This window comes from Rhodococcus sp. PD04 (assembly GCF_035918275.1).
In the GTDB taxonomy this organism is placed as follows: Bacteria; Actinomycetota; Actinomycetes; order Mycobacteriales; family Mycobacteriaceae; genus Rhodococcus; species Rhodococcus rhodochrous.
Genome location: NZ_CP142144.1, coordinates 1 through 57671 on the forward strand (window position 1 = coordinate 1; position 57671 = coordinate 57671).

The window sequence follows — 57671 nt, forward strand, 5'->3', positions numbered from 1 at the left end:
CTCCGCGCTCCGCGCCGGGAACGGGCGGGTCGCTGCGCTCCCCGCTCGGGAGCGCTGCGCGGCTCAGCGGGAGTCCAGTTACATTGCCGTCCCCCGCGTCGCTGCGCTCCGCTCGACAGCGAGATTTCATGCGCACCAACATTTTTCATCGTCACCTCACATCCCACACCCGAGAGCAACGACAGACCGGGACGCGCTGCGCGCGCCGCACACACCACCGCCGCGCTGCTGACTCCCCGTCCCGACATCATGCTCCCATCATACCCCACACCCGAAGTCGGCACCAGACGACACAAAACGCCACTAAACACCAATTCCGTTACACAGCAAGGATATAACCCGATATCACAGACTCGCGATGCGCATTACAGCAGTGAAACCTTGCACACCAACATGATTCACAACAAGCATTGCTTCACAACACATTTCAAAAACACGCCGAAAACAGCACTCCACCGCGCCCCCACCACCCCACACACCCCCTACACCGACCCCACCCACACCCGCCGGCACCACTGAGGATGCCCCCTGGGAGTGGACACCCTGACAATGGTTCGTACAAGAACCAGGAGGGATGCTCACATGGGACGCCAGTCTCACTACCCGGAGGAGTTCCGCCGGGACGGGGAGTGTCCGATAAACGGTGGATCCGGCCTGGCATCGGTTAGTTGATGCGTCCTTCGAAAGTGATCGCGAAGGCATTGAGGGCAGGCTTCCACCTCATCGCCCATCGTGCCCTACCCCGACCGGTGGGGTCCAGAGCCCGCGTCGCGAGATAGAGACACTTCAGCGCGGCCTGCTCGGTCGGGAAATGCCCACGGGCGCGGATCGCCCGCCGGTAGCGGGCATTGATCGACTCGATCGCGTTCGTCGAGCAGATCACCCGTCGGATCTCGATGTCGTAGTCGAGGAACGGCACGAACTCGCTCCAGGCGTTCTCCCACAACCGCACGATCGCCGGATACTTCGGCCCCCATTTGGTGGCGAACTCGACGAACCGTTCCTTGGCCGCGGCCTCGGTCGGAGCGGTATAGATCGGCTTGAGATCGCGGGAGATCTCGTCCCAATGCTGACGTGGTGCGAACCGAAAAGTGTTGCGGATCAGGTGAATGATGCAGGTCTGCACCACCGCCAGTTCCCACACCGTATTGATCGCATCCGGCAGACCCTTGAGCCCGTCGCAGACGACGATGCACACATCAGCGACTCCGCGGTTCTTGATCTCGGTGAGCACCGCCAGCCAGAACTTCGCGCCTTCCCCGCCGTCGCCGGCCCACAACCCCAAGATGTCGCGTTCGCCATTGACGCTCACCCCGATCGCGACGTAGATCGGTCGGTTGGTGACCTGACCGTCGCGGATCTTGACGTGGATGGCGTCGATGAACACCACCGGATATACCCGATCGAGGGGCCGGTTCTGCCATTCGGTCATTTCCTCGAGCACCTTGTCGGTGATCCGGGAGATGGTGTCCTTCGACACCGACGCTCCGTAGATGTCCTGAAAGTGCGCCGAGATCTCTCCGGTGGTCAGCCCTTTCGCGCTGAGGGAAAGCACGATCTCGTCGATGCCGGTCAGCCGCCGTTGCCGTTTGCGCACGATCTTCGGTTCGAAGCTCGAGTCGGTGTCCTCGGGACGTCGATCTCGACCGGGCCGATCTCGGTGAGCACCGTCTTCGATCTGGTGCCGTTGCGGAGTTGCCGCTGCCGCGTCCGGCCGGGTCGTTCTTCTCGTAGCCGAGGTGCTCGGTCATCTCCGCATCCAGGGCGGTTTCGAGCACGTTCTTCGTCAACTGCCCGAGCAGTCCGTTCGGGCCCATCAGCTCTATGCCCTGCTCTTTGGCCTGGGCCAGCAGCTGCTGCGCCAACTCCAGCTGGTTCACCTCGTCCGCCATGGGCTCCAGTGTTTCCGTCATGGTCGATCCTTCCCGCCAAGCTCGCTGCTCGGCGTGTCAGGCCAACCCGGATCCACCGTTATTCAGACAGTCCCGATCAGACTGATGCGCGCTCCCCACATGTGGTGGCCACCGCCGCTCAGCGCAGCTGATACTGCTGCGTTCGGGCAATGCTGTCGTCGTAGTCATCGACGTACTCTCCCGTCCCCCGGGTGTACTTGCTCCCGACGTGGTCGGGGTCGTAGACCATGAAGACCACGTCCGGTGGGCCGCCGTTGAACGTTCGGAAGGTGTCGATGTCGGCGGCGTAGTTGCAGCGGGTCGACTCGGAGCGGAAGCGGGCCGCTGTCCCGGCCACCCGAGCAACGGTCTCGACCGGCAAGGCCGGGACTGCCGGCGCAGTGTGTCGCTGGAGGCGGACACGAGGTGGGGACGTCGTCCGGGTGACGCATCAGCAGGTCGGGCACAGAACGGGAGCCCGCCGGCCGTCTCGGACAGGTTCCTACCGGAAAGCGCGCTCAGCGGGGGTTCGGGGCGACGGTGCGCTAATGGCGATTCCCCTACTAGCCAACAGGATTCACCACGATCTACAGCAAGGCAGCACGTGTGATCGCCGAACCGTGCCTCGTAGCACTGTACTGCGCTGCACCACTGGGACTACGAAGTGAGAGTCGAGCTGGCAAGTCCTGTCAGGGGACGGACTTGCGTCTCAGTGCCCGGCACAGCTGATCGGTGCTGCGGTACTGCTGCGCGCGGGCGATGCCGTCGTCGTAATCATTGACGTACTCCCCCGTGCCGGGGGTGTAGTAGCCATCGACGCGGTGAGGGTTGTATGCCATGAACACCACATCGGGACGGCCGTCGTTGAAGCGTCGGAAAGTGTCGTAGTCCCACCCGTCGGGGGCATAGTCGTCGTTCCATTTCAATCGCGCAACAGGAACGAACCCGGCGTCGGCGTAGAACTTGGGAAGAACGGTGTCGAAGCAGTCGAGACGACGGCCGCCGAGCGCGGTCGCATGGCGGAGCATCGCGCGGGCAGCGCGGGGATGTGCGCAATCTTTGTGTGCGAACGCGGACACCACCTCGTCGCCTTTGATCGCGACACCAGCCTTGCCGTCGTCGGTGACCAACAACCGCATTTGTCGGTACTCGTCCTCGTCGTAGACGGAGACCGACGCGGCATGTGGGTTCTTACGGGTCAATTCGAGCAGTTGTCCGCGGTAGACCCCCGAATCGGTCGGTGCCAGCTCATGTAGGGGCGGCGCGGACAGGCCGCGCGATTCAAGGGACGCGCGTACGGAGTCCGGCAATGTGTGCGTGGCCAGCGGAGTGATCTGCTGGCCGTTGATCAGAAGCCGAGTGCTTCGGCCTCCTCGATCTCCGGATCGCTCCAGTACTCCTCGATCTTTTTGCGCTGGTCCTCCGGTAGGTCCGGGCTCCACCCGAACGTCCTCCAGAATGCTTGTCGGCGTTCCTGAGTCATCGGTTCCTCGTTGTACATCGTCAGTTCCTTCCTTATGGGTCTGTCCTGCGCGGGCGCGGCGCAGTGCGTCGGTTTGTTCAGCTCGTAATTTTTCAGCATCGCGCAGGCGCTCGGTCAGCGCGTGCCGTGTGGTCAGGTCGGCGGTGGTAGCGATGGCCACGCGGAGTTCACTCTGGCCGCCAGGTGTGGCGTCGTACAACGCCAAGGTCTGGGCATGCTCGGTTTCGGCTGCAGCGAGTCGGTCTTGCAGCCGTACGTGAGTCGGATTGCCGGCGAGCCGAGTGCGTGCCACCTCGACGCGGGCTACGGCTTTGGCGAGTCGGGCACGCATGTGCGGGGTGCAGCGCGGGCCGGGTTTGGGTTTACACATCGGCAGCCACCTGTGCGGTGATCGCGTCGATAAGGACGGCGAGGGCGCGGCCGAGTTGGTCGACGCGCGCGTCGTCGGGGGTGCGGGGGTCGGTGAGGTAGACATCGCGGCGCAGCTCGATCATCACTGAGGACACGCGCTGATCGCGGCCGTAGTGGCGCAGCGGCACGTAACTTCCCGCGTAGGGGGTGTTCTCGGCGATCTGGTCGATCTCGGGTAGGGACGCGAACGAGCCACGGACGGTGTCGGTCAACCAGTCGGGGGTGTGGACGGTGTCGGTGCCGATGCACAGTGCTGGGCGTTCGGCGGCGGGGTCTTCGAAGCTGGATGGGGTGGCGGGATAGGAGTGCAGGTCGAGGATCACCGCGCACCCGCACACGTGTAGGCGGTCGTCGACTGCTGCGGTGACAGCGTCGGCGTAGGGACGGAAATAGGTGTCGATCAGGTGGGCGGTGCGGGGATACGGTTCGGTGCGTAGCAGCGCGCCGGCGCAGGTACGGGTGTAGACCGCTCCCCTACCGAACGCATTGGCCGGTTCACTGGCGTCGGGGAATCGTTCGGGGTCGACCACCAACCGGGAGAGGGTGCTGACCACGCTCGTCGGTTTCAGGCGGGTGTCGCGCAGTGCGGCAGCTGCGATGTCGTCGGTGGCTTCGTCGAGTTCGGCGGCGAGCTCGACGTCGGTGAGCAGCAGGTCTGGGCGCAGTTCAAGGGGGATGATGCGCGAGGCGTGCGGGACGTGGATGAGGACCGGTGATCGGTCGTCTCCCGGGGTAATGAGCGCGGAGTGAGGCACGGGGTGTTCCTTCTCGGTGGCGGCGTCCTAACGGTCCCAGTTCCATGCTGGGGTGGGGACGCGAATTGTTCTCGAGATGATGCCGATTCACCAAGTAGGTGACTGGTCGAGTGCGCCACGGAGGATTTACGGGTCGATCAGGTTTCGGGCGTCATGTGTGGCACGGGCACGGTCGCACCGACAGATCAGCCCTGGTGATACGGAGGTGGGACGAGTTCGTGCCGGCATGCGATCTCGTCGCACAGCCGCCGCGTCACCAGGGGTGCATGCACCGGCACGGCCGGGTGGTCTCGTGGAGGCGAGTGACGCGAGATCAGCGGATCTTTGACATGACCAAGCCCCACCGGTGCCGGGGTCGGCGCGGGTGGGGCTTGGTGAGGTGTGTCAGTAGAGGTTGTCGAGCTTGTCGAGGTCGACACCTTTGGTTTCGCGGCTGGTGGCCACGGCGATCACGGTGATGGACATGGTGATCACCAGGTAGATGATGACGGCGGTGGCGCTGAAGCGGTCGACCAGCCACACCGCGATGAACGGTGCCGGGGCGCCGGCGATGATCGACGAGCCCTGGAACACCAGCGAGGAGCCGGCGAAGCGGTACTTGGTGGGGAACAGCTCCGTGATCCACGCAGCCTCAGGACCGGCGAGCATGCCGTGCAGCAATGCGCCGACGCAGACGCCGACACCGAGGGCGGTCATGTTCTCGGTGTGCACCAGGGCGAAGAAGATCGGTGCCCAGATGACCAGTGAGATGGCGGGGACGAGCATCGCGATCTTGCGTCCGACCCGGTCGGACCACCATCCGCCACCGATCATTCCGAGGAACTGGCAGACCGATGCGAAGGCGACGGTGGTGACGATTGCGCCGCGGGTGTAGTCGAAATAGGTCGTGGCGTAGGCGATGACGAAGATGGTGTAGACGTAGAACGCGATGTTCTCGCCCAGGCGCATGCCGAGGCCGTGGAGCAGCGGGCGCGGCTTACGCAAAGCTTCGATGATGCTCGACGATTCCTTGCGCGCAGCCTTGTTCTCGGCAGACTCGGCCTTCTCCTGCGCGGCCTGGTAGACCGGGGACTCCTCGACACCCCGTCGGATCAGGAAGCCGATGACGAGCAGGGGCACGGCGAGCAGGAACGCCACGCGCCAGCCCCAGTTGTCGAAGGCGTCACCGGGGAAAACAAGAGCGAGGATGCCGACCGTGACAGTGGCCAGGACGGTACCGGCCGGAGCTCCGGACTGCGGCCATGCCGCCCAGAATCCCCGACGCTTGGGTTCGCCGTATTCGCTGACCAGGATCACCGCGGCGCCGAATTCACCGCCGAGAGCGAAGCCCTGGATCATGCGCAGCACCACCAGGGCGACGGTGGCCCAGATACCGATCTGGCCGTAGGTCGGCAGCAAGCCGATTGCGGCGGTGGCGCCGCCGAGCATCAGGAAGGTGGTGACCAGGATGGGTTTGCGCCCGAATTTGTCGCCGAGATGTCCAAAGACGATGCCGCCGAGGGGGCGGGCGATGAAGCCGAGGCCTTGAGTGGCCAGTGCCATGAGCAGGGAGGCGACGGCGTTGCCGCTGGGGAAGAACAGTGGGCCGAGGACGGTCGCGGCGAGGATGCCGTAGATCGCGAAGTCGTACCACTCGAGGACGGCGCCGGCCATGCTGCCGGCCAGAACCCGCTTGAAGGGGGTTCTGGTGGTCGGGGTGCCGGAGTCCGGTGGGACCGACGGCGTGCCCGACTGCTCGATGGTGGTCATGTCGTGCCTTTCGGATCAGGTTGTGAGGGTGCGGCGGGGTGTCACAGCTGGAGGGTCAACGTGTTTCCGCATGCGCGGGAGCAGCAGGTCATCATGGTGTTGCCGGCGGCGCGTTCGGTTTTGGTGAGGACCAGGTCGCGGTGGTCGATCTCGCCGTCGAGGACGGGGACTTCGCAGGCGCCGCAGATGCCTTCTTCGCAGTCGCTTTGGGCGTCGATGTTGGCCGCGCGCAGGGCTTGGAGCACGGTTTGGTCGGCGGCGACGGGGACGGTGATGCCGGAGTCTTTGAGCACCACGTCGAAGCTGTGTTCCTTGGCCGGGTCGAGGGCTTCGAGGGTGGAGGAGAAGTGTTCGACGTGCAGGGTGTCGTCGGGCCAGTGCGCGGTGGCCTCGCCGAGTGCGGTCAGGAGGCGTTCGGGTCCGCAGGAGTAGATCTGGGTGCCTTCGTCCGGGTCGGCGAACAGAGCCTCGAGGTTCATGCGGGTGCCTTCGTCACTGGGATAGAGCCGGAGGTGGTCGCCGTGGTCGCATGTGAGGCGGCCTAGGAACGCCATCGAGGTGCGTGAGCGTCCGGCGTAGTGGATCTCGTAGTCGCCTCCGGCAGCGTTGACCTGATCGGCCATCGCGATGATCGGCGTGATTCCGATGCCGCCGGCGACGAAGACATAGCGTTTCGCGTCGGGGTCGAGCTTGAAGTGGTTGCGGGGACCGCGCACGCGCAGGGTGTCGCCGACAGCGAGTTCGGTGTGGATCCACCGGGATCCACCCCGGCTCTCGTGGTCGTGCAGGACCGCGATCTGGAAGGTGGTGCGGTCGTTCGGATCACCGCACAGCGAATACTGACGGGAGACGGTGCCGCAGTCGAGGTCGATATGCGATCCGGCAGACCATTTCGGCAGCGGCCGCCCGCTCGTGTCGCGCAGGGTGATCAGCAGAGTGTCGTCGGCGACGGGTTCGAGGTTGGTCACGGCCATGGTGCGGGCGATGGTGTTCTTCGACGGTTCGCCGATCTTGACGGGCTGTCGCTGCGACAACACAGTGGGGTCGGTGCGTTCGGGGTTGCGCGCCGGATCCCACTGCACCCATACGTGGTCGGGTCCGCGGAAGGAGGTGTTGGGCAGGTAGGTGAATTCCTGGTCCGGGACCAGTTCCATGTGGGGCAGGCGGCGGGTGAGTTCTTCGAGGAAGATCTGGATTTCCATGCGTGCGAGGTTTTTTCCCATGCACTGGTGGCTGCCGTACCCGAAGGTGAGGTGGTCGCTGGCGTTGTCGCGCCGGATGTCGAAGTCGTCGGCCTGGTCGAAGTGCCGTTCGTCGTGGTTCGCAGAGGAGTTGACGATCAGCAGTCTCGCCCCGGCAGGAATGGCGACACCGTTGATCGTGGTGTCCGCAGTGACGAGACGCCGCCACGCGGCGACCGATCCGGAGTGACGCAGGCATTCTTCGACGGCGTTGGGGATCAGGCTCGGGTCGGCGCAGATCTCCTCCCACACCTCACGGTGTTCGAGCAGCAACCGCAAGGCGTTCGCGGAGGCGTTGGCGGTAGTTTCGTGGGCGGCGACGATGCCGGCCATCATCATCGAGTGCAGGTAGGAATCGGTAACGACATCCGGCTGTTCCTGCTGGACGCGGATACCGAACGGCATCCAGCCGTGCCCGTCGGGATTCTTGCGCATCTTGTCGAGAACGGTGCCGGCGAACTGCCAGAACTTACCAACAGCATCGGCGACGGCGACCTGCTGCTCGGGAGCCGGGCGCCCCCAGGTGTTGACGGTGTGCGCGATCGAGTATTCGCGCAGGGTGTCCATGTCTTCTTCGGGCACCCCGAGGAAGTGCAGTGCGACGGTGAGCGGAACCTCCCAGAGCATCTCGTCGACGAGATCGACGTGTCCGGTGTCGATGAAGCGGTCGACGTATTCGCGGGTCAGGCGGCGCACCATCGGCTCGTGGTGAGCGAGTGCGGCGGGGGTGAACGGTTCCATCAGCGCGCGGCGGCGCGGCATGTGCGCGGGTTCGTCCTCGTTGACGAGGGTGCGATTCATGGCATAGCCGTAGCGGGCGAGGACGGCGTTCGCTTCCTCGGAGGTCGGGGTGATCTTCTCGAGCGCGATCGCGGGCGAGAACAGTTCGTTGTCGCGGAAGACAGCCTTGACGTCCTCGTAGCGCGTGACCACCCAGTAGTCGAGTTCGGGACTGTAGAAGACGGGCTCTTCGTCACGCGACCAACGCAGAGATGCGGCCGGGTCCACTTGGTACGGCCCGGTGAAGGGGTCGAAGGCGGCTGCGCGTGGGGAGACGGGGCAGCCGGTCGGGGAGGTGAAGGCGATGTGGTCGATGGGGCATCGACTCTCGGGTGCCGAGTCGGAGGTGTCGAGGACGGTGCCGTCCACCTGGCTTGTCATGATGTGTCTCCCAGCTACGAACTGCGGTTTTACTAATAACGAACATGTTTGTTCGTTCAACGCACATCGCTACGGTAACGGCGGTCACACTCGCCGTCAACGCCGGGTCATATCTCCGTGCCGAGAGCACAAAAAGGGACGCTCTCCACGAGCGTCCCCACGAAGACCGGGAAGGATCCCCGGTCAGATATTGAGCAGCGCGTTGATCCGCGCTGCCGTGTCCATCACCGCAGCGGCGGCACGATCGGTGTCGAGCCCTTCGATGGCGACGACCCCGACACTGGATTCGAAGCCCACCCCGTCCTGCTCGGGAGAGGTCCGCACACTGGCCGCGACCCCCACCGCGCCGTGCTCGAGTTCCCCGGCGGTGATACTGAACCCGTCCGCCCGCGCCCGACGGATCGCGTCGGTGTCGTCATCGGATGCGGGGCGGCCGGCCAGGATGGCGATGCCGGCCGCACCGCGCGAGACGGGATGGCGGGTGCCCAGCCGGTAGCCGACACGCAGGATTCCCGAATCGGGTTCGGCCACAGCGATAACCACGCACTCGTCGCCTTCGAGGGTCGACAGGAATGCGGTCGCCGAGGTCTGCTGCGCGAGCTCGCGTAGCAGCGGCTGGGCCACTTCCCGCAGGCGCGGTCGAAAGCGTGATCCGAGTAGCGCCGCTCCTGCGGCCAGCCTGATGCGGCCGTCGTCGGTGCGCGCTACGAGTGAGTGCGCTTCGAGGGTGGCCACGATCCGGTAGCCGATCGCTCGGGCGACGTCCAGTTCGGCAGCGAGCTCGGCGATTGTCACCCCACCGGGTCGCTGGGACACGATGTCCAGCGCACGAAGACCACGATCCAGGGTCTGCAGGGTGCTCAACGATTCTCCTCGACACTCACGCGTACGACTTCGAAGCCTATCGCTCCCCCGCCGAGAACAACCGTATGCCCGGCAGGTACGCGCCGAAGCCACGGATCCGCTCTCGTTCCGTTCGCCGCGCAGGCGTCCGAAGGTGAGGCGGATGCGGGGAACGCCCCTGCAAACCGGGAGCCCGCTCGTCGACGAGCGCTCTGCATCCGCCTCCCCCACCCGACTCGAAGGGGCAATCACCCCACCGAACGGGAGGTTCGGATCGATACGGACCTCATTGTCAGGGAGTCGCTTTCACTGCCTTCAGGGCCGACCGCGATCTCGGCAGCCGGGGCGGCAGCCAATCGAGGTGGCACTTCCACCCCGGCACCAGTCGGACAAGGCGCGTCCCGAGGTCGACGGGCGCACCATGGACGTCCGAGCCGAGCAGTTTCGCAGTACCGAGCAAAAACAGGCATGAATCCGATCAGCGGCAATCCACAGTTCGCGAGCTGCACAGACCGAGACCGATCACGAAAGGGCCATCATCAAGTTGACGCCACGGACCTGACCTTCAGGGGTCGCATACAGGCTCGCGGGTATACCGGTGCTCGATCGGGACGTTGTCGCCAGCGAGGCACAGACTCCGTGTCGTTTCGGTACGTGGGATCTCCCGTTCGTCGCGGGTGCGGATGACGCGGCCGAAGAGGACGGCGACGGTCACCGACACCGCGAACCACACGACGACCAGCAAGAAAACCCAATTCACATACCGAACACCGGCGAGAAGGACCTACTTGTTACCGGTGAGTAGGCAAGTCACCCGCAGATTCACCCGTTCGGACGACACGGACAGTTAAGGGGGCGGGCGTATCCATCGCTCGACGCTACATATGCAACGCTATTCGATATCGGTGCAGTCGTAGCGAGGAGCGTTCGATGTCCCTTCACCCGGTCGACCGTCCGTAAACGGCATCCGAAGCTTGCCGGCCATCGCGCGCCTTGAGCGACGATCGCCGCTGCCGCCCAGCACCTGCATGTCGCCGAACGCCACCACGCTCCGATCACGCCGGATGCGCGCCGCCGTTTGTCGGACTTGTCGAACACGGAGCTGATCGACGTTCTTGCCTCCGAACTCGCCAGCCGTCCGGACATGCGGTTGGTGCGCAACCAAGTGACGGCGTTGCTGGCGATGGCACCGACCTTGACCGACCGCAGTCAAGCTGCCGAGCTCGGCGCCTACCTGGTCGACGACGCCATCGAACAGGCCGAACTCGAGAAGGCCGCGCGCCGTCACATCCTCGACCGCCCCATGCTGACCGCCGCCCAGGTAGCAGCCGTCTTGCGGCGTGATCCAGCAGATCGCTCGGTTGCCTCCCGGCTCCGCGCCGCGGGCAAGGTCGTAGCCCTGCCCGTCGGTAACAGTTACCGCTATCCGGCTTTTCAATTCGACGACGCCACAGCCTCGGTTCGTGACGTCGTCGCCGCGGTCAATGCACGGGTGGATGCCGCCGCGGACCCGTGGGGTGTCGCCTCGTGGTGGCTCAGCCCCTCCCCTCGCCTCCCTGCTGGACAGACCCCTGCCGATCTCGCCATGGACTCCGATTCAAAGTCCCGCCGCAAGCTCGAACGACTGGCGTCGGCGGTGTTGCCCGACTGATGCCGAATATCGAGCCCCCGGCCGAAGGTCTGCTCCGGCCAGCTCACCGCACCGTGCTCGCCGCGGCTGTGGCGGTGTCGATGAGGTGGTTGTGGCGCCAGCCTCGCGGAAGTCGGAGCAGTAGTCTGCGGCCGATGTTGATGATCCGGCCGGCGACGGCGAGTATCCGCAGGCGTAGCCGTTTCGGTTCCTGCCGGCGGACCGCTGCGCCCTCTCTCCCCCAGCCGAGGATCTGCAGCCAGGCGAAAAGGTGGGCTGCAAGGCAAACGACTTCGAGCCATATCTGGTTCTGCGCGAAACCGTGAAACGGCCGGTTGCGCATACCGATGCTCTTGAGGGCGCGGAGGCGGTCCTCGGCGCGGGCGCGTTGCCGGTGCCGGACCTCGAGGATCGGCAACGTCCATCCGGAACCGCGGGTGTGGTCGCTGAACACGTGACCCGCCAGCCGTGGGTATCGGTGTGCCACAGTTGCACCCCGGGTCACGGCGGACGATGACCCGCCTCCCGTCAGGTCAGTCCTGCGGACCCGGCCGGGTTGCGCGGGTGAGTTCCGGCATCCACGCGGTCAACTCCGCAACCTGAGCGCCGTCGCGTGCCTCCCCGTCCCCGTCGACCGCCACCCGCCACGGCCGGCACGGGGGAGGTTCGCTCGCCGTCTCATCCAGATGCTGTCCGCGATCATCTGTGTCGAACATCCAACCATCGCACCGTGTTTGCTTGTGGGCTGTGTAACACGTCGACGTGGGCCGTCGATCTGCATGTAAGTGCGTACGCAGAACAGGACTCCCATGAATTCAACAGGCCAGTACCCGGGCGGACCGAACGATCCGAATGCAGGGGCACATAAGCCGCGCGGTCGCAGGAAGTGGCCGATCATTGCCGGCACGGGCGCAGCCGCCGTACTCGCTATCGGAGTCCTGGGGAACGCCGCCGGAGACGACCAGGAGGCGTCGCCAGTTGTGGACACCTCGGTCGTCGCAACGACAACGTCACCTGCTGCGACAACAACGACGCGGGCAACCACGACACCGCGGGCGTCGACGACGGCGCCGATCACGACGACGACCCGGGTTGCACCCGCTGTCGCGCCCCCGCCGACGCAGAGTGTGACCCCCACGACCACTCCCTACGTGGCGCCCACGCCGGTGTACACACCTCCGCCGACGACCTATACGCCGCCTCCGGTGTACACCCCGGAGCCGGTCCACACCCCACCCCTCGTGTACACCCCGCCGCCGGTCGTGGAGGCCCCGTCGAGTGTGTACTACAAGAATTGCTCCGCTGCGCGGGCCGCGGGTGCCGCGCCGGTGTACATCGGCGAACCGGGCTACGGCTCGCATCTGGACCGTGACAACGACGGTATCGGCTGCGAATAATTAACTGCAGCAGAACCTTTTGTCGCTTGTCGGCTCGTCGCCACCATGCACTGACGCTGCCTTACAGCTCTGACGCCACCGAAACCACGTCCACCGCATCAAGATGCTCGAACGGCACATGCACGGTCGGGGCCGAATTCGACTTGCAGCTACTTCGGTCCCGCCGCCATCGTCAACGCGCACCGGTTCATCTTCGACAGCCGCGACGAGGGCGCCGCCGAGCGTCTTCGACATCCTCAACGACGTCGAAGACGTGTGGCGCTGCCGCACCACCGTGAACTGCCCCGACGCGTACCCCCGCGGCATCCAGATGACGAAGGCGATCCAGGAGGCCAAGTGCATTCTGGGGATCAGCCCGGGACGACCACGCCGCGACCGCGGATGCTGCCCTCGCGCAGCCGCCGGTAGGCCGTGGGGCCCTCGTCAAGGGTGAACGTCTCGGTGTGGATGTCCAGGCGGCCCGCGCGGGCCAGGTCCACGACCTCCATCAACTCGGACCGGGTGCCCCAGTACGGGGTCACGACGGAGGCCCCGAACGGGATCATGAAAAAGCCGACCTTGGCGTGTGCGCCGGCGTGGATGCCCACGATCGAAACGTGCCCGTCGATCGCAACCACCTGCTGCGCCATGTCGATCGTCGACTGAGCGCCGACGAAATCGAACACCACCGTCGCGCCCTCACCGCCGGTCAGCTCCCGGATCGCGTCCGCCGCACCGGCGCCCGACTTCACCGCCGCGTCGGCGCCGACCTCGCGTGCAAGCGCGAGGCGATCGTCGTCGAGATCGACCGCGATCACGCGAGCCGCGCTGACCGCGCGCAGAATCTGGATGCCCACGTGACCGAGTCCCCCGACCCCGATGACGACCGCCGTCGAGCCGGGTCCCAGCAGCGGCAGGACCCGCGAAATCGCGTGGTACGGCGTCAGACCGGCGTCGGTGAGCGGAACCGCAGCGACGGGGTCGAGGTCCCCGATCGGGACGAGGTGGCGCGCCGAGTCGACAATCATGTACTCGGCCATCGCCCCGGGCGAGCCGAGACCGGGCGGGGTGATACCCAGCTCGGCGGCGCGGGTGCAGTAGTTCTCGCGGCCACGCGCGCACGCGTGGCACGCACCGCAGCCCCACGGCCCGTACACGGCGACCGCGTCCCCCGTCTCGAATCCGGTGACGCCGTCACCGAGTTCGGCGACGGTGCCGACACCCTCGTGACCGAGAGTGAGGGGAAGACCGTAGGCGTACTGCTCCGCCGGCATGTCCATCACGAAGATGTCCGAGTGGCACAACCCGGCCGCGGTGACCTTCAACAAGATCTCACCCGGCCCGGGCGCCGGAGTAGGAAGGTCGACGACGACCGGCTCGGAGCCGATCTCGGTGTACTGGAGGGCTCTCATGCGCCCGACTCTACGACCGGAGGTGTGGGCCTGCCCGGCACTACAGCGAATCTTCCGCTATATGCCGCCGGCCGTTCCGGCTCCGGACGTCAGACGGTCCGGACGAGGACACCGACGCCGAGCCGGTTGTAGACGAACGCGAGCACGTCGTAGAGCAACCAGGCGCTGATGCACACAGTCCGTCCTGGACCGGCGAGCTCCCCGCCCTTGTGCGTGGTCGGGCCCGATAGCTGACGGCTTCACCCGTCGGCCACGTCCGCGATCCGCGCAACGGACGTCGGCATCGCGTTCTACATGCAGCCGAAAAACTTCCGCTGCACCCGGGAGTGATTCCCCTACAAAGGAGTTCACCGTTCTTTCGGTTCCCGCGAGAGCCACTGCACCCCGAACGGCCGCGGTCCGGTATGGGGAGGAATGAGGATCTCGGCCGCGCACTCGACGCATCTGTAGGTGCGATGACCTCTCGCACCTGATGGCCGCAGAGACGACTCGCACCGGCAGGCCGTCCATCCCACTATCACGCGCTTCGGTCCCAGTCGATGCCCGTTCGGGCAGAACTTCGGAGCGCGCTCGTAGGACGCCATGTGTACGATTTTCGCACATACGTTCGATACCGTGGATTATAGTGAGCGTTGGCAGGTCGATGGAGGGACGCGCAGAGCGGACTTCGGGAAGCATCGGCCTGCCGCCTTGCTTCGGCGCGCCGAGGTCGGGACTCCTCGAACTCGATGACCAGCCGGTCGAATCCAGGCCGAGAACCCCATCGACTTCCCACCCGAGGATCGAGAGGTAGCGGCCCCCCTCACCCGCTGGACAGGACTACAGCGCACTCTGCGGACTGACCGGTACACGTTCCAGGGATCGCAAGCAGGGCAGAAGAGCGAAGTAAAGGGGACGGGCCTTCATCACGTAGATGAGAAGTTCGTTGCCGATGCCGAAACGGCAGGACGACCAGTTCCAGAAAACGGCATCAGGGTCGAAAGCCGGAAGCGGAATTTTCGTGCGGTCGGGACGTCCCGGAGGGCATTTGTCAAGGGACATGAGAGCGTCCCTGTAGGCGGACAGGTCATGTCCCTGCGCGCGGACAGCTGATCTCCCTGTCGGCGGTCAGCCGATCTCCCGCACCAGGTCAGGTCAACGGCATCACCCCGCGTCCGGCGGTGGCGTCCTGCAGCCGCAGTGAGGTGCCCTCGGTGATCACGACATGCGCATGGTGCAGCAATCGGTCGACGGCGGCGGTGGCTAGGGTCTTCGGCATGATCGTGTCGAAGCCGGACGGGTGGAGGTTGCTGGTCACCACCACGCTGCGCCGCTCATAGGCAGCGTCGACGAGACGGTAGAACGCCTCGGCAGCAGCCTGCCCCGACGGCAGCATGCCGATATCGTCGACGACGATCATCTCGGCGCGAGTGATGCGGGTGATGGTCTTGGTGATCGATCCGTCCACCGCAGCCCGCCCGATCGCGGCGGTCAACGATTCGAGACTGAACCAGGACACCCGCATCCCCGCGTCGATGACCGCATGCGCGAGTGCCTCGACGAAGTGGGTCTTGCCGGTTCCCGACGGCCCGCTGACCGCAAGATTCTCGGCACGCCCCACCCACTCCAACGTGGCCAGAGCGTGCTGGGTGGGTAGCGGGATCGACGAATCCGTCTCGCGCCAGGAGGAAAACGTCTTGCCCGCGGGAAGCCCTGCAGTTTTTCGGCGCATCGCCTTCGTCGCCTCATCCCGACCGCGGACCTCCTCGTCGAGAAGAACCTTGAGGACCTCGGTGGGATCCCATCGCTGCGCTTTGGCGGTGGCCAGCACCTCCGGTGCGGCGGCGCGGAGATACGGTAGCCGCATCCGTTTGAGGACGGCGATGAGATCGTCGGGTAGTGGTGGTGCAGAGGCGTTCATGACCCGACTCCGGTTCCGGCGGCACCGAATCCCGCCCAGGCCGCGGTGCCGGGTTGGACCGAATGAGCCTCGTCGGCGACGACGAGCCCGGTCTCGGCTGCGGTGGCGGTGTGATGCGCGACGATCGCCGGCAGATCACCGTCGGCGAAGCGGCCGGCCTCGGCCGCGACCGCCAACGCGGCATCGACGGCGGCGGCGCCGACAAATGCGGCCAACTCGACCGCGCCGGTCATCTTCGCCCGGATCCGGACCGTCCCGGCCGCCGACGCGGCGATCAACCAGGTGTGCGCACCGGGGCCGAGGTCGAGGAACCGGGCCTCGGCCGCGGAGCGAGCCTTCGGGACCGGCGGCTTCGGTGACCCGTCCGGATCCTGCGGATGATCGGGATAATGCGCCGGGTCGATCTGCGGGTTGCCCGGTGTCGAAAGCAGATGCCGGGCAACCTCACTCAAACCCCGTCTGTTCTCAGCCCAGTCCAGAACCCGGGGCAGGGCATCGAGATCGGCCACGACGACCAGTTCGGTGCCGGCAACGCGCACCCACACTTCGGAGCCGACCAACCCGGGCGGGGTCGAATACCGCACTGACCCGAAGCGGATCGTCTGGTCGGTGCCGACACTGCGGGTGGTGCCCAGTGCCGGGGTGTGCGGGCTGGCCGGCAGGGTGTGCAGGCGGGCGCGTTCCTCGGCCACCGCCTCGGTGGGGATGCGGGCGCTTTCGCGGTGCCGACGGCCGTTGACGGTGGCGCAGAACCGCTCGCAGGCCGCCTCGAGTTCGACGAACGACACATAGTCCGGCAGCAGATTCGCGTCAGTGGGCACCAGATCGGCCTTGGCGATCTTGACGGTTGCTTCGCTGCCGCCCTTCGATTCCGGATCGTAAGGGATGCAGGTGTGCACGGTCATGCCGTAGTGGCGGGCGGTCTCGACGATCTGCGGATGCCGCACCGGGATTCCGGCGATGTGATCGATGCTCACGGTGCGCGGATTGTCGGTCAACGCGTAGGTCGGGACTCCGCCGAAGCGACGCACCGTGGCGTCGAGACACGCGATCAACGTCGGCAACGTCTGATCCCAGACCGGGATCACCACCCGGTAGCGGGACCATGCCAACCAGGCGCAGAACAACAAGGTCGAGCGTAGAACCCCGCCCGGGCCAGGAACTTTCGGGCCGTCGCCCCAGTCGAACTGCATCCACAACCCGGGCTCGGTGATCCACGGTCGATAGGTGCGGCGATGGCCGGCCTGCCATGCTGCTTTCACATCTGCGACGGCGCGTCGGGTGGTGCGTTCGGTGCCGTCGAAACCGAGATCGACGAGGCGTTCGTGGACGATGTCGGCGCGGACCTTGCCTTTACTGCGCTCGACCCATTCTTCGATCTTGGGCATGTAGTCGTCGATGATGCGTGGCCGTCGCGACGGGCCGGTCAGCGGCATACCGGCGTCTCGGGCGGCGACGTAGCGTCGGACGGTTTTCGGATCGACCCCGGCCAGCTGCGCTGCGGAGTGCGCGTTGCCGGTGGTGTCGTAGGCCTCGAGAATTTCCATGATGTCCCTGTCAGACTTCTTCATGCGTCCCTCCGGTGGGAGTTGCTCGTAGGTGGTCGAAGACCTCGAGCAAAACCCCGGAGGGGCGTCTGTGTCAGGACCGACACACCGCCGGCCCCCGTGTCCATCGGAAGGGAGATCAGCTGTCCGTCAGCAGGGACGAACCTGTCCGCCTATAGGGAGATTGGCATGTCCGCTTGCAGCTATGAGGACTGACCCCCTTGATCGGCGGCAGGGTGGGATCGAACTCGACGACGATGTTCTCATCGCGGAGTCTCCTCCACCAGGAACGAAGCCTCTTGACCTTGTCGTCACTCATTCCCTTGCCTTCAGTTCGCACGAACTCACCATGGTCCCGAAGACGTTTATATGGAACGGTCGTGTCATGTCCTAGGCCAGTCTTCCAGGGCCACGCTTGATTGACGATCTGCCTCGTGGACAGAGCACTTCCGTAGGTCTTGAGATTCCAAGGAAACAGCTTGATGAGTCACGCCGTAGATCGCGGCGATATCCGATTGGCTGAATCCTTTGCTCTTGAGTTGTTCGGTCACTGCCGTCGAGAGTTCTCGCTTGAGTGCGTCCACCTCGCGGGTCGTCTCTTTCCCCGAGATCGCCGGTCATACTTTCGTCTCCGACTGGCAGCTAATCGTCCGAGTTCTCGCTCTCTAGGCGCAACACTTCACGCCGCTGCTCCATAGCTTCACGTCCCTGTGCCATAAGCCGGCGGCGCACAAGCACGTAGGTAATGCCGAGAGCCACAACGATGACAAGGAGCGTTATCGCGATGATGAACTCCGTCTCGCTCTCTGGTGAGAAGAGCATGGTCAGAAAATTCACGATCAAACTCAGCGCGATGAGACTGCCGACCGTCTCGAAGCATCCCCCTCCACCGCTGCTACTCGGTGCGCTCGATTTCGACGCGAAAGTCACCTCGAACGGTTCAACAGCCTGAGCGGAGGCGAAGGACTCATCGGCGGAAACCGGAGCCGCGAGCAACTTCCGCGCCCGCTTGTTACAGGGCGTCAGCTCACCCAACGGGTCATAGGTGAACAGGGCCATCTTGACCGACTTGGCATATTCGATCGCCGCCTGCGAATAGCCCGACGCGGTGAAGAACAGAAGCCGTTGGTCGTGGTCGCCAGCGCGCGCACCGTACAACTGCTGTAGTTCGGGTCGGCCGGTCTGCGCGCTTCGCCACTTCACCTGAGCGACAGCTTTGCGGGACCACACATCGATGCCGCCATCGGCTCCTGGACCAGTGACCTGAGCATCTGTGAACCCCATCGCGCGCATCTTCTCCGCAGCGTTTTCCTCAGCGTCCTCGGCGCTGGTGATGTACTCGATCTCCGAACTCATCGCTGTCCGTTCTGTCTGGGTCGCATCACTGTAACTACCGCCGCTGACCCACCTGCAAGCTAGTCAGAACCCCACGCTGCAGTCGCTGCAAGGTGCACAGACGCATCAACTACACCTCGAACTCCCATGCACGGATCGTCCTGCTCCCCGCATCTGCAACCACTGCCACCACCACCACTGGTAGGGACGATGTCGGAGGCGATTCTTAGAGTCGCCGCATGAAGGTATGGCTGTTCACGTCAAAGACTGGAGAAACGAGTTGGCAGAGCAACACCGGCTACGACGACGTACTCGGTAGCCAGTACTCCTACGACAGTGGTGTTGCCTACCACCTTCAGGTGCAGGCCGGTGACACCGTTCTGATCCGCGAAGACGACGTGGTGATGGGCATTTCCCGCATCGACCAGATCGAGAAGAAGGAAGGGGAAAAGCAGAGGAGGCGGTGCCCGACCTGCCGGCGCACGGGAATCGAGCACCGCAAAAGAGCAGGCCACTATGTATGTACGAACAAGAAGTGCGGAGCGCGCTTCCCAGAACCACTCGACGTCTACGAGCCCGTCACCGAGTACGTCGCACGGTATGGCACGCAATGGCAGGCGCTGGACGGCGCCATCGCCTACTCGCAGCTCGAGCCGTGGTTGTCCGGGGTTGCACAGAACGCAATCCGCCCCTGTGATCTTGAAGGGATCGTCGATCTCCTGACCGGAGTCAGTGTCGCACTGCCCGAAGCCACGGCGCCGGTCCCACCCCTGTCCATCCCGGGCGGACGACGACGCGCAGAGATCCAGGCACGCCTAGGCCAAGGTGCGTTTCGAACCGCGTTGCTCCGCAAGTACGGACTGTCCTGCGCCGTAACCGGGCCGTGCCCAGCCGAGGCGCTGGAAGCAGCACACCTCGTTCCGTTCGCCCGGCACGAAACCCACGACGTCGACAGCGGTCTGCTTCTACGATCCGACATTCACCGCCTACTCGATGCAGGCGCGCTGGCCATCAACCCCGACACCAAGACAGTCGAGTTGACCGCGGAGCTGCTGAACTATCCCATGTACCGGGACCTGCACGGCAGGACGATCACCCAGAATCCCAGCGCAGCCGCATTGCACGCGGCATACGGTCTGGCGCAGAACTGATCGGACTTCAGCGAGATTCACACTCGAAGACCCTGGTCCTCGAACCGGCAGAAGGCTGATCCGTGAAGGGCGCTTGTTTCTCGATCATGCGGCGTCGTAGGGACCGACGGCGTCAGCAGGCTTCACGAAGCGAACCTGCTACAGCAACCGGTTGTCGCCGTAACGTGAAGACGGTCGCTGAGAGCAGCGCTCAGCTAATCGGGGAGGAGATTGCATGCGTGCCGGAAAAAGTGTCCGACTGTTCCTAGCCGAAGGTTCGATGGGCGGCCTCGTCACAGCCGAGATCATGAACTGGACCGGCCACATCCTCGCTGTCGGGCGCTCAGGCCTACGTGAGCTGCTCAAACGGCCCGAGGCGACACGCACCGGCGTGTACATCCTGATCGGGGAAGACGCAGACAGCCTGGGGGCCGGAAGATCTACATCGGCGAGGGTGACGATGTCTCCACACGCCTCAAAGACCTCGAGAGCAAGAAGGACTTCTGGGACCGCGTGATCGTCCTGACGAGCAAGGATTCGAACCTCACCAAAGCCCATGGACGCTATGTGGAAGCCCGATTCATCTCCTTGGCACGCGCTGCCAAACGCTCCGAAGTGACTAACGGAAACAGCGGGACAACTGGCATCGACAATCTGTTGCCGGAAGCCGATCTGTCCGACATGGAGTACTACATCGAACAAGCCCAGATCGTGCTCTCTGTCCTCCAAGTGGACGTGTTCCGCTCTTCTGACACTCTGGTCGAAGCCAACCCCACCGAAAGAACGGCACTCGAGGATGTGTCCGAGGTCGTGTTCGTAACCGGACTAAGAGGTGAAACATGGGCACGAGCGCATGAGATCGACGGCGAGTTCACCGGCATGGAAGGTTCGCGCGCCAAGCGGTGGGCCGGCACAGTGACCGCCTACCACGCGCTGCAAGAAAAGCTCATCAAGGACGGAACCCTGCAAGCCGACACCGACCCGAACTGGCTGACCTTCACCCACGATCAGGTCTTCAGTAGTGCCAGCGCAGCCTCAGCCACAGTCCTCGGCCGCAACTCGAACGGGAAACTCGAGTGGAAGGTCGAAGGGACCACCATGAGCTACGCCGAATGGCTCGCACAACAGGCTCAAACCGCCTGAACCAGCTGCTCCCCCGGACCTCTACGAAATCAGCCAGAACGCTGCGCCCGACACTCCTCGAACTCCACGCCGAACCACCATGCGCGCCTCAATTCATCCACCACCATTGAAGCCACGCTGACTCGATCTGGCCATCGACGCCGGGACGGCACCGAGTATGCGGGCGACGTAACGAATCGCACCGCCCATTCCGACATGTTGGTGACAGGGTGCGCGTCCGTAACATCCCCTTTCGATTGCGGACCTGCAAGTAGCGAGTCCACGGATCCCCCGGCGCATCCCAACATCCCGGCTTTGGCGTCACACGTTCGTTCACGCGCTTCAGTCGCGGCCAGACGGCAATGTGCAACTCCACCTGACCGTCATGTTTCGCAACCCCTCCCCTTCCAACAACACTGAGAGGACCAACGGCTACATGGATGTGCAGGTCGCGCCCGGTCTGAAACAAGCGACAGCCGACAAAATCGTTCGCGGGCTGAACCCCCATCTCGATGTCGGTGAGCGCATCCGCGTTCTCGCTCCGGTAATTCAGTTCCGCCCCAGCATCGACGGCATCGCTATCACCAACAACCGCATCCTGGGATTCTCCTCCTACGCCATGCCAGGTAAGCGGCCTGCGATCTCGATCCCCTTGGGAGATGTCGAAGGCATCGATTACGAGGGGAAGCTCAGCGGCACGCGCATCCGCGTGCGGTTGTCGAATGGGTCCACGGTCCGTCTCGGTACCGTCGCTCCTGCTGATGTCAGCTTCGTCCGTGCGGCGTTCGCACCGATACGTGCCGGCCAATCTACTGGCACGCCGACGGCATCGCCGTCCACTGCGTCCGCGGAGAAACCCCATTCGAAGAGCACACCGCGCACATCGGAATCTCGAAGCGACTTTTCCCGCAGTCCTCAACGCGCAGAACAGAGCACAACATCACGCTCGTGGACCTTCCCACGAGTGCTCGCGGCTGTATTGGCTGGCTTCTTCGTTCTGAGAATGTTGGGGGCGACAGTCGGAGGGGAGCACATCAGCACGATCCTGAGAATGGCAGCACTCGTAGTGCCCCTTGCCTGGTACGGCATCGTGACTCCACTACGGCGACGCCACGCCAAGCAACACGCCAAACCTCAACCGGTCACCCCGACACCGATGAAACTCACGATCGGCGCGGTCTTCCTCGGATTGGTCATAACCGCCTGCTCCACAGCTCCTGAGGGAGTCGACTCCACCGCGAACAGTACGACCAGTACCACCTCCGAATCACCCGAATCGGCTCCCTCAACCACCGACCGCACCGATGACAGTGCACCGCCTCCACCCCGCGTCGAGTTCACCGACGATATGGTCCGCGCCCACGGGGTCTCGAAAGACAACAAGGGCGGACAGATCAACGTGCGCTTCGTCGGCAACAGCGACGACCCGACCGTACTGGCCGCCCTGACCGAGCAATGTATCGACCACTTCCTCACCGAAACGGCCGCAGCCTACTGCTACGCATACGGCAGCGACGCCGACTACGACCACAAGACCTTCGATTGGACCCCCGAATTCGACGAAAGCGTCTACGGCGGCTCACGACCGTGCTGGGTTGCCTACGGCGGCCAACCGATCGCCGGACGTGACAGCCGCACCCTCGACACCAAGTCCGGCTTCGAGTACGTAACCGCCGACTGCCCCGGCACCGTGGCCTACCCGGACCCCGACGGCGCCCTGGCGACCGAACGACAGCATCGGGCTGCGATCGCCGCCGAAGAAGCCAGCCAGGACGCACGCGACGCGTGCGCCCTCGTCGACACCGAGGTTCTCGCTCGGCACGGCTTCGCCACCACACTCGACGGCGGCATCGCCGATCCCAGGTTCAACGCCGAAGGTGCATTGCGTACCTACACCTGCCAGAACGCCGAGATGGAGCTGACCTTCACCGTCACCGAATACCCCGCCGCTGACCCTGCCGCAGCGGCAGCGTCGGAAACCTTGGCCACACCCAACTCCTTCCTGATCGAGGACGGAGGGTTCGTCGCCGACCTACCCGGCGGGGCAGCAGTGGTGAACGAATCGTTCGGGCTCAGCGAAGGCACATGGCTCATCGACCGGTACACCATCGATGTCACGTTGAGCTCCCAACCTCCGATTCCGGGTCTCTCCGGCGGGCAAACAGCGTCACAGCTTGTCGACGTGCTTGAGACCCTGGCCGCTACAACGAACAATCGTCTGCCAACAGGTCAATGGTGAGAAACATCCGTAACTTCTACGGGGACCCGCCGTTCTTCCACTGGACGGGGCAACACGTGCTCGATCATGCCCTGAACCGAGGCCTGGGCTTCGTCCCCACGGGCGCCTCACCGCCGCAAGCCCTCATTGTCCGCCTCCGAGCGCTGCCGTAGCGCTCGACGTGCTCACTCGCTCCGTGCGGGCTCGTTGATCAGGCGAGCGCAGCGCACCACGATCTGCCATAGCGCATCGATGTCGACCTCCGCGAGGGGAAAACCTCGCATGGCGCCTTCGTGGTCCTGGCCGACGAAGCGTGCGAGTTCGGCGAAGCCCGGATGGGCTCGCACCGCCGTGTACTGGCGCCAGTTGCCGTAGGCCATCAGCTGGCCGGCCTTGTTGACCCACAACTGGATCGGGGCGAACCGCAACCCGTACGGGTGTAGGAACACCCCGCCTTGTCCGTAGGTACCGAACCACAGGTCCTCATCGGAGCCGAGTCGCTCGTCGAGCCCACCGAGTCGTGCGAACAACCGCTCGGCGAGGGACTGTCGGAATAAAGGTTGATCTGGTTTTGGCCGACACGCCGAGCTTGCTTGGCGAGAAGGCACGATCATGACCGAAACACTCGATCCTATGGATCAGCCGAAGATCGATCCCCAGCAGCTGGCGCAGCAATTGCTCGCCCAGGCCAAAGCCGACGGCGTCGAGCTGGTCGGCCCGAACGGACTACTCAACCAACTCACCGCCACCGTGCTCGAAACCGCCCTCGAAGCGGAGATGGACGAGCACCTCGGATACGAGAAACACCAGGTAGAAGGGCGAAACAGCGGCAACTCCCGCAACGGCCGGCGCAGCAAAACCGTGCTGACCGAGATCGGCCCGGTGCAGATCCAGGTCCCGCGAGACACCGATGCCTCCTTCGATCCGCAGATCGTCAAGAAACGCCAACGGCGCCTGACCGGGGTCGACGAGATCATCTTGTCGCTGTCGGCGAAAGGCCTGACCACCGGTGAAATCGCTGCGCACTTCGACGACGTCTACGGCGCGACGGTGTCGAAGGAGACGATCAGCAAGATCACCGACAAGGTCCTTGCTGAGATGGCCGAATGGTCTGTCCGGCCGCTCGACCCGGTGTATCCGGTGCTGTTCATCGATGCGATCCACGTCAAGATCCGCGATGGTCAAGTCGCCAATCGGCCGGTTTACGTGGCGGTGGGGGTCACCACCGCAGGGGAACGCGACATCCTCGGCTTGTGGGCCGGCGACGGTGGTGAGGGCGCGAAGTTCTGGTTGGCGGTGCTCACCGAGATCAAGAACCGCGGTGTCGAGGACGTGTGCATCGCCGTCTGCGACGGGCTCAAAGGTCTGCCCGAGGCGATCACCACCGTGTGGCCGCCGACGGTGGTGCAGACCTGCCTGATCCATCTGCTGCGCAACACCTTCCGGTATGCCGCCCGGCAGTATTGGGAGGAGATGTCCCGGGATCTGCGGCCGATCTACACTGCTCCGACCGAGGCGGCGGCGAAGGAACGGTTCGGCGAGTTCGCCGGCAAGTGGGGTCCGCGCTATCCGGCGATCGTCCGGATGTGGGAAAACAGCTGGTCGGAGTTTGTGCCGTTTCTCGACTACGACGTCGAGATCCGCCGGGTGATCTGCTCGACGAACGCGATCGAGTCGCTCAACGCCCGGTACCGGCGGGCGATCCGGGCCCGTGGGCATTTCCCGAACGAGCAGGCCGCGCTCAAGTGTCTGTATCTGGCCACTCGTGCTCTGGACCCGACCGGCAAGGGACGCGCACGATGGACATCACGGTGGAAAGGAGCTTTGAACGCTTTCGCGATCACCTTCGAAGGACGCATCACTCCGACCAGCAACTAATCCCATGTGTCAGAACCAGATCCACCGATTACCTGACAGTCCCCTCGGCGATGGCCCGTTCGGTCGGGGACGCGATCGCGTCCAGGAAGGACTCCTTGGTCCAGCTGTCCTTCTGGCGTACTGCTTGGGACTTGGCGTGGGCGATCTCCCCGCCGTAGGTGGACGGGACGAGGATCTCGATATTGCCGTGCCGGGCGTAGGCCAGCTGCAGTGCGGTGACACGGACGTCATCGCGGGTGATGCGGTTGAGGTACTCGACCAAGCGACGCAGATCGGCGTCGATCAAATCGACCGCCAGGCACAGGTGGATCCGGCCGTCCTCGAGGTTGCGGTCGAGCCGGTCGCGGGCGCCATCATCGAGCTCCGACAGATCCGGGCCACCCTGACGGGACCACTGCCGATGGAAGGCCTCGGGACCGGACTGCCAGATCGCGGCGGCATAGTCGAGGACCTGACCGATGACCATGCGGCGGCGGTCGGAGTTCGATGCCAGCTTGCATTCGACCATGATGATCTCCCCGGCCGGTCGACGATGCACACATCGGCCGGGCCGGCGGCAGTGGATAGCTCCCGCAGCGCCGGGGCGCTGTCGGGAACTCCGGGGACGTGCTCGGGTGCCCCGGGCGATGATGGCCTGCAGGTGGTCTTCGTTCGTATACGCCGTCATCTCCGGCGACGACCAACTGCCGCCGGTGCTGGTATCGCGGATCAACAGCGGCCTGTCACCGACTCCTGCCACACCGGCCTCCATCCTTGTGTCGATGCTCGGGTGGACCGTATCCGATCACCCTCCAGGTGCCCCGTGGTCCGTGTAACACCGCGCCTCCTTCCGGATATGTCATATTCGTCTGGTTCCACCGAACGAAAAGAGAGAACATGAAGGCACGCTTGGTTGTTGCCGGTCTTGCCACTGCGCTGATGACGATCGCGGCGCCCGCCGTCGCATCGGCCGGCCCGCTGTCGTGGATCGCATCCGGCTCCGGTTCCGGTTCGACCGGACTCGGCGGCCCCTCGTACGCGAACTGCACAGAGGCCCGCCAGGCCGGCGTGACTCCGATCTTCCGTGGCGAGCCGGGCTATGCAGCACACCTCGACGGCGACAACGACGGAATCGCCTGCGAATAGCAACATCAGAAACCGCGAGGAGCGCCCCACCTACCCGAGGTGGGGCGCTCTCGGCCACAGAGCACCTCTGCATCCGGCATTACCGATTCCATCCCGACGACTCGCGAGTGGTCGTGCGAGCAGGACTCATGCGGACGTGTCAGTACACTGCGTTGGCTCCGTACTGAGCCTGGGCAGTGGTGTAGCCGGGCCTTACCCCCAGCAAATGGACACGGGTGGTGGATTACACCGCGGATGCCAGCGTAGCGATGTAGAGGGTCTCGTAGGTGTTCGGGGACCGGTGTCCGCACCAGGAATGTCGTCGTCGGGTGTTGTAGCGGGTGACCCAACGGAACACCTGACGCCGGCACGTGGCTTCGTCCGACCAGACGTTCGCGTTCTGGAGGACTTCTCGTTTGAGGGCGGCGTTGAAGGATTCGGCGAGACTGTTGTCGGCGCTCGTGCCGACTTTACCCATCGACTGGGTGACGCCGAGGTCGGCGCAGAGGGAAGCGAAATCCTTCGAGGTGTATTGCGCGCCGTGATCGGAGTGAAAGATAGACCCGGACAATCCATTACGATCTCCATGAGCAGCAAGGAGAGCGTCGGCGACGAGGTCGGTGCGCATATGGTCGGCGATCGCCCAGCCGGCGAGTTTGCGGGAGTAGCAATCGATCACCGTCGCCAGATACAGGTTGGCACCGCCCTCGATCGGTAAATATGTAATGTCGCCGACGTAGATACAGTTCGGTGCAGGGGCGGTGAAGTCCCGCTCGAGCAGGTCGGGCACCTTCTGGTCCGCAGGTTCTGGGACGGTGGTCGTGACCCGTCGTCGACGGCGGTAGCCGACAATGCTGTTCTGACGCATCACCCGGGCCACCCGCTTGTGGTTGACCCTCTCGTTCACGGTGACGCCATCGTTGAGTTCTGCGGTGATCCTGGGTGCTCCGTAGGTGTTGTCCTCGGTATGGATCGCCCGGATTCGTTCGGCCAGCTGCGCGTCGGCCGCGGCGCGAGCGGTCCTGTCCGGCTCGGCGGATTTCCAGGCGTAGTAGGACGAACGCTCGAGCTCGACGAGCTCGCACAACCGCTTCACCTGATAGGTGTCGGAGTGGTCGGCGACGAACTGGAAGCGGGTCACCAGTTCGTCTCCCCGGCGAAATACTTGGCCGCCTTACGAAGGATTTCGCGTTCGGTGGTGAGCTTGGTTGCTTCCGCTCGTAGGGCGGCGTTCTCGGCTTCGAGACGGGCGAGTTTCTGCTCGACGGTCTCCGATTCGCTACCCGTGCCGGGGCTCGGGTTGTGGGGCCGTGCCGGAGTATGCACCCGGGTGCCGTCGACGTGGGTTTTGGTGCCGGTCCCGTACTGGTCGATCCAGCCTGTCAAGGTGCCGCGCACGACCCCGAGGTCAGCGGCGATACCTCGGATCGTCGCGCCCGGCGTGGACTCGTACAACTCGACCGCCTGGCGCCGGAACTCCTCCGAGTAGTTCTTTCGTGACATGACTGAAGATCATCTCGCTTCCCCAGCAGATGCTGGATTCAGCGTGTCCAAGAACCGGGGTCAAGGCCCGCCGTCGTACTCCAATTGCTCAATCAGCCCCCACAACGAGAACGACATCACCTCAAGGTATTGAGCGGCACTTCGTGCTGCCTGCCGGTTCCAGTCAACCTGCAGACCGTCGACCGCATACCTCGCATCCTCCGTGGAGAAACCGTCGTACTCCAGTTGGTCGATCAGTCCGCTACGGGAAAAGGCCATCACTTCGATGTACTGCTGGGCAGCCCGGACAGCGTTCCGTTGACCGGAGCTGACCTGCGACTGAACCCGGGTGGGCGCGACTGCGGGAGCGACCGCAACGGAGGGGGTCGATGCCGGCGCCAGGTACGTGCTGGATATCGGACTCTTTGTTGTGCTGGGCGAAGGACTGGCAACCACGCCTGTCGAAGCTGCTGTTGCGCCGCGGCATCGTCTACTACGGCGGCCAGGCGTGGTCCGGTGCGCACGATCGCTGGTTACGCACCGAGGCCGCACCCCAGCTGACCTCACCGGCGACACGGATGGCATTCGACGCCGACTACGACCACGTGCTCACCATGCAGGCCCGGCGCCGGCGACTCGATACGGCGATCGAGGAGATGGCCGCGGCCAGTGAATTCACCCCGGTGGTGCGCCGAATCTGTTGCCTGCGCGGAGTATCCACCTTGACCGGGTTCGGTCTGGCCGTAGAGATCGGAGACTGGAATCGGTTCACGGGCAACACTATCGGCTCGTTCGTCGGGTTGGTGCCCTCGGAGTATTCCTCGGGGTCGTCGCGGGCGCAGGGCTCGATCACCAAGACGGGCAATACTCATGCGCGGCGGCTGTTGGTGGAAGCGGCCTGGCATCACCGTGCCCGCGGTGACGAGGGGAACCGCCGGTTGCACGGGCGCTGGGTGGGATTTCTCGAACGCCGCAAACGACCCGTCGTCGCGAATGCGGCGATCGCCCGGGAGCTTGCGGGGGTGGTGCTGGTCGCTGGCGGTGATGGATTGTTGAAGCTGGCCTGATGGACTGCTTCGTCCCATAGGTTCGGTGGTGGCAGCGCGTGGATCGACCCGCGATACACCTATGAGCAGATCTTCCGGGGTCGACGCTCGATCCTAGAGATGCGGATGCGATCCAGCCGAAATCCCGTCCTGCGGTAGCCAACCCGCGTATATCAGTCTGACCGCACGTCGTATCGTCGACACGCTCACCACGCAGGACTCGAGGGCGAAGCAACGAGGCGCCGTCGGGGTCGCTCCCCGACGGCGCCTCACCTTGCCCTCTTGACAAACTTCTCTACATATCAGGTGTGATGTCCAGGAAGGTTGATCAGTCGACTGACCGGTGCCTTGCCTCCGAGCGCGGAGTGGGGCGGTGATGATTGTAGAAGTGCACCCATCCGGGAAGGGCCGCTCGACGCTCGACTTCTGAACCGTAGAACCGGGCGTAGGCCTGGAGACCGTGCCGCCAACAGCGACAGCACAGGACCACGCCGGCAGCGGCAAACGAACGCCGACACCTGCCCGTGCCGTGCCACGACACGGCGGAACGCCAACCGCGGCCAACCACGACAGTTCCACGCGCCGGTAGAGCACAGGGGCCCATCTGTGCCATGAACCGCCTTGTCCTTCGATACCGTGCCGGCCATGGGCACGACCCTGCACGCACCCCACCCCTGGCCGCACATCACCGCAGCTCTCCGCGGCCGAGGACCGCGCCGAATGGATCCGCGCCTGGTCGTCGAACGTAGGAGGTCACACTTGCGCGGTGGCCACGTCGACGAAACGGCGCACCAGGCCGCCCGCCCTGCGAGGTATCCACACAAGATCCAGGGGCACCAGGGGCGCGCCCGAAAGGGCGATGAAAACGACCCCGGCATGAGCATGCGTAGAACTCGCCGACAAAGGTGTCGCTCCCACACCCCTGTCCGCGGCGATGAGTGCGATCCACTCGTCGTACGTGTCGCACTCGACGATCTGACTGGGGCGACGCTCGAGAGACCACAGGCCCGGCCGGGTGTTTCCGCTGGTGGTGTTGATGATGACAGGGTACTGACCGAGCTCGTTCCAGGAGATCTGCTTCCGCCCGGCGAGCGGTGACCGGCTGCTTACGGCTGCGACGCGGGGTTCTTCGAACAATGTCACAGATGTCGAATTCGCGGCCGTAACAGGATGCCGGGCGAACGCGACGTCGACGTCGCGGCGTTCGAGGGCCGCGGCCAGGTCGTCGCGGCGCATCAGACGCGTGGCGGCACCGGTGGTTTCCTCGAACGCGGCGAGGACTTCGCCGGCCCATGGGTCCGGCAGTGCCCATGAGAACCCGATCCGTAGCTCGCGTTCACCCCGAGCCTCGGCGATGGTCAAGTCGAGGTCGCGCAGAAGCGTTTGGGCGCGGGCGTGGAAGGTACGGCCGACGTCGGTCAGCTCGACCGAACGGGAGGTGCGCTCGAGGAGCTTGGTGTCCAGGATCTGTTCGAGTTGCTGGATGGTACGGGTGAGAGCGGGCTGGGTGATGAGCAGTCGTCGGCTTGCCCCCGTGAAAGATCTGCTCTCCGCTACGGCGGTAAAGGCACGCAGGTGCCTCAACTCCACATCCATAACTGACAAGCATAGATCGTGCGCAATCGGCATTTCCCTAGCGAACTCTCCGTGCATAACGTCGCCAGGACAGCGCGCACGGACCTGGACTGGAACGGCGGACGGGAGAGTTGGGAAATGACGGGCAGCACGAGCATGGAATGGTTGATTGCGATGAGGGCGGCCGCCACGCTTGCTGCCGCGGTCGGTGTGGGCCGGTTCGTGTTCACGCCCATCCTGCCGCTGATGCAGACGCAGGCGGGAGTAACCCCACAGCTGGGGGCGACGATGGCCACCGCCAACTACCTCGGCTACCTCGTCGGCGCCGTTGCGGCGATACTCGTGCCTGTACTGGGACGGACCGCGTTGGCGATGCGGCTCAGCGCGGTCTCGGTCGTCGCGTCATTGGCGGCGATGCCGCTGGTCGCCTCTCCCGAAGCATGGATCGCGTTGCGGGGGATCGCCGGGGGCGGCGGCGCGATCATGTTCGTCGCGGCCGCCGGCACCGTGCTGAGCGGGATCTCCCCGCGCTCCCGCCACTTGGTCGGATGGGCGTATGGCGGCGTGGGAGCTGGTATCACTCTGTCCGGCGCGGCCGTGCTGCTGGTCGCTCTGATCGGCGACTGGCGGATCGCGTGGTGGGCGGCATCAGCACTCGCCGCCGCCCTGACGACGCTCGGCTGGAAGCTGATCAACCCGCAGCCCCCGGGCGTAACCGTCCCCCCGCCGAGGAAGATTCCTCGACCACACCGCTGGTTCGTGCCGCTCGTCATCGCGTACTTCCTCGAGGGTGTCGGCTACATCGTCGCAGGCACATTCCTCGTCGCCGCCGTCACCGCTGCGGTCCCGGGTCCTCTGGGAAAGGCGACGTGGATCGTCGTCGGGTTGGCAGCGATCCCGTCCTGCGTGCTGTGGGCCTGGCTGAGCGTGCGAGTGAGCCATCCGACGCTGCTGACAACCGCGCTCGGCTTGCAAGCCGCCGGCATGGTGCTCGCCGGTCTCGATCTGGGCGCCGTCGCGGCGATCGTGGCCGCATTGCTGTTCGGCGGCACCTTCATGGGGGTGACCACCCTCGCTCTGGACGCTGGCCGTCACCTGCAGGTCCCCGCCGCGGTCGCGATTCTCTCAGCCATGTACGCGATCGGTCAGACGATCGGCCCCGTCGCCGTCGCCCCGCTGCTCGCGGACGGTTTTCACACAGCGCTGTTCGCCGCCGGTGGTGTCGTTGCTTTCTCTGCCCTCGGAACAATCCTGTTGCGCATCCGCTACCCACATCCGCGCATCTCCCTGCCCTCTGCAGCGGTACCGAATCCCGAACCCGCCCTACAACGATGAAAGAAACCCTCTATGATCACTCCACTTCTGAACTCCCGATGGCCGATTGTCGCCGCACCCATGGCCGGAGGACCCTCGACGGTCGCCCTCGCGCGCACTGTCGCCTCCGCCGGCGGCTTCCCGTTCATCGCCGGTGGCTACAAGACGCCGAACACCCTGGCCGCAGAGATCGACGAGACCCGCACGTTCACAGTGGAGTTCGGGGTGAACCTGTTCGTCCCTTCGAAGGATCCGGTGAACGAGGCCGCATTCGTAGCCTATGCGGGGGAGCTGAAAACGGAGGCCGAGCAGTACGGCCTGGAGCTCGACCTTTCCCCGGTCACCGACGACGACTGGTGGGACGAGAAACTCGCACTGCTCACTGAGAACCCGGTCCCCGTGGTGTCACTGACCTTCGGACTGCCTCACCCGGACGACATCGCCGCGCTGCAGAAGGCAGGGAGCCGAGTGCTCGCCAGCGTCACCACCCCCGACGAAGCACGCCTTGCCCGAGAAGCCGGAGTGGACGGGCTCGTCGTGCAGGGACCTGACGCGGGTGGGCACAGCGCCACCTTCGACCCCTCCCGAGCCCTCGCTGCTGTCGACACTGCCACCCTCGTCCGGCAGGTGCTCGAGACAGTGCAACTGCCGGTGATCGCCGCCGGCGGGATCGACGGGCCCGATGCGGTGCGCCGGATGCTCGATGCCGGCGCACAGGCTGTCGCGGTCGGAACACTGCTGTTGCGCACCGACGAGGCCGGTACCTCCCTCACCCACAAGCAAGCGCTCGCCGACCCAGCGTTCACCGAAACCGTCCTGACTCGCGTGTTCACCGGCCGTCCGGCGCGGGCGTTGCGGAACGGATTCATCGACCGCCACCACCGGACCGACCTGAGCGCCTACCCGGCCGTGCACCACCTCACCCGGGCGCTGCGGCAAGCTGCAGGCGAAGCCGGCGACACCGACCGACTCCACCTGTGGGCCGGAACGGGTTGGCGCAACGCCACTACCGGCTCCGCCGCCGCCGTCATCCGCCACCTCACCGACAGAATCTGAAAATCGTCCCGTTCAAACGCTGTCGACGCGATACAAGCACACGGACAGATCCTCCTCACCGCTCGCGAGCATGGTGACTTGGCGGAGACGATCCCGAGGTATCTTGCCTGACGAGAACTTTTTCGAGTGCGATCTGTTCCGTGCCGGTGGCGGAACGCCGCACGCGATAGGTGGGTGCGACACAGTTGTCGGCCAGACTGCGAATAGAAATTCCCCTCCTGCCTTTGGAGACGCCACGGACGGCGCGGTGCACCGGCGAACACCTGCCGAAATCCGGAAGACGTACCGCCCGAGATCGCCTAGCAGGCTGTCGAATGCGAGGACGAACCATATGGCGGGAATCTGCGGCCGAGTGACGTGTTGCTCCGATTCCAGGCCGCCGGGCCCGCCCGACCACCTCGACATCGACCTCCTTTCCGAAGTCAGGTCCAAGTGGTTCGCCGCACGCCCCGCGGGTCGGCAGTCCCGAGCGGACCGGATGTGCGAGACAGTGCTCGACCGCATCGGGGCACGCACTCCTCACTGACGCGCACCTTGACTGTGCCCGTCGCTGCGTGGTTGCAGACGGAGACCGACTGACACCGACATGCCACCGCGCTGGCTCACGGTCTCAGACCAGCAGCATGGCGATAAGGCTCACGCTCAGCAACGTGACGTACGCATAGGCGTGGATTCGGTCGGGGACGTGTGGGACGAGTCTTCTGGTGACCACGATCGTGGGCAGTGAGGTGGACAGAAGCACACCAGCAGCTAGCATGTCGACATAGCCGATGGACCCCGACGCCACACGGTCACCGACGAGGGCGTAGACGAGTGTGCCGATCACCGCAACGGGCACGGTGAGCGGGTTGGCCAGCGCGGTCGCGGCCGCCATAGGTAGACCTCTCCGGCGCAGCAACGGAACGGTCATCACGCTCCCACCCACCCCCAGAAAGCTGGCGATCACCCCGATCCCGATTCCGATCCCCCCGGTCACGGCCACGCGTCCTCCGAGCGGACGGGGTGCACCGTCGGGGACAGCCAGAAATCCGGCACGCACGATGCTGTCGGTGATCGTCACAACGAGATAGACGATGAAAACGACGTGGATGAACGACTCGGTTACATGGACCGCAGCCGGCGCACCGACGAGTGCCCCTGCTGCTACGAAAATAACGAGCGGCCATAGATATCGACGATGGACACGCACCACGGTCCGCGCGGCGACCGTAGCGATCGCGGCGTTGACGATCATCACTGCAGTGGACGTTGCGACAGCAACATGCATGGCATCGGCGCGGTCGCCCGCGATCATGTAGATCACGGGGACGACGACAAACCCACCACCGAAGCCGAACAGTGCGGTGGTGATTCCGGTGAGAAGACCGAAGGCGAGAAGAGTGAGAACAGGCGTCACTGCTGTCACGATAAGCAGCCACGGGGCGGCGGGCATTCGCCAGCCTGCCACTTTCGTTCGAGAACCAGACAGTATCGTTGCAGGTGTGCGGAACGCCCAACTGGACAAGTACGACGCGCTCGATCGTGCTGTCTTGGCGATCGGTACCGACTACCCGTACGGCCGGATGCTCGCCCCTCACCGCCACCGCCGAGCTCAAGTCCTCTACGGAGTCGGCGGCGTAATGGACGTGACAACCCGGCACGGCACCTGGATCGTGCCGCCGCAGCGTGCCGTGCTCATCCCACCCGACACCGAGCACGCAGTGACGATGTGGGGAGTCTCGACTCAAAGCCTGTATATCGAACCCGCTGCTGCGCCCTGGTTTCCGACATCGTGCACGGTGTTTGACGTCTCTCCCCTGTTGCGCGAGCTGCTCGCCGCCGCCACGGAGTTGCCCATCGATCACGCTGTTCGAGGCCGGGACGCCACACTCATGACGCTGATGCTGTACGAGATCGCGCGTTCGACCTCACTACCACTGGAACTTCCCGTACCAGCGGACCCGGCACTGCGGACACAGTGCGAGATGTTCCTGCGCAACCCGGACATTCGTACCGCCCCACGATGGTGGGCTCAAGCACTCGATGTCAGCGAACGGACGGTACACCGTATGTTCCGGCACGAGATGTCGATGAGCGTCAGCCAATGGCAACGTCGAGCCTGCGTGCTGTATGCCATCCGGAGGCTGGTCGCCGGCGACTCCGTATCGACCGTCGCCGTCGACCTCGGTTACGCCACCCCATCGGCGTTTTCGACGATGTTCCACCGGGTCACCGGCTCAGCCCCCGCGTCATTCAGGTCAGGACGCCACACCCCCGGCACTAGATGAGTAGCGCGCCGACCCGCCGACCGCTGTCAGACATGTGCCCGCACGCAGTAGCTCGAAGGTGCAAGACGCACGCATACCGATCCCTGATCGAACCGGGCTGACGCAGAGAACACGATTCGGCCTGCGACCGCGATCGCAAGGCCGAACCAGATCACGGTTCCAGGAGGTGTACCCACCCGCCCGAGGGCCACTGACGTCTGCCCCACCTCGGTGAATGCCACGGCCCAATCGTCGATCGATGTCAGGTCGCCTGAGTCACACATGACGGCGAAGTATCGATTGCGCTAAAGCCACCTGGAATCGATCGTACTTCCTTCAACACCACTGGAGTTCGTCAATACGTCTGTGAGTGCGCACGCGACGACCGACTGCATGAGGCCCGGGAATGTTCGAGGGTCCAGACCCGTGAGATCGCGCCAGCGGCTGAGCCGATAGACCACTGTGTTGGTGTGCAGATGATTGGTACGCGCGCATCCCGTGATCGACATATCCGACTCCGAGAATGCAACGACCGTGTCGCGTAGAGATGGATGCGCGCCGGCAATTTCGGCGATGCGAAGAATCTCCTGATCAAGGAGGTCGGCTCGACTCATCACACAGTTGGTAACCCAATCTTCGCGGAATCTACTGACTGGACTGTGATGAGATGTCGCAGACAGGGCGAGCTGCGCTTGCCGCAAGGACCGTGACGCCCCGAGAACCCCATTGTGGTTGGATCCGACGCCGACCCTGAAGGCGGCGGTCGTGAGTGCGTCCACGATTTGGCCGATGCTCTGGTCGTCGGTCTGCGCCAAAAGGACACGTACGGAACCAACTCCACCGTGAACGATGATCGGTCCGTTCAGGAAGTGCAGGTCGGGTTCGGCGGTGTTCTGTGAATCCGGCCGGACCGTGGTGTAAGCCAACCCCACGAACGTTTGATCTACATCGAATCCGAGATATGCCGCCAATCGATGCGCCTCGGCGTCGAGTGTGCGCGCGTTGAGCAGATCGATCAATCGCTGGGACACTGCCATCTGCACGCGGTCACGCGCCCGGGTCTCGGAGCCATGTGCCAGGGCAAGGGTGGATGTCACAGCTTGCAGCGACTCCAGCATGAGTGACGCCAGTTCCGGCAACAGGGCCTGCGCTTCCCCCGGCGCTCCACTCAAGTTTCTCCACAGTTCGCGGTCCCCGACGTGATACGCCCTGATGACGACATCGAGCGCGATGCCCTGACGAGCACGACGTCGGGCCAAAGCTCGAGCCTCGTCGAGGTCGTCGTGGTTCCAGGCTCGTCTTTCACTGAACGCAACGAGTCTGCGCCTGAGTTGTTCGCGGACAGCTGCACGATGCTCGGGGTAAGGGACCAAGGCGAAGTCGGCGAGTTCGTTGCGAATCCGCGCGACAGCGTCATCAGTGATTGCCTCGAGTCGTTCGAGTGCAGAGTTGACGGCGTCGACGACCGGCCCCCAGGAAACGTGGCTCAAGAAGGTCCCCTTTGTGAGAATGTCACAAGCATAGCCGCTCCGGTCCGGCTTTCTTGGCTGAGTATTCGGTGGTTCGCTACCGCGAGACACGGGAGAATGTCACAAGGTATTCGAACACCCAGCCGTTGGGTCAGGTAAAGCAGGAGGCGGTTGTGCCTGAGTTGCACACGCGAGATTTCACCTTGAGTGACCGATACAACATGACGGATGGCGAGTTGTTCCTGACAGGCCTTCAGGCTCTTGTTCGTGTTCCGCTGGAGCAGAGCCGCAGAGATGCCCGAACGGGCATGCGGTCGGCGATCTTGATCAGTGGGTACGAAGGCTCACCGCTTGCCGGATACGATCTCGAGCTCAACCGGCAGCGTGAACTCCTGGACGAGCAGACCATCGTATTTCGACCGGGCGTCAACGAAGAGTTGGCCGTCAATGCTGTACAGGGTTCTCAACTGGCTTCTGTTTCGCCGAATTGCGAGTACGACGGCGTCGTGGGTGTTTGGTACGGCAAGGCGCCGGGACTGGACCGTGCAAGCGACGCTCTGCGTCACGCCAATCTCGGCGGGGCTGCACCGAACGGAGGTGCACTGGTTCTCGTCGGAGACGATTCGATTGCGAAGTCCTCGACCGTGCCGAGTAGCTCCGAGACAGCAATGGCAGAACTCGGCCTCCCGATCCTCGTGCCTTCGGATCCCCAGGAGGTCCTCGACTTCGGACTGCACGCGATCGCCATGTCACGATTCAGCGGCTTATGGGTCGGCATGAAGCTCGCCACCAATGTCGTCGACGGTGCGGCGACGGTGCGCGTCGACGACACCCGCGTCTCGGTGACCCTGCCCAGCCGGGTGATCGACGAAATCGAGTATTCGCACCAGGTTTCATCGGACTTTCTCCAGCCGAATCTGGCCAGGCTGGAGAAGAGCTTGATGTACGAGCGGGTCGAACTTGCCACCAGGTACGTTCGGACGAACGAGATCAACCGGAGCATCGGCGACGCCCAGGCGAAGCTCGGCGTGATCACCGCCGGCGCGTCCTTCCGCGACACCCTTCAAGCACTCGAGCGCATCGGAATCTCCGAGTCCGATCTCGGACAGTCCGGTATTCGCATCCTCAAGCTCGGCGCGATCAACCCGCTCGACCAGGACATGGTGCGCGAGTTCTGCGACGGCCTCGACGAGGCTGTGGTCATCGAGGAGAAACGGGCATTCGTCGAACTGGCCGTCAAGGACGCGCTCTACGGCGTTCTCGGAGCACCTCGTGTGGTCGGGAAACGGGACGAGAAGGCTCGCCCTCTGCTCCGTGCCGACTCGGACTTGCCGCCGGAACTCCTGGCAGAAAAGCTTGATCAACGCATCCGCGCCGTTATCCCTCAGAAGGTGACCGAACTCGGACTGAAGGACGCCTCCCGACGTCCGACGCGGCTGACGCTGCCCCTCCTCACCCGCACGCCCTACTTCTGCTCGGGCTGCCCCCACAACCGCTCCACCGTCGTACCCGAAGGATCGCTGGTCGGCGCCGGGATCGGATGCCACGCGCTCGCCAAGATGATGCCCGAGGACCGCGTAGGCGAAATCGTTGCTCTCAGCCAGATGGGGGGCGAGGGCGCAAGTTGGGTTGGTATGGCACCATTCGTCAGCAACAACCACATGTTCCAGAACCTCGGCGACGGCACCTTCCACCATTCCGGCAGCCTGGCTATCCGAGCCGCGGTTGCCGCGGGAGTGAACATCACATACAAGCTTCTCTACAACGACGCCGTGGCGATGACCGGTGGTCAGAGTGCCATCGGAAAGATGTCCGTACCTCAGATCGTCCAGGAGCTGTTGGCCGAGGGCGTCAGTCGCGTCGTCATCACCACCGATGATGTCAAGAAGTACCGCAAGCTCAGACTGCCTCGTTCAGTGAAGGTGCTCGACAGAGCGGAGCTGATCCCGATCCAGGAAGAGCTGGCCGCAACACCCGGAGTCACCGTGCTCATCCACGATCAGGAGTGCGCAACCGAATTGCGTCGCAAGCGAAAGCGGGGCCTCGTCGCAGATCCGTCGACTCGGGCGTTCATCAACGAGCGTCTGTGCGAAGGCTGTGGTGATTGCGGACAGAAGTCGAACTGCATGTCCGTGCAACCCGTGGAGACCGCATTCGGTCGGAAAACCAGAATCGATCAGGCGTCATGCAACAAGGACTATTCCTGCCTCGATGGCGATTGCCCCTCGTTCGTCGCTGTCGAGCCGGGTTCATCCTCTCGTAAAGCGAAAGGCGAGCAGGGCCTGCCCGCACTTCCGGATCCTGTACTGAAGATCAACCCTGAAGCCTTCAACGTGCGGATCACCGGTGTCGGCGGCACCGGTGTGGTCACGGTGGCGCAGATCCTCTCCACCGCCGGCGCACTCGCTGGACTGCATGTTCGTAGTCTCGATCAGCTGGGAATGGCACAGAAGGGTGGCGCAGTCGTCTCCGACTTGAAGTTCTCGACCCGTCCGATCTCCGGAACGAACAAACTCGCCGAGGGCGATTGCGATCTCTATCTCGGATGCGACCTGCTGGTCGCAGCAGACAAATCGAATCTGACAGTCTCCTCTTCCCAACGGACAGTCTCTGTGATCTCGACGGCGCAGGTGCCTACGGGATCGATGATCCTCCAGCCGGGTACGGCTTTTCCTTCGGTCGCATCGATCCGCGAATCGATCGACGCCACCAGCCGTGGGAACGAGTCGGTGTACGCAGACGCCCGGGAGATCGCCCACCGCGAGTTCGGGTCCGATCAGCTGGCCAACATGGTCCTGGTGGGCATGGCGGTACAGGCCGGTGCTCTGCCGATCCCGCTGGAATCTATCGAGAAGGCCATCGAACTCAACGGCGTCGCCATCGCCGCCAATCTCAGAGCCATCCGAGTCGGACGCATGCACGTCATCGAACCGACCGGCAGCGAGACAGCGATTTCATGGGCAGCCAACTCCCGAATATTCGGCAACGCCACACAATTGCGCGACGCACTGACCGGGCTCACCGGCATCACCGAGGAACTCAAAGATCGTGTCGGGTTCCTGGCGGCCGACCTCGCCGACTACCATGACGTGAAGTACGCCCTGTCGTACGTCGGTTTCGTCAGCGACACCGCCGCGCGTGAGGCTCGGGCGCTGGGAACAACGGGTCCGCTGACCGCCACTGCAGCAGAATCCATGTTCAAGCTGATGGCCTACAAGGACGAATACGAAACGGCGCGTCACTACCTGGATCCCGACTTCGATCGGGCGGTGCGCGAGCAGTTCGGAGATAATGCGACCTACCGGTACAAGCTCCACCCCCCAGTGCTCCGAGCGATGGGGCTGAAGAAGAAGCTCTCCTTGGGGGCGTGGTTCAAGCCGATGCTCCACGTCCTACGTCGTAGCCGCAGGCTGCGTGGAACGCGACTTGACCCGTTCGGCTACGCGCTGGTACGCAAGATCGAACGCGCGCTGATCGAGGAGTTCGCTGAGTTGACTGCCGAAGTGCTGTCTCTCGTCTCACCGGAATCTGCCGACCAGGTCGCGGCCATTCTGGCGATGCCTCAGGAGATCCGCGGCTATGAACACATCAAGCTGGACAGTGTCGCCGAGTACCACCGGAAGGTGAACCAAGCGAGGGACCTCTTGCTCGCCCCGGGCGGGACCGAGGTCGCCTGACCTGCACGGAGTCCCGCCCAGCAACAAGCACACGAACTCCGTCGCACGGCATCGGCCCTGGCATGGGGCCGCTCCGGTGGCTTGTTCGAGAGAGCGCCATCACGAACAAGCCACCTGACCTGCGGGTCGTGGGTGCGGCGCGGAGATGTCATCGCCTGAAAGGATGCCGATTGCATTGCCGCGCCCGCCTGGTACCGCACCTGTACTTCAGAACACTTCACCAGTTTCACATGCACTCGTCATACAGACTGCCCAGTGGTCAAGACCAGCTTGATGACCACACTCCAGCCGGCGCGCCTATCGTCGATCGACCCCATCGAAGGCGCCCTCGAATCCAGGAGAAAAATGACCCTGTACCTGGTCACGTATGTCCACCCCGACCCCGTCGGTTGGGAGCACTACTTGAAGCCCCACCTCGAATGGATCGCACAGCAGGTGGAGGCAGGAACCTTGCTCGCATCCGGCCCGACCACGGTTGCTGAGCTCGAGACCCGCAGCGCTGCACTACTTTTTCAGTGTGAAGACGAGGACACACTGCACCGAACCCTCGATTCCGACCCCTATCTGGTACACGGCCAGGTATCGAATATGACCTGTCAGGCCTGGGACCCGATCTTCGGAGTCTTGAACGAGAGGTCCAGCCGGGCAGGAAGGTCGACCGAGCGGACCGTTTCCGAGGTGCTCGCGATGTTCGGCCCGCACACCATCACGTGATGGAGTCCACCGCGGAAACACGTTCAACACGCTCCCGAGTCGACTCCCGACAACAACCACGCGAGCGAAAACCTCTGCTGCGCACAGTTCAATACCGAGACAGGTCACGAGATCGAACCTTCAGTACCCGGCGCGGCATGCTGCTACGGGAACTCTATGGGGGTATTCCGATCTCGTGACCCGCACGGTTTCGCATGGGCACCGCAGATGTCCCTGGCCATGAGAAAGTCCCCACTGGTGGCCGAGTAACGGTCCCCACCGGTGGCCAGATGAAAGTCCCCGCCTCGTGTTCGTCGTGATTCCCACCGGAACGCCAGGCCTGAGCGGTGAAGGTGAAGGTGCCACCCAGTCACCTGTCACCGCCCAGGGAGTTCCATTGAAGTCTGCGAAGGACCGCATGGACATCATTTCCGCCTATCGCGAGGTCGGCACCTACCGAGGCGCCGCCGAGATGTGCGGCACCACCCACAAAACCGTCCGCCGTGTCATCGAACGATTCGAAGCCGGCGACACCCCACCCCCACGGCAACCTCGCCCCCGCAACTACGACACCGTCGTCCAGATCGTGGCAGAACGCATCGCCTCGTCCCGAGGCAGAATCTCCGCCAAACGCCTGCTCCCCATCGCGGTAGCCGCCGGATACACCGGCTCGGACCGCAACTTCCGCCGCCTCGTCGCCGACGAGAAAGCCAAGTGGCGCAAAAACAATCACCGCGGCCGACGCCCCGCCGTATGGACACCGGGTGAATACCTGGTCATCGACTGGGCCACCCTCGGCGCCGGTCTGCACCTGTTCTGCGCGGTGCTGGCGTATTCACGGTGGCGGTTCGTCGCCTTCGCCACCGACGAACGCGCCGCCACCACCTTGACGCTGATCGCCGAGGCCCTCGCCGCGATCGGCGGGGTGCCCACCAAGGTCCTGGCAGACCGGATGGCCTGCCTCAAAGGCGCAGTCGTGGCGAACGTGGTGGTCCCGACCCCGGACTACGTGCGGATGGCCACCCACTACGGGTTCCGCCCCGACTTCTGCCACGCCGCCGACCCCGAATCGAAGGGCGTCGTCGAACACCTCGTCGGCTACGCCCAACGCGACCTGGTCGTCCCGCTGCTCACCGACGCCGACCTGTCCGGCCGACCGGTGGACCTGGCCGCCGCGAACGCCGCAGCCCACACCTGGTGCATCGAGGTCAACACCCGGGTGCACACCGAGATCGCCGCGGTCCCCGCCCAGCGTCTGCGCGAGGAACAGACCGTGCTCGGGCCGCTGCCGTCGCTGCGACTGCAGATCGGTCCGCCACCGGTGACCCGCAAGGTCGACAAGCTCTCCTGCATCCGCTTCGGCTCGGCCCGCTATTCGGTACCGACCCGCCTGATCGGGGCCACCGTCACCGTCACCGCCGACGAGGGGCGACTGCTGATCGCCGACCCGGCCACCGGTCAGGTCGCTGCCGATCACGCGCTCACCGCTCCGGGCACCGCCTCGATCCTCGACGAGCACTACCCGACCCCGCGACAGGCCCCCAGTCGCGGGCCGCGACCGAAAACCGACGTCGAGAAACGATTCTGCGCACTCGGAACGGTCGCCGAACAGTTCCTCGTCGGTGCCGCCGCGGCCGCCAACACCCGCCTGCCCGCCGAACTCGCGGTGCTCCTGGACCTGCAGGCCGCGCACGGCACCGATGCCCTGCTCGCCGCCCTGACCCGGGCGGTGGCGTTCCGGCGGTTCCGCGCCGACGACGTCCGTTCCATCCTCGACGCCGGCGCCGGGGTTCCCCAACCCCGCCCCGGCGGTGAGGCGCTGGTGCTGGACCTGCCGACCGCCCCGACCCGATCCCTCGACGCCTACGCCGTCACCCGAGAGGAGACCGCACGATGAGCAGTTCGAGCACCGCCGTTCCGCCGGCGGCCGCGGCGTTGCCCGCCGACCTCGACGCCGGTCTGCGCCGACTCAAACTCGCCACCGTCCGCCGCACCGCCGCCGAGGTCCTGCAGACCGCCAAAACCCAACGCTGGACCCCGGAAGAAGTGCTGCGCACCCTGATCGAAGCGGAGTTGGCCGCCCGGGACGCCTCCAACATAGCCGCCCGACTCAAAGCGGCCGCATTCCCCGTCGCCAAGACCCTCGACAATTTCATCGTCGCCGAGTCCTCCATCCCACAAGCCACATTCGACTACCTGACCGGTTTGGAATGGGTTCGTGCCCACGCCAATCTGGCGTTGGTCGGCCCACCGGGTACCGGGAAATCCCACACCCTGATCGGGTTGGGGATCGCGGCCGTGCACGCCGGGCACAAGGTCCGCTATTTCACCGCCGCCGACCTCGTCGAAGCCCTCTACCGCGGACTGGCCGACAACACCGTCGGCAAGACCATCGACACGCTGTTGCGGGCAGATCTGATCATCGTCGACGAGGTCGGGTTCGCGCCGCTGGACGACACCGGCACCCAGTTGCTGTTCCGGCTCGTCGCCGGCGCTTACGAACGCCGTTCGCTGGCGGTCGCCTCGCACTGGCCGTTCGAGCAGTGGGGCCGGTTCCTGCCCGAACACACCACCGCCGCCGGCATCCTCGACCGGCTCTTGCACCACGCCACAGTCGTACTCACCGACGGTGAGTCCTACCGGATGCGCCAAGCCCGACACGAACGAGGTGAACGCCCCTGACCCCAACCCCGAACACCCACGAGGCGGCGACTTTCACCTGGCCAGGAGCGGGGACATCACGATGGCCGTTGACAGCAGATGGTGTGAACGTTCGCCTACGAAGCCGTTCACAGACGTCCAAGTCTCGACCGGAGCGCTACTCCTGCACAGTGATGGTTGCATCAGCATCACGGGACATCGTGCCTCGTAACCGATTACCATCCGACCCTCACCGGGAGGTCGATCGCGCGATGAACCCGCCTCGGACGGACGTAAGAGCCGTCCGTCCCCGATCAACCGCAACATTGTGGTGGCATCGCGGACCGATACCGAGCTACTGCGTCGTGCCGTAGCTCACCGCCGAATTCGTTTCCTGACACAGGATTCGGGAACACCGATGCTACGCCCGCGATCGCACTGCCAGGTTCGCGACCGCAATGGACGCAGTGCACTTCCCCACAGTTGGCCCCCACCGACGAACCCGACCCCCACCGATCCGAATTCAGCGACAACGCGCACTCATCGAAATCCGGTCGAATCCTGTCAAGGTCGCGGCACATCGAGGCGGTCATTGCGGGGCCGGCGACCAGAAACGCAACCCGCCCTGCACATGACGGCGGTATCGACAGCTTCCCCGGTGACTTCGCCCGATCGATACACACGGGGCTACGGTGTGAAAATTTTCCCTGGATTGAGAATCCCCAGTGGGTCCAAGGCCCTCTTCACAGCACGATGCAGCTCCATCACGTGTCCAGAGAGTTCCTGCGTCAGGCCTGCTTTCTTCAGCACGCCGACTCCATGTTCCCCGGTGATCGTGCCCCCCAGTTCCAATGCCTCGGCGATGATGTCGGCGAAGGCAGCTTCAGCGCGCACGCGCCCTTCATCGTCGCCGTGCCGCACCAACAACATCGGATGCAGATTGCCATCCCCCGCGTGCGCAACGTTCGCGATCACTGTCTCGTGCCGGTGCGCGATCGCCTCGATCCGGGCCAGCATGTCCGGAAGGGCCGTCTTGGGTACACACACGTCCTCGGTCATCACGTGCCCCAAACGTTCCATTGCAGGATAGGCGAGCCGGCGCGCTTCGAACAGCGACTCCGCCTCCTCTGGATCGGTCGACACGGCCGCCCAAGACGCACCCGCCTGTTCGAAGCACGCTTGTATCGCCGCCGCCTCGTCGTCGCCTATCGACCCTGGAGTATCTGTCCGGCTCAACAGAACTGTGTCCGCCTCCGCAGAAACGCCCATCTTCTTCCACTCATCGACCGCCACCAAGCACTGACGGTCGATCAGTTCCAGAGCAGATGGCGTCAAGCCCGCAGCGGCTACAGCACGGACGGCACGGCCGGCAGCGACGAGCGAGTCGAAGTAGCCAGCGACCGTTCGGGAGGGAGCCGGGGTAGGCAGCAATCTCACCGTCACCTCGGTGATGATGCCGAGCGTCCCCTCGGACCCCACCAGCAATCCGACCAGATCGTACCCTGCGACCCCCTTACTGGTTCGACGGCCGAGTTCCACCAATTCCCCGGTACCCGTAACTACCCTGAGCGCAAGAACGTAGTCCTTGGTCACCCCGTATTTGACGCAACAGATTCCACCTGCGTTCGTAGCGACGTTGCCTCCGATGTTCGACCACGCCGCACTCGACGGGTCGGGTGGGTACCACAAACCGTGCTCGCGGCACGCCTCACGCAGGTCGTTGTTGACGACGCCAGGGCCAACGACCGCCAATCGTTCGGCAACATTGATCTCTTTGATTTCGTCGAGTCGGTCCAGCACCAGCACGATGCACCCCGCCGTCGCGTTGGCTCCGCCGGACAAACCCGTGCCACCACCACGAGGCACGATAGGTACCCCGCGCTCCACACAGACTTTCACCGTCTGCTGAACTTCGGCTTCGGTGCGTGGTCGCACCACCGCCAGCGGAGTGGCGAAAGGAGCCCACTGTGCCTCGTCGCGCGCATAGGAGCGCATAACATCGTCATCGACGATGATGCGGTCGGACGGTAGCACAGCGGCCAGCGCGTCCCGGACTGCCAGGTCAAACGCACTTGTCACGCTCACCGGACCACCCCCGTCGGCACGGTTCGGACGTCGCCGTCGGCGATCGACACTGGTGGCGGAGGAACCGAACAGGTGTAGTTCGAAAATTCCCACGGCGGAACTCCCACGAACAGATACCCGTGCTCCGCATCGCCCGTCGAGGTGATCAAACTGGTGTCGCCGACCTGCGCCCGACCGAGGTTCTCTGCGTCGCGGGTGAATTGCGCTGCAGGCACACCCGCCTTGTGGAAGGCCAGCACCCACGCGCGCGTCGGTAGTTGGCAGGTTGATGCTTCGATCCACTGCCGCAACACTCCGCGGTTGGAACAGCGGGCTGCGTTGGTACCGACGTCGACGGTCAGCGGCGCGGTTTGGTACCGCGCGACGACGGATTCGAACGCCTGCCACTCGTGGTCGTTGCGCGCCTCGACTGCAACCCAACCATCCTTGGTCCGAAAGGCACCTGCCGGCGCATACTCTGCTCGTTCACTGAGGTCATCCGGTTCGTCGACACCGAGATGCGCCGACACCAGCACCACTTGCTCGGCAAAGATTGCGGTACCGAGCATGGTGTTGGTGATTCGGGACCCCTGCCCGGTCCGTTGGGTGTGCAACAGCCCTGCAAGCATGCCCAGCGTGTTCATCGTCGAGGTGAGCAGATCCAGAAAACCGTTGTATCGCAGAACCTCGGGAGTTCCATCACGCCCGTTTGCCGCAGCAAACCCGCTGAGAGCCTGGATGTGGCCGTCGGTTGCGCGGCGGCCAGCGAGCGGGCCCTCGACGCCGTAACCGGTTGAGCTGAACGTGACGATCCGCGGATTCAGTTGCAGAATCTCGTCCGGATCGAGTCCCAGCCGCTGCATCACACCGGGGCGGAAGTTCTCGGTGATGACGTCGGACTCCGAGATCGCTCGCTTCAGGGCTTCGATTCCGTCTTCGGTCTTGAGGTCGAGAACTTGAACACGTTTACCGAGATTCAGTGCGGTGTAGGTGGTTCGGCGGCCATTCTGATCGGGTTCGACCTGTTGAATCATGTCGCCGGCCGGTGACTCGACCTTGACCACGTCGGCTCCCAGGTACGCCAGGAGCGTAGCGCTCCACGGCCCGACCCCGGCGATGCCGAGGTCGAGGACCTTCACTCCCGCGAGCGGGCCTGCAGCACGGTCGTGGTTGATCGGCGTACTTGCCGGCGTGTCCGCCTCGCGTGGATGCCCCGGGTTGCCGAGGGGAAGAGGTGTCGCAGTGTCGCTGCGAAGAGGCAATCGGACAAGGGGTGCCACTGAGCCGAGGGGAGTTCGGAAGGGCTGCAGGCATTGCACTTGGGGGTCATCGGGCACCCGTCCCAACTGTGTGTACGGCACCGAGATCCCTCGCGCTCGCTGGACTGCAACACCGACGTCATGGGCGCTTCTGTTCTCGATCGCCCGATTGATTGCGCTCCGGAATCGAATGGCGTCGTCACCGAATCCCGCGATGTCGGAGGGGGTGAGACCGGACATGTCGATGTCGAGGGCGAGGTCAGCGGCGAGGCGCTTGTAGTCCGCCATGGTGACCGCACCCAGATCGAACGAGATCGGTCCGTCTGCTGCCTGATACGGCTCCTGTACCGGTCCTGTTTCGGCGTTGCAGTGGAATCCGACCCATGCGTCCGGATCATGTTGAGCAGCCCAGGTCAGAGATTTGATGGCCGCGACCGAGCGTGCTGCGGAGACGTCGATGTGGGAAGACACCCCAGTTCGTTCGCGAGCGAACAACGCCGCCAGCACTGCCTGTGCGGTGAACGTCGCAGCCGCAACAGTGGCAACATCTGCGCGTACTGTGCGTGGCGATTCGTGGAGCGAGCCCAGGTATCCACAGAGACCGGTGGTCGCTTGGATTCCGGTTTCTCCCAGACGGGTGTCGTTGCCAGGGACATTGTCATGGATGTCGCACCGGACGATGTCGTCCAGGTTGTGCAGCCACTCCAGCTCGGCGCGATCGCGATGAGAGTCCGGGTGGTCGATGACTGCATCAGCTCGCTCCACCGCAGTTCGTACCGCAGTTCGATACTCTGCGTCCGTGCTCGGCACGACGACCGTCTTGCCCGCTGAGCACTGGCGATACGCGAGAGATTGGTCGCCTACCCGCGGCTCGAATCGGCGTAGCCAGTCACCCTGGGGCGGCTCGATTTTCACCACCGCCGCTCCGAGTTCGGCCAGCATGCTGCCGCACAACGAGCTGATCAGCCCCTCCCCGAGCTCAACGATCTCGAGCCCTTCCAACAGACGATTGTCACCGTGTAGTTCCTTCACCCTGGGTCGTCCTTCCATCGGCGGCGTCCACGGCAGGACGGCGTGTGCGTGGGCGGCATGCCCTGACTGTCGCGGCCAGCCCGACATCACCTCCTGCTAGGTGTGTCGTCAGTCACTGACCACTGATAGAATCATATAGAATTTGAGTTGCGCAACAAGAACCTCGGCTGAGGGTCGACCCACGATCGCCGGTCCGGACCGAGGACATGTTCGTCTATTTTCGCATTTAACGTAGCTGTTTCGGTGAATCGTGATCATGCGGGCGCAGGATCTCAACGAAGACAGTCCCTGTCGTTGGACCATTTTTATATACAATCGACCAGTCGAGACACACAACCAGGAGGCATCATGTCCCTCGCATCCGATCGTGCGGCCGAGACGGACCGCGCAGCATTCTTCATCGACGGCCGGTGGGCGACACCTTCGTCCACCCGCACACATATCGCAATCGAAGCCGCCACAGGAGAGGTGCTGGGTTCCGCCCGGCTCGGCGCCGAGTCCGATATCGATGCCGCAGTCGCGGCCGCCAGGACCGCTCTCGACCAGGGACCCTGGGGAAAGACCACCGCCGTCGAACGAGCAGCCGCGATGACGCGATTCGCCGATGCGCTCGAGGCGCGCGCGACCGAGATCAGCACCCTCGTCAGCCGCGAAAACGGCATGCCCATCGGACTGTCCAATGCCTTCAATGGCGTGGCGCCGGCGGCGCTACTCCGTATGTACGCCGGTTGGATCACCGACTTCCCGCTCGAAGAGACCCGAGCCAGTGCCTTGGGATCGACGATCGTTCGTCGTGAACCTGTTGGTGTGGTTGCCGCGATCACTCCCTGGAACTACCCACAGATTCTCGCAATGACGAAGATCGCGCCTGCCCTTGCTGCAGGGTGCACCGTGGTTCTCAAGCCTGCCCCCGAGACGGCATTGGATTCCTACATTCTGGCCGATGCGGCCCTCGAAGCGGGTCTTCCTGCAGGTGTGCTGAACATCGTGCTCGCGGACCGCGAAGTCGGCAGTTACCTGGTATCGCACCCGGGCGTCGACAAGGTCGCCTTCACCGGTTCCACCGCGGCCGGGCGATCGATCGGCGCGGAGTGTGGCCGGCTGATTCGCAGAGTGACCCTTGAACTGGGTGGCAAATCTGCGTCAATCGTCCTCGACGACGCCGACCTGGACACGTTTGTGCAGGGACTCGACAGCGCCTCATTGATGAACAACAGCCAGACGTGCACAACCCAGTCCCGAATCCTCGCCCCCCGATCCCGCTACGACGAGGTGGTCGACGCCGTCGCGAGCTACGCCTCGGCAATGACGGTCGGAAACCCCCTCGATCCCACGGTGACGTGCGGACCGATGGCCAGCGAATCGCAGCTGGCCCGCGTCAAGCACTTCATCGATGTCGGAGTGGCCAGCGGTGCCCGGCTCGTCACGGGCGGTGGATCTCCCCGCGGAGCCGACCGCGGGTGGTTCGTGGAACCCACCGTATTCGCCGATGTCAAGAATTCCGATGAACTGGCACGCGAGGAGGTTTTCGGTCCGGTCCTCGCGGTAATTCCGTACGACGGCGACGACGATGCCGTGAAGATCGCAAACGACAGCAATTACGGTCTGGCCGGCTCGGTGTGGACGGCAGACGAAAGCCGCGGACTGGACATCGCCCGACGTGTGCGCACCGGGACAATCGGAATCAACTACTACAACCTCGATCTGGGCGCCCCGTTCGGCGGGATGAAGGACAGCGGAATCGGGCGGGAGCTCGGACCGGAAGCTCTGTCCAACTACCTCGAGTACAAATCGATCTTCGCCAGTTCGGCAATGATCGACGAATGACCGAACGTCCAGCCAAAAGGATCGACCACGAAGAACCAGCGATGAAAGCGAGTGGAACAATCTGATGGGCACCATGAACGGGGTGAAGATCGTCGAGATGGCCGGGCTGGGTCCGGTCCCGTTCGCGGCGATGATGATGGCGGACATGGGCGCAGACATCGTCAGGATCGACCCTCCTTCGCAGGCTCCGACCGCAGATGCGACCGACATCGCCTGGATGGGAGACAAGAACACTCCGATCTGGCGAGGTCGCTCCGCCGTCGAGCTGGACCTCAAGGACGATCAGGACCGCGAACGGGCGCTGTCACTGATCTCGGAAGCCGATGTGGTTCTCGAGGGATTTCGACCTGGTGTGATGGAGCGACTCGGCCTCGGCCCCGAGGAGTGCCGGCTCAAGAACGCACGCCTCGTCTACGCCCGAATGACCGGGTGGGGGCAGACCGGGCCGATGAAGGACGCAGCCGGGCATGACGTCAACTATCTGGCACTCAGCGGAGCACTCCGGTACATCGCGCGTGAGGGTGAGCGTCCGTTACCCCCTTTGAACCTGCTGGCAGACTTCGGCGGTGGTGGAATGCTGTTGGTCGTCGGGGTGCTCTCGGCGCTTCTCGAGCGGACCTCCTCCGGGATGGGTCAAACGGTGGATGCAGCGATGCTGGATGGGACGGCCTTGCTGATGACTTCGATCATGGGATGGATGGACCGTGGTTCGTGGATCGAACCGCCCGGCACCAACGTCATCGACACCGGAGCCCCGTTCTACGAGGTGTACACGACGAAGGATGGGCGATACCTGGCGTTCGGCTCGGTAGAGCCGAAATTCTACCGGGAATTGGTGCGTGTACTCGGAATCGACCCCGAGACGTTGGCGCCGCAGTTCGACCGTTCACAGTGGCCCGCGATGAAGCAGATCTTCGCCGAAGCCGTGGCCCGACGGACGTTCGACGAGTGGGTCACTGCATTCGACGGGCACCAGGCGTGTGCGACGGGAGTGTTCGACATGAAAGAAGCTGCAGCACATCCGCATAACGTCGCTCGGGAGACCTATGTCGAAATCGGTGGGGTCCTGCAGCCGGCGCCGGCACCCCGTTTCGATCGGACGCCCAGCTCGATCCGAGAGTCGCGCCCCGACGAATCGGTGGACACTGTGCTGAAGCGATGGTCCATGTACGCATGACACAGCGATGCGGGTTGCCCGTGGGGGCAACCCGCATCGTCCCACAAACGCGGAGTACGACTACGAGGGCACGAGCACAGCCCGACCGATGATCTCCGATCGAGCGATCGCGCCGTGCGCGGCGGCAGCTTCGTCGAGCGCAAACGATCGCGTCACGGGCACCACGGCGCCACTGGCCACCAAGTCGAGCGAACGGCGGAAGCTCGAGGTTGTCGTCGACGCCGAGCCCGTGATGACGGCTTCGTTGAAGAACACGAAAGCCGGGTACAACGCGATCTTCTCGCGTTTCAGTTGGCCGGTGAGGACGTAGCGGCCGCGCCGGCGCAGGGCTTTGAAGCACTCCTCGAACATCCCGGCGAGTCCCACATTGTCCAGGACGACGTCCGCACCGACGCCGTTCGTGAGGTCGAGGACTTGTTCGGTGATGCCTGCGGCCGCAACCACCACGTCATCGGCCCCGTGCGTGAGTAGCAGGTCGGATTTGGCGGACGACGACGTTACGGCGACGACCCGCGCACCCAGGCGGCGTGCGATCTGCATGGCATGCAGGCCGAGCCCGCCACCCGCGCCGGTCACGACGACGGTCTCGCCCTGGCGGACTCGCGCGACCTCGTCGAGCGCCTGCAGGCAGCTGCCCACCGCACAGGCGGTCACAGCGGCCTGCTGCATGTCCACCCCGTCCGGAATCGCGATCAGCGTGTCTTGTTCGAGAGCGGCGTACTCGGCGTATCCCCCGTAAACGAATGTCGCTTGGTCGCACCCCAGTTCGTCCCCGGATGTGCAGCAAACACACTCCAGGCACGTGTGATGCTGTTTACTCGCCACGCGGTCTCCGAGCCTGAACCCTCGGACCGCCGAACCTTTCGCGACCACCTCGCCCGCGATCTCGTGACCCAGCACAACGCCTCCGCGTACCCGCGTCAGCCCGGCGCGGTCCGCTACGTCGTGCCCGCAGACACCGCACGCGCGGACGCGGACGACAACCTGGGTGGGGGTGGGGGTCGGGTCGGTAAGCGTTTGATACCGAAGTACCTCCGGCGCACCGTTATCGGTCATCACTACTGCGTGCACTGTAGCTCTCCTGGTTATTCCACCGACAATACGGGATCTCACTGGGTACGGGACCTACCGAACCCGATCGGCCGCCGATCGACGATCGACATGGAGTTCTCCGATCAGCCGCTTGCTGACCTTGCCGGTCGCCGTCAGCGGTACCTCTCCCGGGGCGAGCATGACGAACAGACCCGGCACCTTGTAGGACGACACCCTCTCACGCAACCATGCCCGCAGTTCCGCCCGAGCCTCCTCCAAATCGACACTCACCGAATCTTCGAGAACGACTGCACAGCACAGTGTCTCCTCGCTAGAAGATCCCAGGTTCCATCCGAACGCATATGCCTCGGCGACCCACGGATGGTTCTCGACGTAGCTTTCCACTTCGGCAGGTGAGATGGTGATTCCGTTGATCTTGAGTACTTCCTTCAATCGACCGGCGAAGTGGAGGCGACCGTCCGTATCGATCCATCCCAGATCTCCGGTTCTGAACCAACCATCCGCGGAGAACGAAGCCGCATTTGCCGCCTCGTCGTCCAGATAGCCCGGCGTCACGCATCCGGCCAGCTGGATCTCGCCGAGCTGTGCGGGATCACCCGGTGCTATTTCCGTACCCGATGCAGGGTCGATGCAGCGAATCCTGTGGGTGGAGTTGACGGTGCCCTGGGTATTCAGGACAACGTCGAGGGAATCACCCGGCTCGGTCACATTGCAGTTACCGTATGACTCCGTCAAGCCATAGACGCTGGAGGCGCCGGTGACACCGAGCGTCTCGACGGCGAGACGTTTGTCCTCGGCACTGAAGCCGATCGGTCCGGTTCGCAGTGACGAGATGTCGAACTTTCGGTGGGCATCGGCTGCAACGAGGGCCCTGGTCATCGGTCCGAGTCCGTAGTACACCGTGCAACGGTTGGTCTCGATGAACTGTGCGGATGTGAGGGCATCGAAGCGCTCTTCGAGACACAGTGTCACGCCATGGGTCAAGGCGACCGGTAGTGCGTTGACGCAACCGAACCCAAAGAACATCGGGGCTGCGAACCAGATCTTGTCCGAGGAGTTCAACGTCCATCGGCGTCCCATTTCGTAGGGGTTGCGGACCAGGCCTTCGTGATTGACGACCACGACTTTGGGCTCAGCACTGCTCCCGCTGGTGAAGACGTGCATCGATACGTCGTCCGGCGCAACCTGTGCAGCGTGGTGCCCTGTCAGCGCCTTCCGACGCAGGAGGCCGTCCGGAAGCTCCCCCTCCGACCAGAGGTAGGTACCCAGCCAATCCGAATCATCCGCGGCGGCAAGGAGATCTGCATCGCGCAGCATGGCGTGATAGTCGGTGCCATAGAAGTTCGGCGTGGCCACGATGGCCTTCAGCTTCGCTTTGCGGCGCGCAGTTGCCAACTCGGCCGTTCTGTACCACGTATTGAGCGGCGCAGCGACAAGGCCCGCGTAGTTCAGCGCCAGCATCGCCGTCGTCATCCTCCACCCGTTGGGCATCAGGATTCCCACAGCCGAACCCCGCGGTAGTTCGAGCGCTGCGAACGACGCAGCCAGCGAGCGGACACTGTCGGCGAACTCGGCCGCCGACATCGTTCGATCCGGCGTCACCAGCAACGTCCGCTGCGGATACGCCTCGGCATAAGCGTCCAGCACCGACGGCAGCGTCAGCGAACTCGAAAGTTCGAACGGTGTCGGTGCGTCGTGGACATTTTCCGTGTTCATTCGGTGCCATCCTTCGAATCTCTTCGACAGTGGGAGGGGTGCGGGTCGCGGCATGCGTTCCCGGAACCCGGGCCAGAAGGAGGCCAGCTCCCAGGAGCATTCTATACAATCTTGCGAGATCTTATACGATCCTCGTCACAACTATGACTTCAATACGCGTTTGATCAGGCATTGACAGCGGAGGTGACTAACGACACAATATAGAATGTTGGCTCGCCGCCGGTACTGCTTTGGTACTCGCTCCGTTCGGATTTTCGCGAGAGCGCCACTCTTTCTGACCCATCCTGCCCAAGGGGACCCACTCATGGCATCACAGCCACAGCTCCAGCCCATAGAAGAAACGAACCAGCGCCGGTTGGTCGTTGCGGGGCTGTCGACAAGCACGATCGAGTTCTACGACTTCATGCTGTATGGCACGATGGCAGCCCTTGTGTTCAATCAGGTCTTCTTCCCTGCCTACAGTCCGGCCACAGGAACGCTCGCAGCCTTCGCTACCTTCGCCGTGGGATTCGTGGCCCGGCCGATCGGCAGCATCGTCCTCGGCCGATTGGGCGACCGCATCGGCCGCAAACAGACCGTGATGCTCACGCTCGTACTCATGGGCGGCGCGACCGTCGGAATCGGGCTGATTCCGAGCTACCAGAGCATCGGCTTGGCCGCCCCGGTCATTCTGGTAGCCCTACGATTCATCCAGGGGTTCGCCATCGGTGGTGAAGTGGCCGGCGTCGCCCTGCTGCTCATCGAACACTCGAAAAAGTCCAGCCGCAATCTCCTCGGCAGCATCGTCCACATGGGCGCCCTCGGCCTCATCCTGTCCTCCGCCGCAACCTCGTTCTTCTCACATGTGGCCGGAGACAGATTCCTCGACTGGGGGTGGCGCATCCCGTTCCTGCTGAGTGCCGTCCTGTTCGGGCTCACCTACTGGCTGCGTAGATCGATCAGCGACAGCCCTCAGTTCGTAGCAACGCGCACCGATGCCGCACGACAGCCCCGCCTCAGCCTGGCACGAACCTTCGCTCTCTACTGGAAGCCGATCCTGCTCGCCACCGGAATCACGGGAGCCGGCGGCGTCGTCTACTACACAATCTTCACATACAGCGTCGGGTATGCCACGGGTTCATTGGGCTACGACCGCAACTCTATTCTGAATGCCCTGATCCTCTCCGCGGTCCTCTACACCCTCGCCGTCCCAGTAGCTGGATGGCTTGCAGACCGGACCAGTGCACGCATCGTAATCTCGTGCGGGCTCGTGTTCTCGATCATCTTCGCCTTCCCGTTCTTCATCCTGTTCGACTCCGGCCCCGTGGGCGTATTCGTCGCGATGTCGACCTACCTCTGTCTCACCATGGCTCCCGTCAACGCCCCTCAGTTCGCACTGTATGCCGCCCAATTTCCTGCCTTGTCCCGCTATACCGGAACTGCTCTGTCACAGGCTATTCCCGCAGCCACTATCGCTGGAACGGCTCCCTTCGTCGCGCAGTACCTGTTCGGTGCCACAGGGTCGAACACCTCGGTGGCGTGGTACATCGCACTACTGTCGGTCATCGCACTGGGATGCACATGGGTTCTCGGCCGCCGACCTTCACTCCTCGATGACAACGTCGAGACACCGGCGCACGCTGGCGAGACGCCCCACTCCTCGCACGCCTAGACAGTCGCCCGTTCACAATGCTCATCCCCAACCGGCCCATTACGCCGCGCTACCAAGAAACGGACAAGAATCGATGACCGAACAACGACGACGCAGGGCCATCCTGGCCGTGTGCTTCCTCGGGCTCGCATTCGAGGGCTACGACCTCGTTGTATACGGAACAGTGCTACCCCAGCTGATCTCGTCCGACGACTGGAACATGGGTCCGACGCAGGCCGGCCTGATCGGTACGGTGACCGTGATCGGCATGCTGATCGGGTCCATCGTCTCCGGCACGCTGGCCGACATCATCGGCCGTCGCGCACTGACGATCGCGTCCTGCGCGTGGTTTTCTGCATGGATGCTGGTGTCGTCGGCCGCGCCGAGCGCCCAAATCCTGGGTGCCACACGCTTCCTGGTCGGGCTGGGCGTCGGCGCGTTCGTTCCCTTGGTCGCGGCCCTGGCAGTGCAGTGCGCCCCCGAAGGTAAAGGCAACCGCTACAGCGCCATTGCGTGGTCGGGCTATCCGATCGGAGGCGTCATCGCCGCCGTTATCGGGTACTTCGCCTTGGAGTCGCTCGGTGCACGGTTTCTGTTCGCACTCGGAGGACTTCCGCTACTGACGATCGTGCCGATGATGATCGCGCAGATCCCGAAGGCAAACGCATACCAGCATTCAGAGAACCAGCCGGATCGGCGTGCGATACGGGGCGCGAGCTCACCTGTGGTCGGCCTGTTCAGCCGGGGAGTGCGAATCCGAACCGTGCTGTTCGGAGCCATCAGCGCCTCAGGCCTGATCCTCACCTATGGATTGAACACCTGGCTACCCCAGCTCATGCGGTCCAACGGCTACGAACTCGGTTCCGCCATCACCTTTCTCATAGTCCTCAACCTCGGGGCCGCAGTCGTACCGCCCATCCTCGCCAGACGAGCCGACATTTCAGGTCCGGGCATCGTGATCCTGTGCGTCTTCCTGTCGGCCTCCGTCAGCATCCTGGCGCTTTCCGTCCCACTGCCCATCCTCGCCGTCTACTGTCTGGTCTTCGTGGCGGGCGCCGGAACACTCGGTGCCCAACTACTGTTGCCCGGCTTCGTGGCCACCGACTACCCTCAGGACACCCGAGTCGCCGCGCTGTCCTGGATCTCGTGTGCGGGGAGGATCGGCGCCCTCGGCGGGCCGACGTTGATCGGCGTTCTGATCGCCGGCGGCAGCAGCGTAGCAACCAACTTCTTCGTCTTCGCCGCCTTCGGACTACTGGGGGCAGTCCTGACAGCCCTCCTCATCCGACGCCGTCCAGCGATCACTCCGTCGTCGACCAACGGAGCCGAATCGTCATCGCACCCCTCAGAGAACACAAGGAGCATTCACAAGTGAACGTCGCAGCAACACCATCAACCGTTCTGGACGGATTCGCCTTCACCGAATGCCCCCGGTGGCACGACGGCCGTCTCTGGTTCGTGGACATGCATCTGAACCAGGTCGTGTCGACAGACCTCGGAACCACCGACACCTCAGTTCTCGACGTACCTGGTTCACCGGGTGGCATCGGCTGGCTTCCCGACGGTCGATTGCTGGTGGTGATGATGGACGAGCGCCGAATCCTCCGCCGGGAAGACGACAAGTGGGTGGTGCATGCAGACCTGTCCACGGCGGTGCCTACGACCCTCAACGACTTGGCGGTCGACTCCGCCGGACGGTGCTTCGTCGGAGAAACCGGCTTCGACCCACACGAGTACCTCTCCGATCCCAGCGATATCGACAGAGTTTCGAGCGGGGAATTCGAATGTCCCTCTCTCAGCAGACTCTTCGTTGTAGAAACCGACGGCCGATACAGAGAATCCGCCTCCGGGCTTGCGTTCGCCAACGGCATCGTCATCGACGATGACACCCGACAACTTTTCGTCGCCGAGTCGTTCGGTGCGAGACTCAGCCGGTACGACATGGACGAGAGCGGAGCGTTGTCCAATCGCCTGAGGCTCCCACTCGGCTTCGCACCCGACGGGATCGGCATGGATGCATGGGGCCACATATGGGTATCCGATGTCTTCGGTAGGGCGGCCCAACGCGTGAGTAGCACCGGTGAACTGCTCGATCGCGTCTCTTCCCGACAACTGTGCCTCGCGTGCACGGTGGGCGGAGCGAGCGGCAACGAACTGATGCTGTGCAGCTCTCCATCGCTCGACCGGACCGAGTGCCTCGCGAAATTGGAGTCGCACATCGAAATGACCACGATCACGCCTCCCGCGAGGCCCGAGAACGGCGAGTGATCATCTCACGTGCAGTCAACTACCGAGAATGCCTTTGTCGTCCAGGAATTTCTGGAGAACCACGCCCGAGTGCTCGATGTGTCGACGCATCGCGTCCGCCGCACGTTCAGGATCACGGGTCTTCATCGCCTCGAGGATCTCCGCCCGCTCATCCTGCGAGGGATACACTCCCGTCTTCTCGTAAAACCTGTTCGGCACGTACGACAGCGCCACGGCGAGCAACGTCCTCAGCTTCGGCGCGTCGGAGTTTCGATTGATAA

At 64.0% G+C, this 57671-nt stretch carries 41 protein-coding genes and 5 pseudogenes (1 of these 46 running past the window's edge); 21 read left to right on the forward strand and 25 right to left on the reverse strand.

All coding sequences use genetic code 11. The features are described from left to right. Positions 1-664 precede the first annotated feature (664 nt). From U9J23_RS24440 to U9J23_RS24470, 7 genes and pseudogenes are all read right to left on the reverse strand, one after another. Positions 665-1913 (reverse strand): annotated as a pseudogene (locus tag U9J23_RS24440) (IS256 family transposase). A gap of 118 nt (positions 1914-2031) precedes the next feature. Further along, on the reverse strand, positions 2032-2250 hold the full coding sequence (locus tag U9J23_RS24445) for a hypothetical protein (RefSeq protein ID WP_272269924.1): 219 nt from the start codon (positions 2248-2250) through the stop codon (positions 2032-2034). A gap of 331 nt (positions 2251-2581) precedes the next feature. Then, positions 2582-3535 (reverse strand): hypothetical protein, encoded by a 954-nt coding sequence (locus U9J23_RS24450; RefSeq protein WP_272269927.1) that lies wholly within the window; start codon positions 3533-3535, stop codon positions 2582-2584. A gap of 202 nt (positions 3536-3737) precedes the next feature. Next, on the reverse strand, positions 3738-4541 hold the full coding sequence (locus U9J23_RS24455; protein ID WP_326603048.1) for an N-formylglutamate amidohydrolase: 804 nt from the start codon (positions 4539-4541) through the stop codon (positions 3738-3740). A gap of 384 nt (positions 4542-4925) precedes the next feature. Then, positions 4926-6290 carry an MFS transporter gene (locus U9J23_RS24460; protein ID WP_272269930.1) on the reverse strand — a complete coding sequence of 455 codons (1365 nt, stop codon included), beginning with the start codon at positions 6288-6290 and terminating at the stop codon, positions 4926-4928. Positions 6291-6331: 41 nt separating this feature from the next. Then, on the reverse strand, positions 6332-8692 hold the full coding sequence (locus tag U9J23_RS24465) for a cytochrome P450/oxidoreductase (protein ID WP_326603050.1): 2361 nt from the start codon (positions 8690-8692) through the stop codon (positions 6332-6334). A 183-nt stretch (positions 8693-8875) separates the two neighbouring features. Further along, the gene (locus tag U9J23_RS24470) at positions 8876-9556 is read right to left on the reverse strand and encodes an IclR family transcriptional regulator (protein ID WP_138998870.1); all 681 of its coding nucleotides are present in this window, start codon (positions 9554-9556) and stop codon (positions 8876-8878) included. A 1066-nt stretch (positions 9557-10622) separates the two neighbouring features. On the opposite strand from U9J23_RS24470, the gene U9J23_RS24475 reads away from it, so the two are divergent. Continuing rightward, positions 10623-11186 carry a hypothetical protein gene (locus tag U9J23_RS24475; RefSeq protein WP_272269938.1) on the forward strand — a complete coding sequence of 188 codons (564 nt, stop codon included), beginning with the start codon at positions 10623-10625 and terminating at the stop codon, positions 11184-11186. 43 nt (positions 11187-11229) lie between these two features. Here the strand turns inward: U9J23_RS24475 and U9J23_RS24480 are convergent. Further along, positions 11230-11845 (reverse strand): annotated as a pseudogene (locus U9J23_RS24480) (transposase); the annotation flags it as partial. Between the two features lie 447 nt (positions 11846-12292). Between U9J23_RS24480 and U9J23_RS27795 the strand changes: the two are divergent. Continuing rightward, entirely contained in the window at positions 12293-12562 is a 270-nt protein-coding gene (locus U9J23_RS27795; protein ID WP_442802293.1) for an excalibur calcium-binding domain-containing protein, read from the forward strand. A 147-nt stretch (positions 12563-12709) separates the two neighbouring features. After that, positions 12710-12899, forward strand: a pseudogene (locus U9J23_RS24490) (succinate dehydrogenase iron-sulfur subunit); the annotation flags it as partial. A 13-nt stretch (positions 12900-12912) separates the two neighbouring features. On the opposite strand, the gene U9J23_RS24495 reads toward U9J23_RS24490, so the two are convergent. The 4 genes from U9J23_RS24495 to U9J23_RS24510 all read right to left on the reverse strand — a co-directional run bounded on the left by U9J23_RS24495 (position 12913) and on the right by U9J23_RS24510 (position 18756). Continuing rightward, complete coding sequence (locus tag U9J23_RS24495; RefSeq protein WP_272269939.1) at positions 12913-13953, reverse strand: NAD(P)-dependent alcohol dehydrogenase; 1041 nt, start codon at positions 13951-13953, stop codon at positions 12913-12915. A gap of 1129 nt (positions 13954-15082) precedes the next feature. Next, positions 15083-15853, reverse strand: a complete 771-nt coding sequence (gene istB / locus U9J23_RS24500; RefSeq protein WP_159418243.1) for an IS21-like element helper ATPase IstB — start codon at positions 15851-15853, stop codon at positions 15083-15085. Continuing rightward, entirely contained in the window at positions 15850-17424 is a 1575-nt protein-coding gene (gene istA, locus U9J23_RS24505; protein ID WP_326603059.1) for an IS21 family transposase, read from the reverse strand. Before istA (U9J23_RS24505) ends, istB (U9J23_RS24500) begins: the two co-directional genes overlap by 4 nt. Before the next feature lie 618 nt (positions 17425-18042). Then, positions 18043-18756, reverse strand: coding sequence for a restriction endonuclease (locus U9J23_RS24510; RefSeq protein ID WP_106201758.1), 714 nt, complete (start codon positions 18754-18756; stop codon positions 18043-18045). Positions 18757-18974: 218 nt separating this feature from the next. On the opposite strand from U9J23_RS24510, the gene U9J23_RS24515 reads away from it, so the two are divergent. The 3 genes from U9J23_RS24515 to U9J23_RS24525 all read left to right on the forward strand — a co-directional run bounded on the left by U9J23_RS24515 (position 18975) and on the right by U9J23_RS24525 (position 23226). Then, positions 18975-19886, forward strand: coding sequence for an HNH endonuclease (locus U9J23_RS24515; protein ID WP_106201759.1), 912 nt, complete (start codon positions 18975-18977; stop codon positions 19884-19886). Between the two features lie 492 nt (positions 19887-20378). After that, on the forward strand, positions 20379-21008 hold the full coding sequence (locus tag U9J23_RS24520) for a DUF4357 domain-containing protein (RefSeq protein ID WP_272269943.1): 630 nt from the start codon (positions 20379-20381) through the stop codon (positions 21006-21008). Between the two features lie 415 nt (positions 21009-21423). Then, on the forward strand, positions 21424-23226 hold the full coding sequence (locus tag U9J23_RS24525) for a hypothetical protein (RefSeq protein WP_145964754.1): 1803 nt from the start codon (positions 21424-21426) through the stop codon (positions 23224-23226). A gap of 164 nt (positions 23227-23390) precedes the next feature. Here the strand turns inward: U9J23_RS24525 and U9J23_RS24530 are convergent, their stop codons facing one another. Beyond that, complete coding sequence (locus U9J23_RS24530; RefSeq protein WP_326603065.1) at positions 23391-23735, reverse strand: hypothetical protein; 345 nt, start codon at positions 23733-23735, stop codon at positions 23391-23393. An 82-nt stretch (positions 23736-23817) separates the two neighbouring features. Here U9J23_RS24530 and U9J23_RS24535 point away from each other — a divergent pair, with 82 nt between their 5' ends. After that, positions 23818-25083, forward strand: a complete 1266-nt coding sequence (locus U9J23_RS24535) for an IS256 family transposase (protein ID WP_442802294.1) — start codon at positions 23818-23820, stop codon at positions 25081-25083. 28 nt (positions 25084-25111) lie between these two features. Here the strand turns inward: U9J23_RS24535 and U9J23_RS24540 are convergent, their stop codons facing one another. Continuing rightward, complete coding sequence (locus U9J23_RS24540) at positions 25112-25822, reverse strand: hypothetical protein (protein WP_326603068.1); 711 nt, start codon at positions 25820-25822, stop codon at positions 25112-25114. Positions 25823-25959: 137 nt separating this feature from the next. Between U9J23_RS24540 and U9J23_RS24545 the strand changes: the two genes are divergently transcribed. After that, complete coding sequence (locus U9J23_RS24545; protein ID WP_106201765.1) at positions 25960-26208, forward strand: excalibur calcium-binding domain-containing protein; 249 nt, start codon at positions 25960-25962, stop codon at positions 26206-26208. Between the two features lie 223 nt (positions 26209-26431). Here U9J23_RS24545 and U9J23_RS24550 read toward each other — a convergent pair. Together U9J23_RS24550 and U9J23_RS24555 are read right to left on the reverse strand one after the other, a co-directional pair. After that, positions 26432-27690, reverse strand: a protein-coding gene (locus tag U9J23_RS24550; protein WP_420892913.1) for an IS3 family transposase whose coding sequence is annotated in 2 segments (ribosomal slippage) — positions 26432-27339 and positions 27339-27690 — 1260 coding nt in all. Because the reading frame shifts where the segments join, the coding sequence is not laid out codon by codon here. Positions 27691-27750: 60 nt separating this feature from the next. After that, positions 27751-28236, reverse strand: a complete 486-nt coding sequence (locus U9J23_RS24555) for an Ltp family lipoprotein (protein ID WP_326603071.1) — start codon at positions 28234-28236, stop codon at positions 27751-27753. Between U9J23_RS24555 and U9J23_RS24560 the strand changes: the two are divergent. After that, a pseudogene (locus tag U9J23_RS24560) lies at positions 28125-28725 on the forward strand (transposase); the annotation flags it as partial. The gene U9J23_RS24555 and the pseudogene U9J23_RS24560 overlap by 112 nt on opposite strands. Before the next feature lie 292 nt (positions 28726-29017). Here the strand turns inward: U9J23_RS24560 and U9J23_RS24565 are convergent. After that, positions 29018-29166: pseudogene (locus U9J23_RS24565) on the reverse strand (integrase core domain-containing protein); the annotation flags it as partial. 302 nt (positions 29167-29468) lie between these two features. Beyond that, positions 29469-30311, reverse strand: coding sequence for a LysR family transcriptional regulator (locus U9J23_RS24570; protein WP_106201766.1), 843 nt, complete (start codon positions 30309-30311; stop codon positions 29469-29471). 117 nt (positions 30312-30428) lie between these two features. Here U9J23_RS24570 and U9J23_RS24575 point away from each other — a divergent pair, with 117 nt between their 5' ends. After that, entirely contained in the window at positions 30429-31625 is a 1197-nt protein-coding gene (locus tag U9J23_RS24575) for a YbfB/YjiJ family MFS transporter (RefSeq protein WP_272269659.1), read from the forward strand. A 12-nt stretch (positions 31626-31637) separates the two neighbouring features. After that, positions 31638-32660, forward strand: a complete 1023-nt coding sequence (locus U9J23_RS24580) for an NAD(P)H-dependent flavin oxidoreductase (protein ID WP_106201768.1) — start codon at positions 31638-31640, stop codon at positions 32658-32660. 610 nt (positions 32661-33270) lie between these two features. Here the strand turns inward: U9J23_RS24580 and U9J23_RS24585 are convergent. After that, positions 33271-34056 carry a sulfite exporter TauE/SafE family protein gene (locus U9J23_RS24585; protein ID WP_226949934.1) on the reverse strand — a complete coding sequence of 262 codons (786 nt, stop codon included), beginning with the start codon at positions 34054-34056 and terminating at the stop codon, positions 33271-33273. An 85-nt stretch (positions 34057-34141) separates the two neighbouring features. Here U9J23_RS24585 and U9J23_RS24590 point away from each other — a divergent pair, with 85 nt between their 5' ends. Then, positions 34142-34927: an AraC family transcriptional regulator gene (locus U9J23_RS24590; RefSeq protein WP_106201770.1), complete on the forward strand. Its 786-nt coding sequence runs from the start codon at positions 34142-34144 to the stop codon at positions 34925-34927. 284 nt (positions 34928-35211) lie between these two features. Here U9J23_RS24590 and U9J23_RS24595 read toward each other — a convergent pair whose 3' ends face one another. Further along, positions 35212-36396 (reverse strand): PucR family transcriptional regulator, encoded by a 1185-nt coding sequence (locus tag U9J23_RS24595; RefSeq protein WP_272269655.1) that lies wholly within the window; start codon positions 36394-36396, stop codon positions 35212-35214. 152 nt (positions 36397-36548) lie between these two features. On the opposite strand from U9J23_RS24595, the gene U9J23_RS24600 reads away from it, so the two are divergent. The 4 genes from U9J23_RS24600 (at position 36549) to istB (U9J23_RS24615) (ending at position 43427) form a co-directional block, all read left to right on the forward strand. Continuing rightward, complete coding sequence (locus tag U9J23_RS24600; protein ID WP_106201772.1) at positions 36549-40052, forward strand: indolepyruvate ferredoxin oxidoreductase family protein; 3504 nt, start codon at positions 36549-36551, stop codon at positions 40050-40052. 255 nt (positions 40053-40307) lie between these two features. Beyond that, a complete protein-coding gene (locus U9J23_RS24605) occupies positions 40308-40766 on the forward strand; it encodes a YciI family protein (protein WP_106201773.1) in 459 nt (152 codons plus the stop codon). Positions 40767-41142: 376 nt separating this feature from the next. Next, positions 41143-42642, forward strand: coding sequence for an IS21 family transposase (istA, locus tag U9J23_RS24610; RefSeq protein ID WP_272269652.1), 1500 nt, complete (start codon positions 41143-41145; stop codon positions 42640-42642). Then, complete coding sequence (gene istB, locus U9J23_RS24615) at positions 42639-43427, forward strand: IS21-like element helper ATPase IstB (protein ID WP_272269650.1); 789 nt, start codon at positions 42639-42641, stop codon at positions 43425-43427. The genes istA (U9J23_RS24610) and istB (U9J23_RS24615) overlap by 4 nt, the downstream gene beginning before the upstream one ends. A 645-nt stretch (positions 43428-44072) precedes the next feature. On the opposite strand, the gene U9J23_RS24620 is transcribed toward istB (U9J23_RS24615), so the two are convergent. Next, complete coding sequence (locus U9J23_RS24620) at positions 44073-45470, reverse strand: FAD-binding oxidoreductase (RefSeq protein WP_226949935.1); 1398 nt, start codon at positions 45468-45470, stop codon at positions 44073-44075. Further along, a complete protein-coding gene (locus tag U9J23_RS24625; protein ID WP_272269646.1) occupies positions 45467-47740 on the reverse strand; it encodes a CoA transferase in 2274 nt (757 codons plus the stop codon). The genes U9J23_RS24620 and U9J23_RS24625 overlap by 4 nt, the downstream gene beginning before the upstream one ends. A gap of 348 nt (positions 47741-48088) precedes the next feature. Here U9J23_RS24625 and U9J23_RS24630 point away from each other — a divergent pair, with 348 nt between their 5' ends. Next, positions 48089-49567 carry an aldehyde dehydrogenase gene (locus U9J23_RS24630; protein WP_272269643.1) on the forward strand — a complete coding sequence of 493 codons (1479 nt, stop codon included), beginning with the start codon at positions 48089-48091 and terminating at the stop codon, positions 49565-49567. 64 nt (positions 49568-49631) lie between these two features. Further along, positions 49632-50744 carry a CaiB/BaiF CoA transferase family protein gene (locus U9J23_RS24635; protein WP_041803620.1) on the forward strand — a complete coding sequence of 371 codons (1113 nt, stop codon included), beginning with the start codon at positions 49632-49634 and terminating at the stop codon, positions 50742-50744. Positions 50745-50804: 60 nt separating this feature from the next. Here U9J23_RS24635 and U9J23_RS24640 read toward each other — a convergent pair whose 3' ends face one another. After that, positions 50805-51800, reverse strand: coding sequence for an alcohol dehydrogenase catalytic domain-containing protein (locus U9J23_RS24640; protein WP_272269640.1), 996 nt, complete (start codon positions 51798-51800; stop codon positions 50805-50807). Between the two features lie 69 nt (positions 51801-51869). After that, on the reverse strand, positions 51870-53513 hold the full coding sequence (locus U9J23_RS24645; RefSeq protein ID WP_272269638.1) for a class I adenylate-forming enzyme family protein: 1644 nt from the start codon (positions 53511-53513) through the stop codon (positions 51870-51872). Between the two features lie 304 nt (positions 53514-53817). On the opposite strand from U9J23_RS24645, the gene U9J23_RS24650 reads away from it, so the two are divergent. The 3 genes from U9J23_RS24650 (at position 53818) to U9J23_RS24660 (ending at position 57411) form a co-directional block, all read left to right on the forward strand. Next, a complete protein-coding gene (locus U9J23_RS24650) occupies positions 53818-55164 on the forward strand; it encodes an MFS transporter (protein WP_189637435.1) in 1347 nt (448 codons plus the stop codon). 73 nt (positions 55165-55237) lie between these two features. Continuing rightward, positions 55238-56518: an MFS transporter gene (locus tag U9J23_RS24655; RefSeq protein WP_189637436.1), complete on the forward strand. Its 1281-nt coding sequence runs from the start codon at positions 55238-55240 to the stop codon at positions 56516-56518. After that, the gene (locus tag U9J23_RS24660; RefSeq protein ID WP_189637437.1) at positions 56515-57411 is read left to right on the forward strand and encodes an SMP-30/gluconolactonase/LRE family protein; all 897 of its coding nucleotides are present in this window, start codon (positions 56515-56517) and stop codon (positions 57409-57411) included. The genes U9J23_RS24655 and U9J23_RS24660 overlap by 4 nt, the downstream gene beginning before the upstream one ends. 15 nt (positions 57412-57426) lie before the next feature. Here U9J23_RS24660 and U9J23_RS24665 read toward each other — a convergent pair whose 3' ends face one another. Then, on the reverse strand, positions 57427-57671 hold the final stretch of the coding sequence (locus U9J23_RS24665) for a GntR family transcriptional regulator (RefSeq protein WP_024103582.1). It continues 442 nt past the right edge of the window; the window shows 245 of its 687 coding nt (coding positions 443-687); the start codon falls outside the window, past its right edge; the stop codon is at positions 57427-57429.

Bases quoted from the DNA above. Each gene is read 5' to 3' on its own strand.
- U9J23_RS24495 (WP_272269939.1), bottom strand. From the start codon at position 13,953: ATGAGAGCCCTCCAGTACACCGAGATCGGCTCCGAGCCGGTCGTCGTC.
- istB (WP_159418243.1), bottom strand. From the start codon at position 15,853: ATGAACGCCTCTGCACCACCACTACCCGACGATCTCATCGCCGTCCTC.
- istB (WP_272269650.1), top strand. From the start codon at position 42,639: ATGAGCAGTTCGAGCACCGCCGTTCCGCCGGCGGCCGCGGCGTTGCCC.
- istA (WP_326603059.1), bottom strand. From the start codon at position 17,424: ATGAAGAAGTCTGACAGGGACATCATGGAAATTCTCGAGGCCTACGAC.
- U9J23_RS24510 (WP_106201758.1), bottom strand. From the start codon at position 18,756: ATGAGTTCGGAGATCGAGTACATCACCAGCGCCGAGGACGCTGAGGAA.
- U9J23_RS24545 (WP_106201765.1), top strand. From the start codon at position 25,960: ATGAAGGCACGCTTGGTTGTTGCCGGTCTTGCCACTGCGCTGATGACG.
- U9J23_RS24580 (WP_106201768.1), top strand. From the start codon at position 31,638: ATGATCACTCCACTTCTGAACTCCCGATGGCCGATTGTCGCCGCACCC.
- U9J23_RS24650 (WP_189637435.1), top strand. From the start codon at position 53,818: ATGGCATCACAGCCACAGCTCCAGCCCATAGAAGAAACGAACCAGCGC.
- U9J23_RS24525 (WP_145964754.1), top strand. From the start codon at position 21,424: ATGGATGTGCAGGTCGCGCCCGGTCTGAAACAAGCGACAGCCGACAAA.
- U9J23_RS24635 (WP_041803620.1), top strand. From the start codon at position 49,632: ATGGGCACCATGAACGGGGTGAAGATCGTCGAGATGGCCGGGCTGGGT.
- U9J23_RS24640 (WP_272269640.1), bottom strand. From the start codon at position 51,800: ATGACCGATAACGGTGCGCCGGAGGTACTTCGGTATCAAACGCTTACC.
- U9J23_RS24535 (WP_442802294.1), top strand. From the start codon at position 23,818: ATGACCGAAACACTCGATCCTATGGATCAGCCGAAGATCGATCCCCAG.
- U9J23_RS24630 (WP_272269643.1), top strand. From the start codon at position 48,089: ATGTCCCTCGCATCCGATCGTGCGGCCGAGACGGACCGCGCAGCATTC.
- U9J23_RS24645 (WP_272269638.1), bottom strand. From the start codon at position 53,513: ATGAACACGGAAAATGTCCACGACGCACCGACACCGTTCGAACTTTCG.
- U9J23_RS24575 (WP_272269659.1), top strand. From the start codon at position 30,429: ATGACGGGCAGCACGAGCATGGAATGGTTGATTGCGATGAGGGCGGCC.
- U9J23_RS24655 (WP_189637436.1), top strand. From the start codon at position 55,238: ATGACCGAACAACGACGACGCAGGGCCATCCTGGCCGTGTGCTTCCTC.
- U9J23_RS24515 (WP_106201759.1), top strand. From the start codon at position 18,975: ATGAAGGTATGGCTGTTCACGTCAAAGACTGGAGAAACGAGTTGGCAG.
- U9J23_RS24570 (WP_106201766.1), bottom strand. From the start codon at position 30,311: ATGGATGTGGAGTTGAGGCACCTGCGTGCCTTTACCGCCGTAGCGGAG.
- U9J23_RS24465 (WP_326603050.1), bottom strand. From the start codon at position 8,692: ATGACAAGCCAGGTGGACGGCACCGTCCTCGACACCTCCGACTCGGCA.
- U9J23_RS24460 (WP_272269930.1), bottom strand. From the start codon at position 6,290: ATGACCACCATCGAGCAGTCGGGCACGCCGTCGGTCCCACCGGACTCC.